The organism is Trichocoleus sp. FACHB-262 (assembly GCF_014696035.1).
Taxonomy (GTDB): Bacteria; Cyanobacteriota; Cyanobacteriia; order FACHB-46; family FACHB-46; genus Trichocoleus.
In genome coordinates, this window is the sequence record NZ_JACJPK010000094.1 from 1 (window position 1) to 48,893 (window position 48,893).

General features: G+C 50.0%; 44 protein-coding genes and 1 tRNA gene. 20 read left to right on the forward strand and 25 right to left on the reverse strand.

What is annotated here, in order from left to right; genetic code table 11:
• Positions 1-226: 226 nt before the first annotated feature.
• Positions 227-574, reverse strand: coding sequence for a histidine triad nucleotide-binding protein (locus H6F68_RS21920; RefSeq protein ID WP_190435052.1), 348 nt, complete (start codon positions 572-574; stop codon positions 227-229).
• A 199-nt stretch (positions 575-773) separates the two neighbouring features.
• Here H6F68_RS21920 and H6F68_RS21925 point away from each other — a divergent pair, with 199 nt between their 5' ends.
• The 4 genes from H6F68_RS21925 to purB all read left to right on the forward strand — a co-directional run bounded on the left by H6F68_RS21925 (position 774) and on the right by purB (position 5,339).
• Positions 774-2,303 carry a YifB family Mg chelatase-like AAA ATPase gene (locus H6F68_RS21925; protein WP_190562292.1) on the forward strand — a complete coding sequence of 510 codons (1,530 nt, stop codon included), beginning with the start codon at positions 774-776 and terminating at the stop codon, positions 2,301-2,303.
• A 66-nt stretch (positions 2,304-2,369) separates the two neighbouring features.
• A complete protein-coding gene (locus H6F68_RS21930; RefSeq protein WP_190562294.1) occupies positions 2,370-3,731 on the forward strand; it encodes a C1 family peptidase in 1,362 nt (453 codons plus the stop codon).
• Between the two features lie 135 nt (positions 3,732-3,866).
• Positions 3,867-3,939, forward strand: a tRNA-Glu gene (locus tag H6F68_RS21935).
• 83 nt (positions 3,940-4,022) lie between these two features.
• Entirely contained in the window at positions 4,023-5,339 is a 1,317-nt protein-coding gene (purB, locus tag H6F68_RS21940; RefSeq protein ID WP_399314846.1) for an adenylosuccinate lyase, read from the forward strand.
• Positions 5,340-5,419: 80 nt separating this feature from the next.
• On the opposite strand, the gene H6F68_RS21945 is transcribed toward purB, so the two are convergent.
• The 6 genes from H6F68_RS21945 to H6F68_RS21970 all read right to left on the reverse strand — a co-directional run bounded on the left by H6F68_RS21945 (position 5,420) and on the right by H6F68_RS21970 (position 10,773).
• The gene (locus tag H6F68_RS21945) at positions 5,420-5,872 is read right to left on the reverse strand and encodes a response regulator transcription factor (RefSeq protein WP_190562296.1); all 453 of its coding nucleotides are present in this window, start codon (positions 5,870-5,872) and stop codon (positions 5,420-5,422) included.
• On the reverse strand, positions 5,826-7,055 hold the full coding sequence (locus H6F68_RS21950; protein WP_190562298.1) for a helix-turn-helix domain-containing protein: 1,230 nt from the start codon (positions 7,053-7,055) through the stop codon (positions 5,826-5,828). The genes H6F68_RS21945 and H6F68_RS21950 overlap by 47 nt, the downstream gene beginning before the upstream one ends.
• Positions 7,052-7,531, reverse strand: a complete 480-nt coding sequence (locus H6F68_RS21955; protein ID WP_199300241.1) for a response regulator — start codon at positions 7,529-7,531, stop codon at positions 7,052-7,054. The genes H6F68_RS21950 and H6F68_RS21955 overlap by 4 nt, the downstream gene beginning before the upstream one ends.
• A 347-nt stretch (positions 7,532-7,878) precedes the next feature.
• The gene (locus H6F68_RS21960; RefSeq protein ID WP_190562300.1) at positions 7,879-8,844 is read right to left on the reverse strand and encodes a metallophosphoesterase; all 966 of its coding nucleotides are present in this window, start codon (positions 8,842-8,844) and stop codon (positions 7,879-7,881) included.
• A gap of 6 nt (positions 8,845-8,850) precedes the next feature.
• Positions 8,851-9,618, reverse strand: coding sequence for an SH3 domain-containing protein (locus tag H6F68_RS21965; protein WP_190562302.1), 768 nt, complete (start codon positions 9,616-9,618; stop codon positions 8,851-8,853).
• Between the two features lie 90 nt (positions 9,619-9,708).
• Entirely contained in the window at positions 9,709-10,773 is a 1,065-nt protein-coding gene (locus H6F68_RS21970) for an SH3 domain-containing protein (RefSeq protein ID WP_190562304.1), read from the reverse strand.
• A 75-nt stretch (positions 10,774-10,848) separates the two neighbouring features.
• Between H6F68_RS21970 and rsmA the strand changes: the two genes are divergently transcribed.
• The 5 genes from rsmA to H6F68_RS21995 all read left to right on the forward strand — a co-directional run bounded on the left by rsmA (position 10,849) and on the right by H6F68_RS21995 (position 14,912).
• Entirely contained in the window at positions 10,849-11,682 is an 834-nt protein-coding gene (gene rsmA, locus H6F68_RS21975; RefSeq protein ID WP_190562306.1) for a 16S rRNA (adenine(1518)-N(6)/adenine(1519)-N(6))-dimethyltransferase RsmA, read from the forward strand.
• A complete protein-coding gene (gene ispE / locus H6F68_RS21980) occupies positions 11,664-12,620 on the forward strand; it encodes a 4-(cytidine 5'-diphospho)-2-C-methyl-D-erythritol kinase (protein ID WP_190551221.1) in 957 nt (318 codons plus the stop codon). The genes rsmA and ispE overlap by 19 nt, the downstream gene beginning before the upstream one ends.
• A gap of 32 nt (positions 12,621-12,652) precedes the next feature.
• A complete protein-coding gene (locus H6F68_RS21985; protein ID WP_190435022.1) occupies positions 12,653-12,994 on the forward strand; it encodes a DUF3082 domain-containing protein in 342 nt (113 codons plus the stop codon).
• Between the two features lie 567 nt (positions 12,995-13,561).
• A complete protein-coding gene (locus H6F68_RS21990; protein ID WP_190435020.1) occupies positions 13,562-13,762 on the forward strand; it encodes a DUF2811 domain-containing protein in 201 nt (66 codons plus the stop codon).
• 418 nt (positions 13,763-14,180) lie between these two features.
• A complete protein-coding gene (locus tag H6F68_RS21995; RefSeq protein WP_190562308.1) occupies positions 14,181-14,912 on the forward strand; it encodes a PHP domain-containing protein in 732 nt (243 codons plus the stop codon).
• Positions 14,913-15,310: 398 nt separating this feature from the next.
• Here H6F68_RS21995 and H6F68_RS22000 read toward each other — a convergent pair whose 3' ends face one another.
• Complete coding sequence (locus H6F68_RS22000) at positions 15,311-16,000, reverse strand: response regulator transcription factor (RefSeq protein ID WP_190435018.1); 690 nt, start codon at positions 15,998-16,000, stop codon at positions 15,311-15,313.
• Positions 16,001-16,415: 415 nt separating this feature from the next.
• Here H6F68_RS22000 and H6F68_RS22005 point away from each other — a divergent pair, with 415 nt between their 5' ends.
• From H6F68_RS22005 to H6F68_RS22015, 3 genes are all read left to right on the forward strand, one after another.
• Positions 16,416-17,516: a peptidoglycan recognition family protein gene (locus H6F68_RS22005; RefSeq protein ID WP_190562310.1), complete on the forward strand. Its 1,101-nt coding sequence runs from the start codon at positions 16,416-16,418 to the stop codon at positions 17,514-17,516.
• Positions 17,517-17,611: 95 nt separating this feature from the next.
• A complete protein-coding gene (locus H6F68_RS22010; protein ID WP_190562312.1) occupies positions 17,612-18,130 on the forward strand; it encodes a TIGR00725 family protein in 519 nt (172 codons plus the stop codon).
• Positions 18,131-18,419: 289 nt separating this feature from the next.
• Positions 18,420-18,701, forward strand: coding sequence for a hypothetical protein (locus H6F68_RS22015; protein ID WP_313930211.1), 282 nt, complete (start codon positions 18,420-18,422; stop codon positions 18,699-18,701).
• A 66-nt stretch (positions 18,702-18,767) separates the two neighbouring features.
• Here the strand turns inward: H6F68_RS22015 and wecB are convergent, their stop codons facing one another.
• On the reverse strand, positions 18,768-19,880 hold the full coding sequence (wecB, locus tag H6F68_RS22020) for a non-hydrolyzing UDP-N-acetylglucosamine 2-epimerase (protein ID WP_190562314.1): 1,113 nt from the start codon (positions 19,878-19,880) through the stop codon (positions 18,768-18,770).
• A gap of 441 nt (positions 19,881-20,321) precedes the next feature.
• Between wecB and H6F68_RS22025 the strand changes: the two genes are divergently transcribed.
• Both H6F68_RS22025 and H6F68_RS22030 read left to right on the forward strand, forming a co-directional pair.
• Entirely contained in the window at positions 20,322-21,662 is a 1,341-nt protein-coding gene (locus tag H6F68_RS22025; RefSeq protein WP_190435007.1) for a type IV pilus twitching motility protein PilT, read from the forward strand.
• Between the two features lie 197 nt (positions 21,663-21,859).
• Entirely contained in the window at positions 21,860-22,645 is a 786-nt protein-coding gene (locus H6F68_RS22030; RefSeq protein WP_190562316.1) for a circadian clock KaiB family protein, read from the forward strand.
• A gap of 7 nt (positions 22,646-22,652) precedes the next feature.
• On the opposite strand, the gene H6F68_RS22035 is transcribed toward H6F68_RS22030, so the two are convergent.
• Positions 22,653-24,182 (reverse strand): thioredoxin-like domain-containing protein, encoded by a 1,530-nt coding sequence (locus H6F68_RS22035; RefSeq protein WP_190562318.1) that lies wholly within the window; start codon positions 24,180-24,182, stop codon positions 22,653-22,655.
• Positions 24,183-24,214: 32 nt separating this feature from the next.
• Positions 24,215-26,545 (reverse strand): hypothetical protein, encoded by a 2,331-nt coding sequence (locus tag H6F68_RS22040; protein ID WP_190562320.1) that lies wholly within the window; start codon positions 26,543-26,545, stop codon positions 24,215-24,217.
• A 671-nt stretch (positions 26,546-27,216) separates the two neighbouring features.
• Between H6F68_RS22040 and psaA the strand changes: the two genes are divergently transcribed.
• Both psaA and psaB read left to right on the forward strand, forming a co-directional pair.
• Positions 27,217-29,472 (forward strand): photosystem I core protein PsaA, encoded by a 2,256-nt coding sequence (gene psaA / locus H6F68_RS22045; RefSeq protein WP_190434996.1) that lies wholly within the window; start codon positions 27,217-27,219, stop codon positions 29,470-29,472.
• Positions 29,473-29,496: 24 nt separating this feature from the next.
• Positions 29,497-31,713 (forward strand): photosystem I core protein PsaB, encoded by a 2,217-nt coding sequence (psaB, locus tag H6F68_RS22050; RefSeq protein ID WP_190434993.1) that lies wholly within the window; start codon positions 29,497-29,499, stop codon positions 31,711-31,713.
• A gap of 91 nt (positions 31,714-31,804) precedes the next feature.
• Here the strand turns inward: psaB and nth are convergent, their stop codons facing one another.
• The 3 genes from nth to H6F68_RS22065 all read right to left on the reverse strand — a co-directional run bounded on the left by nth (position 31,805) and on the right by H6F68_RS22065 (position 33,839).
• Positions 31,805-32,473 carry an endonuclease III gene (gene nth / locus H6F68_RS22055; protein WP_190562322.1) on the reverse strand — a complete coding sequence of 223 codons (669 nt, stop codon included), beginning with the start codon at positions 32,471-32,473 and terminating at the stop codon, positions 31,805-31,807.
• A 38-nt stretch (positions 32,474-32,511) separates the two neighbouring features.
• Positions 32,512-32,763 (reverse strand): hypothetical protein, encoded by a 252-nt coding sequence (locus H6F68_RS22060; RefSeq protein ID WP_190562324.1) that lies wholly within the window; start codon positions 32,761-32,763, stop codon positions 32,512-32,514.
• Positions 32,764-32,843: 80 nt separating this feature from the next.
• Entirely contained in the window at positions 32,844-33,839 is a 996-nt protein-coding gene (locus H6F68_RS22065; RefSeq protein WP_242065613.1) for an alpha/beta fold hydrolase, read from the reverse strand.
• Between the two features lie 342 nt (positions 33,840-34,181).
• Here H6F68_RS22065 and rd point away from each other — a divergent pair, with 342 nt between their 5' ends.
• A complete protein-coding gene (rd, locus tag H6F68_RS22070) occupies positions 34,182-34,346 on the forward strand; it encodes a rubredoxin (RefSeq protein WP_190562326.1) in 165 nt (54 codons plus the stop codon).
• Positions 34,347-34,473: 127 nt separating this feature from the next.
• On the opposite strand, the gene H6F68_RS22075 is transcribed toward rd, so the two are convergent.
• Positions 34,474-35,067 (reverse strand): PEP-CTERM sorting domain-containing protein, encoded by a 594-nt coding sequence (locus tag H6F68_RS22075; RefSeq protein ID WP_190433200.1) that lies wholly within the window; start codon positions 35,065-35,067, stop codon positions 34,474-34,476.
• Positions 35,068-35,486: 419 nt separating this feature from the next.
• On the opposite strand from H6F68_RS22075, the gene H6F68_RS22080 reads away from it, so the two are divergent.
• Together H6F68_RS22080 and H6F68_RS22085 are read left to right on the forward strand one after the other, a co-directional pair.
• Complete coding sequence (locus H6F68_RS22080) at positions 35,487-36,908, forward strand: serine/threonine-protein kinase (RefSeq protein WP_190562328.1); 1,422 nt, start codon at positions 35,487-35,489, stop codon at positions 36,906-36,908.
• A gap of 74 nt (positions 36,909-36,982) precedes the next feature.
• Positions 36,983-38,212: an NAD(P)/FAD-dependent oxidoreductase gene (locus tag H6F68_RS22085; RefSeq protein WP_190562330.1), complete on the forward strand. Its 1,230-nt coding sequence runs from the start codon at positions 36,983-36,985 to the stop codon at positions 38,210-38,212.
• A gap of 96 nt (positions 38,213-38,308) precedes the next feature.
• Here the strand turns inward: H6F68_RS22085 and H6F68_RS22090 are convergent, their stop codons facing one another.
• The 10 genes from H6F68_RS22090 to dusB all read right to left on the reverse strand — a co-directional run bounded on the left by H6F68_RS22090 (position 38,309) and on the right by dusB (position 47,992).
• Positions 38,309-39,067 (reverse strand): HEAT repeat domain-containing protein, encoded by a 759-nt coding sequence (locus H6F68_RS22090; RefSeq protein ID WP_190562332.1) that lies wholly within the window; start codon positions 39,065-39,067, stop codon positions 38,309-38,311.
• A 341-nt stretch (positions 39,068-39,408) separates the two neighbouring features.
• A complete protein-coding gene (locus tag H6F68_RS22095) occupies positions 39,409-39,936 on the reverse strand; it encodes a GNAT family N-acetyltransferase (RefSeq protein WP_313930212.1) in 528 nt (175 codons plus the stop codon).
• A gap of 30 nt (positions 39,937-39,966) precedes the next feature.
• On the reverse strand, positions 39,967-40,206 hold the full coding sequence (locus tag H6F68_RS22100; protein WP_190433192.1) for a hypothetical protein: 240 nt from the start codon (positions 40,204-40,206) through the stop codon (positions 39,967-39,969).
• A 90-nt stretch (positions 40,207-40,296) separates the two neighbouring features.
• Positions 40,297-41,571: an AmpG family muropeptide MFS transporter gene (locus tag H6F68_RS22105; RefSeq protein ID WP_190562334.1), complete on the reverse strand. Its 1,275-nt coding sequence runs from the start codon at positions 41,569-41,571 to the stop codon at positions 40,297-40,299.
• A gap of 104 nt (positions 41,572-41,675) precedes the next feature.
• Positions 41,676-42,293, reverse strand: coding sequence for a transcriptional repressor LexA (gene lexA / locus H6F68_RS22110; protein ID WP_190551260.1), 618 nt, complete (start codon positions 42,291-42,293; stop codon positions 41,676-41,678).
• A gap of 109 nt (positions 42,294-42,402) precedes the next feature.
• The gene (argF, locus tag H6F68_RS22115; protein WP_190562336.1) at positions 42,403-43,326 is read right to left on the reverse strand and encodes an ornithine carbamoyltransferase; all 924 of its coding nucleotides are present in this window, start codon (positions 43,324-43,326) and stop codon (positions 42,403-42,405) included.
• A gap of 254 nt (positions 43,327-43,580) precedes the next feature.
• Positions 43,581-43,967 carry a hypothetical protein gene (locus H6F68_RS22120; RefSeq protein WP_190562338.1) on the reverse strand — a complete coding sequence of 129 codons (387 nt, stop codon included), beginning with the start codon at positions 43,965-43,967 and terminating at the stop codon, positions 43,581-43,583.
• A 149-nt stretch (positions 43,968-44,116) separates the two neighbouring features.
• A complete protein-coding gene (locus tag H6F68_RS22125; protein WP_190562340.1) occupies positions 44,117-44,512 on the reverse strand; it encodes a response regulator in 396 nt (131 codons plus the stop codon).
• An 88-nt stretch (positions 44,513-44,600) separates the two neighbouring features.
• Entirely contained in the window at positions 44,601-46,775 is a 2,175-nt protein-coding gene (locus tag H6F68_RS22130; RefSeq protein ID WP_190562342.1) for a GAF domain-containing protein, read from the reverse strand.
• A gap of 149 nt (positions 46,776-46,924) precedes the next feature.
• Complete coding sequence (gene dusB / locus H6F68_RS22135; protein WP_190562344.1) at positions 46,925-47,992, reverse strand: tRNA dihydrouridine synthase DusB; 1,068 nt, start codon at positions 47,990-47,992, stop codon at positions 46,925-46,927.
• Between the two features lie 200 nt (positions 47,993-48,192).
• Here dusB and H6F68_RS22140 point away from each other — a divergent pair, with 200 nt between their 5' ends.
• Positions 48,193-48,804: an Hsp20/alpha crystallin family protein gene (locus H6F68_RS22140; RefSeq protein WP_190562347.1), complete on the forward strand. Its 612-nt coding sequence runs from the start codon at positions 48,193-48,195 to the stop codon at positions 48,802-48,804.
• Positions 48,805-48,893: the final 89 nt, after the last annotated feature.

Sequence of the window (48,893 nt, forward strand, 5' to 3'; positions counted from 1 at the left end):
TACATAGAGGCGGTTGTCGGTGCTGGTGACCCAGTTACAGAACTGCTCCCACAGGTTGGCGCTTTCGCGTCTCTGTAGAGTGGTAGTCATGTCTGGATGAGTGCTTATTACTTAAAGTTGGATGAATCTATGTAAAGTAGGGCGAACCCCACTTGATCTATAGATTAATCACTTTGTTGAGCTTTGTAAAGTAGTTTTCTCATGTTTCTATCGCCAGTTAGAGCGATTAACCGGGAGGCCAGGCCAGCGGTCGCCCGCCGAGAATGTGCAAATGCAGATGGGGAACGGTTTGACCCCCATCTTCCCCATTGTTAATTACAACTCTGTAACCGTTTGCTAAGCCTTCTTGCTCTGCCACGCGCTTTACAGTTAGTAATAAATGCCCCATCAATGCATGATTCTGCGATTCTGCATCTGCAAGCTTGGCGATCGGCTCTTTGGGAATCACCAGGATATGGACAGGCGCTTGCGGATTCACGTCTCTAAAGGCAAGGGCCAAGTTGTCTTCATAAACAATATCCGCTGGAATTTCGCGGCGGATAATTTTGCCAAAAATCGTGTCTGTTTCGCTCATAGCCAGAATTTCTTGAGGTTAGCTGCAATTTTAAGGGGCGATCGCAACATCAGCATGAAGAATCCTCGAATTTGAGTGACTGAATCAATCTGGCTAGTAAATAGCAAGTGTTTTCAATCGTTAGTAAAGGCGAACCCGAGCATGTTGGTGTATAGGCGATCGCGGGCATTCTACGGCTAGAAGTCTCAGGTATGACCGAGTGCTGGCCAGGATTTGGAGTGCATCCCTCGTCGGGATTGATGCGGTGAAGGTTGGAGTCGAGGTGGATGTCTCCGGTGGGCTCCCAGGCATTGTCTTGGTAGGTTTACCTGGCACTGAAGTGCAGGAGTCGCGGGAACGAGTCAAAGCAGCCCTAAAAAACGCGGGCTACGCCTTCCCTATGCGAAAGATTGTGATTAACCTCACACCAGCCGATCTGCGAAAAGAAGGCCCCAGCTTCGATTTGCCCATTAGTGTGGGAATCATGGCTGCCTCTGAGCAGGTGAGTGCAGAACTGTTGGGCGATTATTTGTTTCTAGGGGAAGTCTCGCTAGACGGTAGCCTCAGACCTGTGGCTGGCGTATTACCGATCGCGGCAGCAGCACAACAAATGGGAATCACAGGCTTAGTTGTGCCTGCGGGCAATGCCCCCGAAGCAGCCGTAGTCAAAGGTTTAGCAGTCTATGGCTTTCAGAATTTAGCGGAAGTGGGCAACTTCCTCAACCAGCCTGAGCAGTATCAGCCTGTGCAAGTAGATGGTCAGGCAGCATTAGCGCGATCGCGTTACACCGGACAAGACTTAAACGAGGTCAAAGGTCAAGCTCATGCCCGTCGCGCCTTGGAAATTGCCGCAGCGGGTGGTCACAACTTAGTTTTCGTTGGCCCTCCCGGTAGCGGTAAAACCATGCTGGCTCGTCGTTTGCCTGGGATTTTACCGCCATTAACTTTCGCCGAATCACTCGAAGTCACTCAGATTCATTCGGTTGCGGGCTTGCTCAAAGAACGAGGTTCCTTGGTTAGCGATCGCCCCTTTCGTAGTCCCCACCATTCTGCCTCTGGTCCTTCGCTCGTAGGCGGTGGCAGTTTTCCTAGACCTGGGGAAATCTCACTGGCGCATCGTGGAATTTTATTTCTTGACGAATTAACAGAATTTAAGCGAGATGTTCTAGAGTTTTTGCGGCAGCCGCTAGAAGACGGACATGTGACGATTTCTCGGACGCGGCAGTCGGTGTCTTTTCCCGCCCAGTTCACCCTGGTTGCTAGTACTAATCCCTGCCCCTGCGGTTACTTTGGGGACACAATTCAGCCTTGCACTTGTTCGCCGCGCCAACGGGAGCAATATTGGGCAAAACTCTCTGGCCCGCTGATGGATCGGATTGACCTGCAAGTGGCGGTAAACCGCCTGAAGCCAGAGGAAATTACTCGGCAACCCTTGGGAGAAGCTTCCGCCAATGTGCGGGAACGAGTGCAAGTAGCTCGCGATCGCGCCCAAGCCCGATTTGAGGTAGAACCCAGCCTGCGCTGCAACGCCGATATGCAGAGCCGTCACTTAAGAAAGTGGTGCGTACTCAATGACGCTGCCCGCAACATTTTGGAAGGAGCAATCCGCAAGCTGGGCCTTTCTGCTAGAGCCACCGATCGCATCTTGAAAGTCGCTCGCACGATCGCGGATTTGGCGGGGGAAGAACAATTGCAAACGCATCATGTGGCAGAGGCGATTCAATACCGGACGATCGACCGGATGCAATAGCTGGGTGTAACACAGGGTGCTGTCACTAATTTCGCGGATCTCGCTAAAAATTTAGGAGTAATGGTCATGTTCAAGCAAATTCTTCATCCTCAGGGTAGCCGAGTGGTGGTGGGTGGCTATCACCGCGATCGCCAAGATAACCGCGATCGTCGTTATGCTCGGCCCCGCAATGTGAAGCAGAATAGCTTGCCCAAGTTTGTAGATCTGCGGCAGCACATGACCACTGTAGAAAACCAGGGCGAGATAGGAAGCTGTACAGCTAACGCGATCGCTGGAGCTTATGAGTATTTGGCTAAGCGACTTACAGGGCAAAACCACGATATTAGTCGCTTGTTTATCTACTACCTAGCTCGCAAATTTGATGGCTGTGAGCAGGAAGATAGCGGCGCAACTTTACGTCGGGGTATGAAAGTGTTGACCAAGTATGGCGCTTGCTCTGAAGCGGCTTGGCCTTACGACATTGAAACTTTCTGTGACGAACCCCACGACGATGCTTTTCAAGAAGCGGCTGAGCATTTAATTGATGAGTACGATCGCATTGATGTTGATTTGCATGCGATGAAAGTCTGTTTGTCGGAGGGCTACCCCTTCGTGTTCGGCTCCGACATCTTTCAGTCTTTTGAAGATTTAGATCATCGAGGGCATGTGAATATGCCACTTCCTAGCGAAGAAAACTTGGGCGGTCACGCGATGCTCGCTTGCGGCTACTCCGATAAAGACCAAGTGTTTCTGGTTCGCAACTCTTGGGGCACCGATTGGGGCGACAAGGGCTACTGCTACATCCCCTATGAGTACTTGACCAATACAGATTTGACGGGCGATTGCTGGACTCTGCGCCGCGCCAACAACCTCGATTTCTCCGAAGACATCAGCAGCAGCTACGAAGAAGGCTTCTCCTTCTTTAATGCTCTGATCGAACTCCTCACAGGTACAGAAGTGCCAATGGACGAAGGAGAGTATGAGGATGAAGAGTCAGAGGAATTAGAAGAATACCACGAGGATGAAGAATCCGAGGAAGAACTAGAAGAGGATGATGAGGAGTACGAAGACGAAGGAGCTGAGGAAGAGGAACTAGAGGAGGATGAGGAATCTGAAGACTCTGAAGATGAAGAACTAGAGGAGGAAGAGTTAGAAGAATACGAAGACGAAGAAGCTGAGGAAGAGGAACTAGAGGACGAAGAAGAATACGAAAAAGGCGAAGAAGACGAGGAAGAGGAAGAGTTAGAGGACGAAGACGAAGAGTTAGAGGAATCTGAGGAGGACGAAGAATACGAAGACGTAGACTCTGAAGATGAAGAACTAGAGGAGGACGAAGAATACGACGAGGATGAAGAATCTGAAGAAGACGAGGACGAATTAGAGGATGAGGAATCTGAAGAGGACGACGAATACGACGAGGAAGAGTATGAGGACGACGAAAAGGAATAAGGGCGATCGCCTACTCGCACCCTTGAGTCACTAATTTTTTCAATTTAGGGACTTGCAAAACTCAAATCGTTCGTACTAGACTAATATTCCGCCGAGATACGCGAGCGGTTGAGGGCAACGCCTTCAAGTCACCTAGCCCCCATCGTCTAGAGGCCTAGGACACCTCCCTTTCACGGAGGCGACGGGGATTCGAATTCCCCTGGGGGTATAAAAATAAAAAGGAGCTGCAACCATGCAGCTCCTTTTTTGTAATTGCAAGTTGCGGGTTGAGATAGCGCTAAAATATGACGGTTGTATTCTGCGACACGGGCTTTGATTGAGCGTTATACCCTGCCTGAGATGGGCGAACTCTGGACGGAGGCTTACAAACTCAAAACTTGGCTACAGGTAGAGATAGCAGTTTGTGAAGCCCAGGCTGAACTTGGATATATTCCGGCTGAAGCAGTTGAAGAAATTAAAGCAAAGGCGAACTTTGATCCCAAGCGGGTGCTAGAAATTGAAGCCGAAGTTCGTCACGATGTCATTGCCTTTCTGACCAATGTGAATGAATATGTCGGCGATGCAGGCCGTTACATTCACTTGGGCTTGACTAGCTCCGATGTGCTCGATACCGCCCTAGCACTACAACTCGTGGCTAGCTTGGATGTGCTGTTAGGTCAGCTCGAAGCTTTAATCCAGGCGATTCGTTACCAGGCACAGCAGCACCGCGACACCGTCATGATCGGGCGATCGCATGGGATTCATGCCGAACCGATCACCTTTGGCTTTAAGCTAGCGGGTTGGTTGGCAGAAGTGTTGCGGAATCGCGATCGCCTAGTCCGTTTGCGAGATGACATCGCAGTGGGCAAGATTTCTGGCGCTGTCGGCACCTACGCCAACATTGACCCGCAAGTAGAAGCGTTGGCTTGCCAGAAGTTGGGCCTGAAACCAGACACGGCTTCAACTCAAGTTGTTTCTCGCGATCTCCACGCCGATTTCATGCAAACCTTGGCGCTGCTGACGGCCTCAATCGAGCGGTTTTCGGTGGAGATTCGCAACTTACAGCGGACCGATGTGCTAGAGGTCGAGGAATTTTTCGCGAAAGGTCAAAAGGGTTCTTCTGCCATGCCTCACAAGCGCAACCCGATTCGCTCGGAGCGCTTGACTGGCATTGCCCGCATCATCCGGGGCTATGCGGTAGCAGCGATCGAAAACGTAGCGCTGTGGCACGAACGTGATATTTCCCACAGTTCTGTGGAGCGGGTAGTCTTCCCAGACGGCTGCACCCTCACCCACTTCATGCTGGTAGAAATCACCGAGCTAGTGAAGAACTTGCAGGTCTACCCCGAAAACATGAAACGCAACATGAACCTCTACGGTGGGGTTGTGTTTAGTCAGCGAGTCCTTCTGACGCTGGTGGAGAAAGGCATGAGCCGGGAAGAAGCCTATGCCACGGTGCAATCTTGCGCTCACACAGCTTGGAACAAAGCGGATGGTAGTTTCCACGACTTGATCGCCCAAGATCCAAGGGTTACGCAGCACTTGTCCCCAGAGGAAATCGAAGAATGCTTCAATCCTCAACATCATCTGCGCCATCTGGATCACGTCTATCAGCGCTTGGGAATTTAACTAGAAAGCTTAAACCGTAGAGTGCAGAGTTGCTGTAGTAGCTCTGCATTTTTTCTAGCTGGATATTCTAAGAGAGAAAATTAGACAGGGCAAAGTTTTTGAAGCAGATTCATCAACTGCTGCCCATCTTCTGGGTAACTGACGTACTCGCGATCGCCCACCTGCATGTCCTTGACTTCCAAATCCACGCTATACCGTTCAGCAATTACAACGATCGGTGTGTCCTTGGCAATCCCTGAAGTTGTACGAATCCGCCGTCCTGTCCCAACAGCCTCCTCAATCGATTGCCTAAACTGGTTGAGCAGAATCAGCTCTGGGCAATGAAATCCGCCCATCATCCGCTCGATCGCATCTTCTGCATCTAAAGCGATGATGACCCGGTAGCCTTGGTGGTTGAGGTTGTGCTTTAAGAGGGGCCGTGTTTCGTCATCGGGTTCCACCACCAAAATAATTGGGGAGCTATCTTGGGTTGATGACTGAGCACCGTTAGACTCCTTGAGTAACAAATAAGCTTTGCCCTTTTGTGGATGCAACTTGCTCAAGTGAGAGGGCAGATACAGGAGAGCTACTGTCGCCTTCTAACAAAATCAGGTGATGCTGGGAGTCTACTCTCAGCTTTTGTTGCTGCTGAAATTGCCTGAGTAGCCGGGTGATGGTGACTCTAGTCGTGCCGCAAGCGATCGCCAAGTCTTCATGAGTCAGACGCACGCTCAACCGAGTCCCCCCGGTCACAGACTGTCCTACTTCCTGCTTTAACAACTGCAACAAAGTGTACAAGCGATCGCTGACTCGGAGTTGCCCATAAACCGTTAGCAGCAGCTCAGTTTGCTTGAGCCGTTGGCTAATTTGGGGCAGCAGCCGTTGCTGTAGCTCCGAGGAGGCAGCAAAATCGGTCAGGGGAATGCACCATAACTGCGTATCCGCTAGGGCAGTAGCTTCATAGAGCGTAAGCGCAGTCAGACTAGGGCCGAAAGGCGCTGAAGCCCCCGCTAAGCCAATCAATATTTCTTGGCCCGTCTGCGAAAAAGTGGTTAACTGCACCAATCCCGAGTGCACTTGCCAAATTCCTTGCAGACTTAAAGGAATTGTTTCTCCCTTGTGGTAGGTCCGCAACGGATAGCTCAGGTTGGGGCTATGGTCAGACGGCTGGCGATCGCTGAGGTAGCGCAACAGCCAGCGCAGCATTGGGGGTTGGTTGGCATCTGGCTGACTCACTTCCACCAGAATGCTTGCATTAAAAGTGGTCCCTTGATATGGCTGCAACTGCACCTGCCATTCATGTTTCCAAGGTCTTTGTTGGAGCCGCTGTAGCTCAGTCTGAAACTGTAGCCGAGCCTCTGGAGGCACAAATGCCGTCAGTAAGCGACCTGTGAGAAAAGAAGGTGGGAGGTTTAGCAACTTGGTAGCAGCCTGGTTGGCTTGCTGCACCACTCCAGCGGCATCTGTAATCAAACAGGCATCGGGAATAAATTCCAACAACTCTTGATATCGTTGGCGTTCAGTTGCAGCGCTTTGGCTTGCCAATAATAATTGCTGGTTTTGCTCGCTCAGTAAATCGGCTGCCACTTGAAGCCGCTCAGAGGCAATGCCTAATTCTTTCAGAGCAGAGGGTAATAGAGCGGGCGATAAGGTAGTGGAGGCGCTGATGCCTTGATATAAATCGCTCAAGCGATTAGACATCGCTGCAACCTGTCGAGAAAATGTGGTTGCATTCATGTTGTAGGCACCATTTGGGGGGATTTGGTCAGGTCAGCAACCGTGATCATTAACTCGTCAATATCAACAGGTTTTACTAGATACCTGCGAAAGCCGACAGCTAGGGCTTGTGCTTGGTCGCTCTTGCGGTTGTAGCCAGTCAAGGCGATCGCAGGAATTTGAACTTGTTGTCTACTCTCTAGGGCTTTGACTTGCTGCATCAGGCAATAGCCATCCTCGCCGGGTAGGGCAAGTTCGCTGATCAGTAAATCTGGTTGGATATCTTGCAAAATTGCCAGTGCTTTACAGGCCGAAGCTGTAGCAATCGTCCTGATGCCATAGGCTGCAAACAACACGGTGAGCAGGTGTCTAGAATCAGGGTCATTATCAACAACTAGCACTTGCAACTGTTTCATCAACCTTGGATGACGCATTGTCTCCAGAGGCCTGGTCTTAGTGGAGAAGGCATAGCCAAACTCGGCAGATAGGGGGCACATATCGTTCTGCTCCAAAGACGAAAGCAGTTGGTTGTTTGACTTGATGAGTATAGGTTTTGAGAAGAACTTAACTTTTTTCTGAAAAACTGCGAAGCTGATGAAAAGGGTAAATTGCTGATTAATAACATTGGGTCGTTACAAACCTTAATGCTATTTTCTCTTAGCATAGGGCGATCGCTGAGAAGATTCAGTACGATTTCGTACGAACAAACTGCTGGCTCGGTTTCTACATGAATCCTTAAGGATTGCCGAGGGAGAGCTAGGAAGTTTTAGCGCTTCTCAGTGCGATCGCCGACTTCCCAAAACTCCTCAGTCAACTTTGTACCTTTTGACACAAAGTAACTCTCTTAATGACAAGGGCTGTTACCGGAGTCTGAAAAGCTCTTGCCAGCTTCGGAAATAAAGCGCCAATCGTAGCGCGTTGGATGCAAGGTCAACTTTAAGACGCCATAGGTATCAGCATTTCGCACTTGGCTATGGGGTTGAATCTCGCCCAACTCATAGTGATTTTTACCCCCAGTTCCCACCACAAACTGACGTATACCGCGATCGGGGTCTAGCTTGCCCTGCGGAGTTTGGGGAGCAAAACGCTCATAGTGGTGGTCATGCCCTGCCAGGACAACATCTGCGCCCGCAGCGGCAAGCGCTTGCCAAAAAGCCTGAGTGTCAGAATTGTTGCCATGATGCCCCGATGAGAAGCGGGGATGATGCCAATAAGCTAAGGTGCATTTCCGAGGGTGCGCTGCCAAGTCTGCTTTGAGCCATCGCTCTTGGGGCGAGCCTGTACCACAGCCTCCCACCTCCGAGCAGTTAGAATTGAGCGCAATTAGGTGCCACTGCCCAATGTCGTAACTGTAATAACCCCGCTGCGGACTGCCTGCGGCTGCCCCAAAGTAGCGATAATAGCTGGCAGCGCCCGGCTCTTCATATTCGTGATTGCCTACCACGGGCCGAGTAATCGACTTGAGCCTGCCCCAGCTAGGAGCATAGGATTTCTGAAAGGCTTCGGCACTGCCTACTTCGTACTGCAAATCCCCAAGAGGCAAAACGGCAGTTAAACCTTCGTTGCGCAAAAGTTGGGCTGTTGCCTGCATGCGGCAAGTTGTGGCGGTTCCTCGTCCTCCGTTAAAGTTGGGGCTGTCCGGATCGCAGGCAATGTCCCCCGCCGCGGCGATCGCTGGAGCAGTTCCTGGAGCTCTAGTTCCTGTCACTCTATTAGATTGCGTAGATTGCGTCTGCTTCACCTGATTGGCAACCCAATAACTCCCCGATGCCAATCCCACAGCTAGAAGCACCACCACAACTGGACGCATAATTCCCTATTTCACTTGAGCGGAGAAGGCATAATCGTAGCCTTTGAAGTTTGAGTCTAGCTCCAAGGTGTACTCTCCGGTAGCAGGAAGTTCGCCAGTCCAGTTTTGGCGATTTTCATCATAATTCCCGGAAATCAAAGGCTGGCCTGTAGGAGTCAAGATGTTGGGGAAGACATCTTTTTGATTCGTAACGGTTAAGGTTTGGCCTTGATTAGCTCGCAATACATACTTGTGGCTCCCAGTACCGACAAAGCGATCGGCGATCGCTACCGTTCCACCTGCTTGAGGAAGCGCAATCCGGGCTTTCTTTTGGTTGCAGTTGCTCTCAGTCCGATTTTTGGCGACCCAACCCGCAACTTCATTGCCATCCGTTGACCTGATCTGAAACCAACCATCTTTTTCAGCTACTACCGAAACCCAAGCGCCATTCTTGAGGGTGCCGACCACGTTATCAGATTGCACTTCTGGGCCAGAACGAATATTTAGAGGGGGGTTGGGATCAGCCGCGATCGCTTGAGTCACAACGCAGTTTTCCACCTGTACCGCTGGCTCATTATCCTGAGCACTATTATCAGGAGAAGATTTGAGGGGTTGGGCCGTCACGGGGGGAGCGGCTGCGGGGCTAGAGCCTGGAGCGGCTGGGGTTGTAGTGGCTGTCGGGCTAGGGCTCACTGCTGTTGAGTCCGTTTCGGGGGCTGAGGCGCAGGCAACACAGACCAAGGACACCAGCGTGAGCAGACCAGTTCCAAGCATTCTGTGAAATTGAGGAGACATATAAATGAAATCCGTAGAGGGGTTGGATAGAGCAGTTTGGGTTAAGGTTTTACGGAGTCTCAGGGTTAGAACTCAACCAACCGATGCAGCTCAGTTGAGTTGGACTGAGAAGGCATAATCATAAGGTTGCGATCGAGAATCGAGCTTGAGCCTGTAAGTGCCACTGAGCGGTAGTTTGCCTGTCCAGCGCGTAGTCTGACTGCGATCGCTTGTCTCACCTAGGGAGGTGCCGTCTGGAGCCATGATGCCTGGTAAAGGACCGAGCCCGCCAGTATCAATTGTGAGAATTTGTCCTTGCACTCCGTTCAGTAAGTATTGGTGAACTCCTGAGCTGGCAAAACGGCCAGCCACAGTAGCGGGGCGGTGATTGGCAGGGAGGGTAATCGACTTAGTTTTGTTGTCGTAGTTTCCACCTGCATGGCCCTGTCGCTCAATGGTGGCCTTTACCACTGGTGTTAACTTCTCTTTCCAAAAGCGAATCTCCGGAAACCCATTCACTTGGCTCAGGACATCTTGCCAGCGCTGCTCTTGGAAGGCTTGTTGCGCGGCTTGAAAGCGAGTTTCTGCCTGTTGCCAATCTTGTTGCCACTGGGCGATCGCGAGTTGAGCTTCGGCGTAGGCAATGCTGTTTTTGGAAACCGCTTTGGCCAAAGCCATTGCCACCTCTAAATTGCCTGCTTGGTATTGCTCAGTGGCTGTCGTTAATAAAGTCGGGCCAGCATCTACAGGCTGGGTCGCGCTAGCTGGAGTAGCAGGTCTGGGAGCAGGGACACCATTGGTCGTGGGGCAGCTGGTGATCGTCAGTGACTTATAAACCCACCCTGCAATCGGAGCCTTGGTTTGCAACCACTCATTTTGTTCCATTAAGACAAAGAGGCGGGTGCCATTGGTGAGTTGGCCCACAACATTATCTGAGGCGACCACTGGGCTAGCTCGTACATTTAAGGGTGGCGTCGGATCACTAACGAGTGTGATGCAACTTTGCGACTGAATCACCTTTGCAGAGGCCTTTTCGGATACCCCAATAGCTGACCCTGTGGAATTAGCGCTGGAATTTACTGTAGGAATCGAGTTTTTGTGCACCATATAACTGATGGCTGCTAAGGTTGCGATCGCCGCTATCCCGCAGCCCACCCAAACGGGAAGCTTTTTCATATCTAAAATGCTGCTGTGATACACCCGAATCAGATTTTCTCAAAGAAGTGCGATCGCCCCCGATACAATAAAGCAATGGCACCTCCGACTCGAAAACAATTTGGTCAACATTGGTTGCGCAGCGATAAAGCTCTCAACCAAATTATTAAAGCGGCAGCTCTAGCACCGAGCGATCGCGTACTCGAAATTGGTCCTGGCACAGGCATTTTAACGCGGCAATTAATACAACAAGCTCAATCAGTTGTAGCGGTAGAAATTGACCGAGATTTGTGCGCCCTCCTAGCCAAGAAATTGGGACCAAAGGAAAACTTTTTGCTACTTCAAGGGGATTTTTTAACGCTAGATTTAGAGGCTCACTTAACGCCTTTTCCACAGTTTCAAGCCCCCAAAAAAGTCGTTGCCAACATTCCCTATTACATTACTGGCCCCATTCTAGAAAAGCTGTTAGGCAATATCGCTCAGCCTGCTACCTCACCGCTAGAATCGATTGTTTTATTGGTGCAAAAAGAAATTGCTGATCGCTTGTGTGCCAAACCCGGTTCTAGAGCTTATGGCGCATTGTCTGTTCGGGTGCAGTATTTGGCTGCGTGTGAGTTCATTTGTGATGTGCCTGCTAAGGCTTTTGAACCACCACCGAAAGTAGATTCGGCTGTAGTGCGCTTACGCCCCCGACCGACAGAACCGCCCGCCCGAGATCCCAAGCAGTTGGCTAGCTTGGTCACAATGGGCTTTGCCACGAAGCGCAAGATGTTGCGAAATAATTTGAAAAGTGTGATCGATCGCGATCGCCTGACTCAATTGCTGGAACAATTAAACGTGAACCCACAAGCCCGCGCCGAAGATTTGAGCGTAGCTGAATGGGTGGCTTTAAGTAATTTGTTGACACCTGCATGCGCTCCTACTCCTTAACTGCCGCAGCCAAAATTAATCTGCACCTAGAAATCATTGGCGACCGCCCAGATGGGTTCCATGAGTTGGCGATGGTGCTTCAAAGCGTTGACCTTTGCGATCGCATTGATTTGCGCCCACTTTCTACGGACCAAATCCGAGTACATTGCAACCACCCGGAAGTGCCTGTCGATCAGAGAAATTTAGCTTACAAAGCTGCTGCGCTGATGGCCGCAGAATTTCCTGACACCTTTGCTCAGTATGGTGGTGTAGAAATCAATATTCACAAACAAATTCCGGTTGGCGCAGGCTTGGCAGGGGGGTCAACCAATGCAGCGGCAGTGCTGGTCGGGTTGGACTTGATGTGGCAACTAGGTCTCACTCAGTCAGAACTCCAAGAGTTGGGGGCTCGCTTAGGCTCAGATGTGCCTTTCTGCGTTGTTGGCGGCACCATGCTAGCGACAGGCCGTGGCGAAGAACTCGCGCCTCTACCAGACCTGAACCAGATCTATGTGGTTCTGGCTAAGTACCGCAGCCTCTCAGTTTCTACTGCTTGGGCCTACCAAACCTTTCGGCAACAATTCGGGCATGCTTATGTGTCCAATGTCCAGGAACTAGAAACTCGCAGGCAGCGCGTCCATTCAGGGCCGATGGTAGCGGCGATCGCCCATCGCAACAGCACCGAGATTGGGCAGCGCCTCTACAACGACTTAGAGCGGATCGTGTTGCCAGAGTATCCCCAAGTGCAGCGTTTACGAGAGCAGTTTCAGCAGCAAGGCGTACTAGGCACGATGATGTCTGGTTCTGGCCCTACCGTTTTTGCCCTCACCGAATCGCAAACACAAGCAGAGCAAGTCCGGGAGCGAGTACAAGCGGCGATCGCAGACCCAGATCTAGAGCTTTGGGTAGCTCCGCTTACCAATACCAGTATTCGGATTGCCTCTTCCCGCCCGGTTTAATCTGCCTGCTCCTTAGTTTTACAGGAAGAATTATGGCTAACCTCACGCCTCCCCCCAAGTCCAACTCAGCTTCCGAAGCTCAGGCTCTCCCTGGTCCCTTCCGTTGTCTGAGCGGTGCTTTGATCTCGGGTAGTCTTGCCTTTGCTGGCTATAAACTCACGATGTCAATCGCCACTACCTTTGCCGCCAAACCAATTCACTCGGACAATGCAACCGTGCTCAATATCGCTTCTGCCGTCCGAACTCTAGTAGTTGGGGTGGTAGCCCTAGGTGCAGGTGTGTTTGGCTTCGCGGCGCTCGGCCTCCTAGCCTTAGGCGTGCAAGTCGCGATCCAACGATTCAGCCAGCCTCATCCCCCTGCTGATCCTTCCTAAGGCAAGTCAAGAGACGAAGAGCTTTTGAGTTTTTTGCAATTCTTATCATTCCCCAGACTTTTCCCCACGGTTTCCACAGCCTTTCCACAGAAACAGCCTAGTTTTTCCACAGGTTAGGAGGAGTTTTCCACAGGCTAAGTATGTAGAACCGTAGCTTTGAGCCAATTTGGGGATTTTTCAGTTAACCCCCTCTGGAAATGAGAACGCCTAGATTCTTGTAAAGTAAAGTAACGACAAATACCCTCAAAAGCCTATTCTCTCGTAAATCTTTTTTTTATCTGAAGGCGATCGCAACATTTCGAAGCATTGACAACCCTCCCCCCTGATAGCGCAAAATGATGCGACCCACTTAAATGCAACGCGGAGTTCTGATGGTCGCAGTTGGAGCTTGTAGCAGTTGCTGAGCGCGCTAGCTTCACCCGAAACCTGATGCTTCCACATCAGAGCGTGGGTGAAAGGTGTTCCCGTAAGCTAGATCGGCGCTGCTTTCTGCTGTAACCCTTTTGCCGTCAGACAGGTACTAATCCGCATCCTATCCATTTCACCTTGGTCCAAGTAGAGGTCCTAATGAACGCAACCGTCAGCATCCTGGCAGAAATTCCTGAAGCCCTTCACGAATCTCTGTCTCACTATCTCGAATCCCATCCTGATTGGGATCAAGACCGTGTTTTTTCGGCAGCTTTGTCGCTGTTTCTACTCCAAAACGGAGATGGCGATCGCCGAGCCGCTCGTGTTTATCTCGATACTTTGTTTAAACATCCGGTTTAAGTTCCGATTGGGAGCTCCCACTTCAGCCCAGCTCGGCTGAATTTGGGCCAAGCTTGATACTGACTACTGCAAAAATTTAATAGTTGATTTCAAGACCGCTATTTTGTCCAGCCTGTGTCTGCTTTCCTGCTCAACCAAACCCTATAAGCTTTTAGCTGCGTTAAGATAGGGCTTGGTATTAAGCAACGAATCATTCTCTACATCCACGACTATGCAGCTCAGGCTGGAGCGGCTTTATACCATCAGGGACTTTGGCTATTTCAGGTGCCACTACCCGTTTAATAGTTTTCACTTTGGTTTGATGGGCTTGATGTAATCGTTCCCTAACTTTAGAGACGATTCGGTGCCCAATGGCGGCAAGATGACCAAGTTTAAACTTGGTTATAGTAGACGAACTTACCTTAATTCACAAGTTCATATGGCGGTTAATCCTGCTCCGGTTGCTGTTTCTAGGCCAGCAGCGCAGAACATGCCAGCTCTCAGGCGGGTCTTGGAAACCATTCGTGCTGATAGCTGTCCCTACTCTTTCAACTTCCACATGCACACGGCCCATTCCGATGGCCAATTGCAGCCTGAAGACTTAATCGAACAGGCGATCGCGGTCGGTCTAAAAGGTTTGGCTATTACCGACCACCACAGTGTCAGCGGTTACCGCATCGCACAGCAATACTTAGATGATTGGAAGTGGCGGTCAAGCTCCATGAGGAGTACTAGCAGCAATACTTGTCAGTCTGTGCCTTATTTATGGACAGGCGTAGAAATTAACGCCGATCTCCTAGGGATTGAGGTCCACATTTTGGGCTACGCTTTCGACCCCGCTCATCCCTGCCTGCAACTTTATCTGCAACACCGAGCCGTTCAAGGCAACGCCTACCAAGCAGCAAATGTTATCACTGCCATTCAAAAAGCTGGAGGTTTAGCAGTGTTGGCGCATCCAGCTCGCTATCGGCGATCGCCTGTAGACCTCATTCAAGCGGCGGCTCATTTAGGGATCGATGGCATTGAAACTTACTATGCCTACAACAACCCTAATCCTTGGAAGCCCAGTCCTAGCCAAACCGAGCAAGTTCAGAAGTTAGCGATTCACCACCAGCTTTTAAGTACCTGTGGAACCGATACCCACGGCCTAAACTTACTACAGCGCCTGTAATTCTAAATTTAATCACTTTTGCTGAAGCACTGGAGATAGCGACTTAATAGACTACCTCTCAGTAACTTCTGCAATTTTATAATTTGAAAAGTCTGCTTGTAAAAATCAAGAAGTGTAAAGTTTTCTTATCTCAAGGCTCCGCTTTGGAGCGCTACTAGTCCCACAATCCCAATACTGCTAACGACCAAAAGTAGACCCATCGAGAGCGATTGACCTAGATGATTAGAAGTTTTCATGGTTGTCTCCACGTCTAAGGAATTTTACTGAGAATATCAGCCCTTCTCAGATTGAGACATAAAATGACGAAAACTTAATCTAAATCAATCTAAGTTAAAAATAACGGAAGCTTTAGCTCATTAATTTTTAACTTTTGCAACTAACCTGAAATTCCACAGTTTTCATTTCGTTAAGCCATGCTCAAGTGCGTACCGGACTAGTTCAGTACGGCTGTTGGTTCCAGTTTTACTGAATAGACGGCTGACGTACTTTTCTACATTCCGCACACTCGTGTCGAGGCGGCGAGCGATTTCTTTGTTCATCAATCCCTCAGCAACTAGGTCAAGCACACTCTGTTCACGCGGTGTAAAATCGACTGGGATCGGAGCAGGAGTCGCCGAGATCGCGTTTCGCTGCGTCAGGAGGGCTTTAATTTCAGCAATCTGGCGAGCCATATCGGCAATATCTGGAGTTTCTCCATCTTCTGTGCCAGCCCTAGCGGTTCGACGTCCTAGCAAATTTTCCACGATCGCGACTAGTTCATCGGGGTCAAAAGGTTTGGGCAAATAAGCATCACAGCCTGCTTGATATCCCTGAATGCGATCGCTGGTCATGCCTCTAGCAGTTAGGAAAACTACTGGCAGTGCCTTAAAGCGGGCATCTTCTCGCATTTGCTTCAGGAACTGGTAGCCATCTACTTGCGGCATCATCACATCGGAGATCACCAGATCAGGTAGCTTTTGTTGTAGTAGTTGCCAACCCTCCTGAGCATTGCCAGCAACGTCTACAGCAAAACCACTGTCTTCTAAATAAGCTTGCACTGCTTCCCGCAAACCAGGTTCATCATCTACCAACAGCACCTGTCCCGCCATCAATCGTCACCTACTATGTAGCATCAATCATTTTCTTAGCATTTGCCCTTAAAAGTCTCTACCGAGGGCAAGAAATTCACCGTATTTATGGCTTTGAACAACAATCCAGAAGGTTAATTGATGAGTTTGAGCTAGTTCAATTAATCTTAGAAATCGCTATAACAAATGATCAAATTACACTTTGGAAAGCACTAGATCTGGATTACTTGAGTTGCACTTGAATTCTTGAGTCGCACTCAAATTATAGGCCGTTGAGTAGGACAGATCAGTTCTCAGTATGCTCTAATCATCATTTCCGCCTAGATTCAGCTTTGAATCTCAATACGATCCTTTATAAAAAAAACTAGTACTTCACTCAGTAACTAGCACTTCTGCTTCCATAATTTCTTTACCGCTGCCCCAAGGTGTCATCCAAATGATTAAAGTTCTACAAGCCCCTACTGATCCGGTTCTAGTTAGACAAAAATTCTCGATTGTAGGGACGACCTCTCCAGAAAATGCTGGCAAAGCTATCGGCTTAACTATCGACGACCAGATTAAAACTTCCGGGCCAGTTGTGGGTGCAGATGGAGCTTGGCGAGTTGAGTTCGTCTTTTTACAACCTGGTAATCGTCAGCTAGAAGTGGCGATCGCGAATGAAAGCGTAGATGTGCCGATCGAAGTAGTAGCCGAAGCGGTTAAACCGATCATCTCGCCCCGCCTGCGTTTTGCTCCACTACCTCAAAATGTCCGTGCAGAAGAAGCTTTTATTCTGCGCGGCTTTGCGGATTCTTACCAAGAAGGGGATCAGCTAATTCTTAGAGCTGACAAAACGATTGAACTGGCTCGACCACGGGTGCAGGCAGGCCAGTGGCAAGCGAGTTTGCTATTTCACGGTTCTGGTAAACGCCTAATTGAAATCATTGGCTCTGACCAAGACCGCGCTCAAACCACTTTGGAAGTGCAGCCTGCGGCATTACAAGTGCTGCCCCGTAGTATTTGGACGAGTAAACCAACTCCTTCAGATGTGGCTAATCTGCAACCTCGGCGGATTACCATGCATCACACCTTTGTTAGCCCCACCTTGTCGCCTAATGCCAATCAGAGTCAAGAAATCCAACGGATGCGGCAGCTTTGGCAAAGCCATGTCGGCGGGAATGGCTGGAGCGATATTGGGTATCACTACGTAATCATGCCCAGTGGCAGAATTTACGAAGCTCGCTTTGAACGGAAACGTGGAGCCCATGACGTGATTAATGACGGTCTGGGAATCGCCTTTGATGGAGTTTACACCAGCGCCACCATCAGTCCTGCCCAGTTTCAGTCTGCTGTTGCTCTGTGCACGACCCTATGCAAACGCTATGGCATTGATGACCCGGTGAAACTTGTGCCAACGCCTACCAATGCCTTTGGGATTCGTCAGCTCCCCCGGATTTGTGCCCATCGCGATCGCGTGCAAACAGAATGTCCCGGTTCTGGAGGAGGCCGAACAATACGCCTAGAAGAAATTCGTCAAGCAGTCAGACAGCGCCTGTAACTGGAATGCCTTTAGATTGAATTCTAAGATTTGAATCTGAGAAAGGTACACCTAAACTCTCTCAAATTGCCCTTCACCCCACTAGCAGCAAAATTATGCCTAAAGTTGTGATCGGAGTGATGGGACCTGGGTCTGAGGCAACTGCCCTAGACCTACAAAATGCTTATACAGTCGGTCAGTTGATTGCTACAGAAGGGTGGGTGCTACTCACGGGTGGACGCAATGCTGGCGTAATGCATGCTGCGAGTCAAGGCGCCAAACAAGCAGGCGGACTAACGATAGGAATTTTGCCCAGCGCTGACAGGGCAGCAATGTCAGAGGCAGTCGATATTCCTGTCTTGACGGGCATGGGGAGTGCCCGCAACAACATTAATGTGCTCTCTAGCCAGGTGGTCATTGCCTGTGGCATGGGCGCAGGAACTGCTTCAGAAATTGCCTTAGCCCTTAAAGCTCAGAAAAAAGTGATTTTGTTAAATAAAAATGTTTCTAGCCAAACCTTCTTTAAAGGTCTGGCTCCTGGATTAGTATCTGTCGTAGAGCAGCCAATTGCAGCGCTTGAAACAATTAAGGCTTTTTTGAGTGATAAAGATCACGTAAATAGAGCACTGGAATAAATCTAATCAGCGGGCAAATTAGGCTGAGCAATAGTCCTATAAACCACTCTTTAAGAGTAGCGCTAGCGATCTGTGTAAATAAAAATTAGCTAAATTTCAGTAATACCTACATTTGCGATCGCCTGGGCTTCAACTTCTACTCATCCTGCTAGTTCACTGAATTTCCGGCTGACAACCTCTAGATTGATGTCAAGGGATGCTTACTTAAGACAGTGTCAAAGAAAAGCTTCCTCTGGGCAAACTAAGGTTAGCGCGTGAAGTACTGAACTATATTGCTGGGGTGATTGTTGTGGCGGACAATACAGGCATCAATACCAATAAGGACAAGTTCCTCTATCCAACCGGGCGGTATTACGGTGAGTTCACACCCGAATATTTAGCCTTTAATGCTAACTTGCAAGAGTTTACTCAACGGGTTTCCATTATTTGTGGCTTAGAAGCAGGCGGCAAAATTTCTCCGACAGAAGCTTATGAGGAAATTCAGAAGTTATGGCAGCAGCTCAAAGTTTCTAAGCAAAATTTGTTAGATCAGCAGCGTCCACGCCAAGTTGATCTACCTGACGAAGATTGAGTTGCTGCTGTGCTTTTTTAGGCCACCGAGCTAAATTCCTCAGACCTGAGTAATCAAAATTCTGAATTATTCAAAATACTCAGTCACGATTTTTAGAATCCGCTCAGCCGCTCGTCCATCTCCAAAGGGATTAACGGCAGTTGCCATCTTTTCATAAGCAGTGGGATGACTCAAGAGGTCGGTCGCTGCATTGATGATGTCTGCTGGTTGGGTGCCTACTAGCTTAGCCGTGCCAGCCGCGATCGCTTCGGGCCGTTCTGTGGTTTCCCGCAAGACCAATACGGGCTTACCCAAGCTAGGCGCTTCTTCTTGCAGTCCGCCGGAGTCTGTCAGTAGCAAATAGCAACGTTGGATCGCCCCAACTAAATCAGCATAATCTAGAGGTTCAGTCAAAAACGCCCTAGGATGCTGACCCAGCAACGCTTGCAAGGGTTCTCGCACGGTCGGATTGCGGTGTAGCGGTAGCAATAACGCGGTGTCAGGGAACTTATCGAGAATTTCTAAAAACCCCTGACCAATATCTTGCAACGGCTCACCCCAGTTTTCTCGGCGGTGTACTGTTGCCAGCAGCACTCGATGTTGCTGCCAGTCTAAGCCTGGAATATTACAAACAGGGTGCTGCGCTGCCACAGATAGCAAAGCATCAATCACCGTATTACCTGTTTGGTGAATTTCGCCTACCACACCAGAGCGTTGTAAATGCTCTACAGCCAGAGTCGTCGGGGCAAAATGCAGCTGAGTCAACTGCGAAATCAACCGACGATTCGCTTCTTCGGGATAAGGGTTGTAGAGGTCATCCGTGCGCAAACCCGCTTCCACATGACCCACGGGAATTTTTTGGTAAAACGCTGCCAGGGTAGCAGCAAATGCTGTAGTAGTATCGCCTTGGACTAAAACAATTTGCGGCTCAATTTCCTTAAATAGACGCTCTAGCCCCTGCAAACTGCGGCAAGTAATATCAGTGAGAGTTTGCTGAGGCTGCATAATTGCTAAGTCTTGATCGGCTTGCAAGTCAAACAGTTGCATCACCTGTGCAACCATTTCTCGATGTTGACCTGTCAAAACTACTTGCGTGTCGAAACGCTCAGAACGCCGAAACTGTTGAATTACGGGGGCCATTTTGATGGCTTCGGGGCGGGTGCCTAACGTCACGCAAACTCGAATGGGAAATTGCTGCATTGAACTGAATCGCTTGTAAATAACAACTCACGCAAAGGCTTTTCCTAGGCTAATCGCCTCTACCAACCTGCCTCACTTCATAACACTTATACCCGATACCTGACTCTCCTATACCTGCCTGTTGCTGCTTCCCTAAGACATGGGACACAGTAATTTCAATCTCTTTGATACTTTGACAAAGTTACGGGGGAACCCTGAGCAAGATGGAAGTCAATAAAATGCTTTCGACCAAAATCTTTGGCTTAGGTATATACGTTAGAAAAGTTTTGCAGTTACTCTATGGAATGATAGGTAGTTGCGTATCCTGACAAAAAAGTCAAGCCTTTCATCCAGGAAGTTAAGGCAGTCGGGAGCTTGAAGCTTTTCCCAGTCAAATCTGCATCGGCTTGACAGACTTCTACGGGTTGTTTGCATCTCAACGTTCTTGTAGAGAAGTAGTATATGACAGAATCACAGCGCCCACCCATCTCGCCGCCCCCTGCTCCTGGTCCCCGCGTACCTCCACCGCCTCCACCCCCCATGCGGTCTGCTGCCACTACTGTACCTACAGGGGCTACTCAGCAAATGTCTCCCCAGACGATGCCTATGCCAACGGCTACCGCAGCTCAAAACCCTGCGCCGCCCCCGATGGCTCCTCCTCCAGCACCTCCTGGGTCTCCTGCTGGGCACCGTCCTGGTGCGCCACCGAGTTCCCCGAATGCGGCTCGCAAAACCAATACTGGCGCACCCACCCTAGAGCAGTTGGTCCGGGAAGCTTACGATAAAGGCTTTTCCGACGTCCACTTGGGAGTTGGTGAAACTCCGCGCTTCCGGAACCGGGGAGAAATTGACACGACGAACTACCCCGTCACAGATGAAGCCACCTTTATGAGTTGGTTACGAGAGATTTTGTCTGATGAGGAAATTCGGCGTTTTCAAGACACGCTAGATTTTGACGGTGCCTCTCAGTACGACTTTGCCCGCATCCGGATCAATATTTTTGATTCCCTACACGGCCCTGCAATGGTGCTGCGATTGATTCCGGTGAAGATCTTGACGATGGAGGAACTCAGCCTACCTCCGGTCTTCCGCGATTTGTGCCATTACCACAAAGGCTTGATCTTGGTGACAGGGCCAACAGGTTCCGGTAAGTCCACCACGATGGCGGCGATGATCGACTACATCAATAAGGAGATGCCGAAAAACATCATCTCCATTGAGGACCCGATTGAATTCGTCCACAAAAGTCGGCGATCGCTGATTAAGCAACGGGAAGTCGGGATTAACACCCTCAAGTTTGATAACGCCCTAAAAGCCTCTTTGCGGGAAGATCCAGACATCATCCTGATCGGGGAGATGCGCGATCGTGAAACCGTGAACACGGCCCTCAAGGCAGCGCAAACAGGTCACTTAGTGTTTGGTACCTTGCACACTAACAGCGCTGTGAAAACGATTGAACGGATTCTGAACCTCTATAACCCAGAGGAGCAAGGCCCCATGCGGATTCAGGTGGCAGAATCTCTCATTGGTGTCATTGCGCAGGGTCTCGTGCGGACGACCGACGGTAAGCGAGCCGCGATTCACGAAATCATGATCAACACTGACGCCATCCGTGACTACATTAAGCGGGGCGAAGTGGATGAAGTCGAGGCGATCATTCCGAAATGTACCTTTGACGGTATGTGCACGATGAACCAGTCGCTATACAAGCTGTATGAAGCGGGTCGAATTACCGAGGAAACCGCACTAGAAGCGTCGCCTAAGGCGAATGAAATGGCTATGACCCTGAGAGGCCGTATCTAGCGAGAGTTATCTCACTCAGCTTTAGGGTAAAAGTATTTTCTCTAACCCTACCCGTGAGTTTCTGTTACATTAGTCATCCACTTCAAGCAACTGCTTTCACCTAGAAAGTAGTTGCTTTTTTCCATAGGTTAGTTCAGCGCAGTGCTAGATTAAATCCTTACAATTTCCATACATGATCTCCTAGCTGTAAATATCTCTTGAATCAAGCTCGCTCTTCACCGCCACAACTATTCAAAGGCATTGCCCTATTTACGCCCAAAGGGGATCTAATTTATTGCATCGATCCAAACAAGCAAAAGCGTTGGCATTTGCATTTATGTGTGGCTTTGCAAGAAATTTTGGGCTTACCGGAACCGCCTCACTTTCTCGTTCCTTGCTACACTGCCACGATCGATCGCTGGCTTGATCCGCAAACTAAGCAGGTGCGCGTGTTTGCAGAGGCCTATCCCCCGGTTTTACGTCATCAAGCCTTGCTCAATGCTTTATTTGAAACCAAACATTTAGCCTGGCAACCTGTGGCGATCGCTGATGGCTTATGTGACCCCATGGTTTTGGCCGCTTATCGCCGCCAATTTCCCCAACTGTGGGAATCGCATGAATTAATTGTCCGTTTCGACCAAAACTTTTCTCGTTGGGAAAGTGCTCCTACGGCACCGTCGCGATCGCTCCATGAGCTAGATGAGACGCTTGTGGCATCTAAGCGCACCACCCAGGGATATGTGCTCCGATTGTTTGTATCTGGGCATAGTGCGGCAACTGAGCGAACTCTACAAACCTTGCATGAACTTTTAGAGAATTCGCTGCATCACCCCTATACACTCAAGGTCATTGATATTCTGAAGCACCCCGAGCAAGCAGAGACAGACCAAGTTTCTGCTACACCGACGCTGGTGCGGGTGTGGCCTCATCCAGTGCGGCGCATTGTGGGAGAGCTAGATAATGTGAACCGAATTCTACAGGTCCTTGGCACACCAGATAGCTAGCTAAGAACTAGAGGGTGAAGTCTGGCCAACAAAGAGTTGGGCTGCACAAGCCAGGAAAGGTCAAAGTGGAGACAGTTAAGGTATCTAGAGCAACGCAGCGAATGGCATGGTTGTTAGTATCCGCTACATACAGGCGATCGCCCCAAATACTGAGACCAGAAGGTTCGGCAAAAGAGCTATCAGTACTTTGCCGATCTTGATGCCCAGCTTGTCCATTGCCCACCAAAGTTTGACAATGTTGAGTGCTCAGGTCAATTCGCTTAATTTTGTGATTGTAGGTGTCTGCAACCCACAAGCTTCCTTGAGCATAGGTAATGCCTAAACAATGCTGAAGGCGCACCGCTTCCCCTATGCCATCTACGTCACCGAAGTTAAACAACTCTCCACTGCCACAGATGGTCCTAACTTGATAGTTTGAGCCTAAGCCTATGCCTCGAATGGCGCTAATTTCACTATCAGCTACATAGAGTTCCTGCCCATCTGTAGTGATACCGCTGGGCTGAGCAAAAGCTGCCTGCATGGGCTCTCCATCCACCCCTGCTTCTGCACCACTACCTGCATAAGTTTCGATAAATCCGGTTAATAAGTGCAGAACCCAAATTTGATGTGGTCCTGCCATCGCAACGAAGAGGCGATCGCCTACTTTTTCGACATCCCAGGGAGAATTTAACGGCGTTTCTAAAGCCAATCCTTGCTGAGGTCGAATTAAACGGTTTTGGATTCCGGTGCCAGCGATCGTATCTACCCGTTGTTGCCTCAAGTCAACACGACGCAGCGCATGATTTTCGGCATCAGCTACATAGAGAATCAACTGATCTGAGTCAAGACTCATCCCTTGAGGCGCAAAAAATTTTGCTTCCGCAAAAGTGCCATCTACTAAACCAGGCTCCCCAGTGCCGATCACGTGTCGCACTTCACCTGTGAGCGTCGCTATAACTAGCCGATGGTGGCCTGAGTCAGCCACAAATAACCAAACTTCTGCCCCCAACTGCCCAACTAAAACTTTGCCTGGAAAAGCAAGAGAGCTAGTCAGGGGTTGCTGTTCCTTTTCAAGGGTGAAGCTCAGTTCTTTTAAGCGCAAAGTTTCTTGAGTTTGAGAGTTTTGTAATAGCTCGTTTAGTAAAGCTTCTAGGCGATCGCGGCTGACTTCTCCGGTCAAAGAATGCCGTACATATCCAGCAGGGTCAATGATGACTAAAGTGGGCCAAGCCCGAACCGCGTACTGCTGCCAAACTTCAAACTCACTGTCTACCAACACCGGGTGTTCAACGTCGTAGCGCAGGATTGCCTGACGAATGCTGTTTAGCTCTTGCTCGTTGGTAAATTTAGCGGAGTGAACTCCAATCACTGTGAGGCTGTCTTTGTACTTCTGCTCCAGGTATTTCATAGTTGGCAGAACATGAAGACAGTTGATGCAGCCGTAGGTCCAAAAGTCTAATAAAACAAACCGACCCCGAAGCGATCGCAGCGTCAAAGGATGAGCTGTGTTCAACCAAGGTCGGTCTTGTGGAAGTTCTGGGGCTCTAACGCGAGGCATGAGTATCTCCTAGCAATCAAGCCCCAAAATTTTTAAGGAGTTTCGAGAGATTCTACGTTGTCAACCGAACTGCCAGCCTCAGCTTCTGGATTGCTATCAGGTGAGTCGGTGGTTGCGGGTAAGCTGGGAGCCGCAAACTTCTCGCGCAGTTGCTGTACGCGATCAGATGGCTCTGGTGCTTGAATAATAGGCACTTCCTTAGGCACGGCAGGGGCAATCGGTGCGGGTTGCGAACGTTTACGGATCGTTGGAGCTGTCTGCTGCGGTAGCGTAGGTTTGGGCTTTGGTACCACCACCTCTGGCAAGGCAGGAGTCACAATTGGCGCAGGCATCACAGGAGCAGGAGTTGCTTGGTGCAGCCGCTCAAAAATGTCTCCATACTTAGACTCCAGCGTTGCCTCTGGGACTTCAGGCTCTGCTACAGACGGCTCTAGGCTAGGAGCGATCGCGGGTTCCGCAGCTTCTACGCCGGGAGTTACTTCTGGAGCCTCGATTGCCTGTGGGCTTGGAGCTGTGGCAGGAGCAGGCACTAGATTTCGAAAACGACTAAAGAAGCCACCGGGTTTAGATTCAGTCGGTTGAGCTTGCGACTCTGCCTCTATTGCTGGAATTTCCGTCTCAACTGGAGCAGATTCAGCCGTGTCAGTTGGGACTGCTGGCTCTACGACTGGAGTTTCTGTGACCTCTGGTGCGATGATCTCTGGCGCGAGGCTGGGAGCAGGCGGACGGAGATTAAAGAACCCAGTTGGCTTGGAAGTTGCAGGTGTTTCAACCTTAGCGGGCTCCTCAGCAGCTTCAGGCGATGCAGTACGAGTCGCAGCAGGGGTTGGCTCTATGTCACTAGAAGTTTCTGGAGTTGGAGCTTCCAGTAAGTCTGGCAAAGTGGGCGCATCAGTAGGAGCTGGAATCACAGGGCTAGGCGCTGACCGACGGAAGCGGTTGAAGAAACCACCCGATTTGGGCTTTGCAGTCTCTAGCGGCTCTGGGGTTACTGCCGGTGATTCTGTTTCTTCTTCAGGTATAGAAGGAGGAATAGATTCCAGTGGCTCTGAAGAAGGCGCGATCGCCGGTTCTGGCTGAGTTTTTGGGAGAGTCTCAGGCTCAGGAGTCTCAATGACCTCTGGCTTACTTCTAGGGACGAAGTTTGGCTTCGGGGTGGTGTAAATCGGAGCAGCCGGACTCCGGAAGCGATTGAAGTAGCCACCTGGCTTGGGAGCCTCTGGTTGCTGAATTTGAGGTGGAGCAGGAGATTGGTTGGCCTTTGGCTCAGGCAGAGTTTCTGTAAAAGGTGGGGGAGAGAATTGCCCGTCTGGTTGTTCTTCTGGCAACTCTTCTACAGGTTGCTCTTCTACAGGCTGCTCTTCTACGGCAGGGCTGCTGGGTACTGGCGCGATCGCCTCAGGTTCAGGCATGGGAATTTGCAACTTATAGTTTGGATTGACAATGCCCCGCGCTTGTTCTGCGGAAATTTCGCCTCGGACCAGCTTAGACAGAGTATCTTGGCCGTTGAGTTCGTAAGTAATTAGTCGCACCGTATTGTTAAAGGCATTCCCAATCGGCTTACTCTTCTCATCCAGCAACTCTAGCTGTACCCAGTTTTTACCGGGCTGAAAACCTTTGAGGTAAAGCGGTTGCCAGCGCTCGAAGATAAAGCTCTCGCCATTGATCGTGCAGCGAATACGCCAATCGGAGATGTCGTCATCGTCTTCTTCCTGCGCTACTAAATGCAAAGGAGCATTGGTGAGGTAGAAGTCGAGCATGATTGGCTCAGCGCCATACTCTCCCTTGGGGCGGCTATAAGTTAGCAGCGGTTGTTCTAAATCTGGCGTATTTTCTTGGGTCTTAGTAAAGACATGAAAAGTGGTTTGAGCGTAAGCACCCTCATTCTTAAAGCTTTCATGCCAGGGCCGTGAGGCAAAGACACGCAGGGTATGTGTTCCAGGTGCTACCTCCTTAAGGACCAGCGGCTGGCTGACATCATATACAGCCTCATAGGGCTCATTATCCAAAATCACATGCAGATGAGGCCCTAAGCCTAGCTGGACATCTTTGAAGATGGGTAAATCTGTAACTTGGAAACGCACCGCGACTGTATTGTCTTGCAGGACTTCATTGGGGCGCGGGCTCTGAATTGAAACTTGAGGCTGATATTTTTCTAAGCTTTGCCGCAGTGTTTGAACGACTTCCGGCGGAGAAACTTCTGAGATTTTGCCTGCTTTTCCTACAAGTTGAAGAGATCCGGCGGGACTAGGAAGTCGCGCTTCGGAGCGATCGCCACAGCTTACTAGGCCCATCACCAAACTGACTGCTACTAGGAATGAAACGAAACCTTTAGCAGCACACCGCCAATTCATCGCAAACACGCAGCATTACTCCTAAGCGACCGACATCAAAAATCTTTACGCAAGTCGTTCCTAAGGAACTATAACGAAAAAGGCTTTCACTCCCCGATTGCACCTCAGTTGAGTATGAGTCATTGCGGAGTTACAGCACGATATTACTCTAAAGCTAAAACCTATATTCCCAGGTCTTGTCACTTGGAAAAAGCTAGTTCGCCTGCTTTTCAGCCAATTTCGCTAGAGCGTGTCGCAGCGTGTAGTAGGAGTAACCTGACTTAAAAGTGGGCTTTACTAGCGATCGTTTTTTTACACTTCTTAGCGCTATGTGAACTTATGCAAATCTCCTTGACATTTTGCTCAGCATCACAAAACGTCAAGCTCAGACCCACTAATGGTTTAGACAACTTGAATTATTGTTAACTGCTACGTAAACCCAACCTAAGGCAAGCCTATAATTCACCTTGAAGCTCCCCTCAGGCACTCCGCATCATACTTCAACCTCTCGCGGGACGATAATGATAGCGATTGCATTCTTTTCTGAATCCCAAATTCAGATGGGGTTACAAAGCTTAGTTCAGGTCTCATAAACTTGGATGCAGCTTCTGTAACGGTTCAGAAAAGGGCTCTAGGTGAATTCACAGCACCTCTGAGGGTGGGAGATTCCTCGTTCCTTGTCTAAAGAGAGGAGAGTCTCAATGGCAGTTAGTCCACAGGAGCGAGAGGCTAAAGCAAGGGTGGTCGTTGACAAAGACCCAGTTCCTACTTCTTTCCAGAAGTGGGCGCAACCAGGGCACTTTGACCGGACCCTCGCTCGAGGACCCAAAACCACTACTTGGATTTGGAATCTTCATGCCCTCGCTCACGATTTTGATAGTCATACTAGTGACTTAGAAGACGTATCCCGTAAAATCTTCAGTGCTCACTTTGGCCACCTGGCTGTAGTGTTCATCTGGCTCAGCGGGATGTATTTTCATGGCGCTCGCTTTTCAAACTATGAAGCTTGGCTGGCTAACCCTCTAGGCGTTAAACCTAGCGCTCAAGTGGTTTGGCCGATTTTTGGCCAAGAAATTTTGAATGCAGACGTAGGCGGCGGTTTCCAAGGTATTCAGATTACCTCTGGTTTCTTCTATATCTGGCGCGCTGCTGGCTTTACTAATACCTACCAGCTATATGTCACCGCTATCGGTGGTCTGGTAGCAGCTGCTCTGATGCTGTTTGCTGGCTGGTTCCACTACCACAAACGGGCTCCGAAGCTGGAGTGGTTCCAAAACGTTGAGTCTATGCTCAACCACCACTTGGCTGGTCTATTCGGTTTGGGCTCGCTATCTTGGGCTGGTCACCAAATCCACGTAGCACTGCCTATCAACGCCTTGCTAGATGCAGGTGTTCCAGCTGATCAGATTCCTCTGCCCCACGAGTTCATCCTGAACTCCAACTTAATGGCAGAGATTTTCCCCAGCTTTGCTAAAGGTCTAACTCCTTTCTTCACCTTGAACTGGGGTGAGTATGCAGACTTCCTGACCTTTAAAGGTGGTCTGAATCCAGTGACAGGTGGTTTATGGCTAACTGACACTGCACATCACCATTTGGCGATCGCAGTTCTATTCCTGATTGCTGGTCACCAGTACCGCACCAACTGGGGTATTGGCCACAGCATCAAAACCATTCTGGAAAATCATAAAGGTCCCTTTACAGGCGAAGGCCATAAAGGTCTTTATGAAAACCTGACCACTTCTTGGCACGCTCAACTGTCAATCAACCTGGCAATGGTTGGTTCCTTGAGCATCATCGTGGCTCAGCACATGTACGCAATGCCTCCGTACCCATACTTGGCGACGGACTACGCGACACAGCTTTCCATCTTCACTCATCACATGTGGATTGGTGGCTTCTTCATCGTTGGTGGAGCTGCTCACGCTGCGATCTTCATGGTGCGTGACTACGACCCAGTCGTAAACCAAAACAACCTCTTAGATCGCGTCCTGCGTCATCGGGATGCCATCATTTCTCACCTCAACTGGGTGTGCATTTTCTTGGGCCTCCACAGCTTCGGTCTGTACGTGCACAACGACACGATGCGGGCTTTGGGTCGTCCCCAAGATTTGTTCTCGGATTCTGCAATTCAATTGCAGCCTATCTTTGCCCAGTGGATTCAAAATGTTCACACCTTAGCTCCAGGTGGTACTGCTCCTAACGCGCTGGCTCCTGCTAGCTATGCGTTTGGTGGTGGTGCGGTTGCTGTCGGCGGCAAGGTCGCAATGATGCCAATCGCATTGGGTACGGCGGACTTCATGGTTCACCACATCCATGCGTTCACGATTCACGTCACGGTCTTGATCCTGCTGAAGGGCGTACTATTCGCTCGCGGCTCTCGCCTAGTTCCTGACAAAGCCAACCTGGGTTTCCGTTTCCCTTGCGACGGTCCTGGTCGTGGCGGTACCTGCCAAATTTCTGGTTGGGACCACGTCTTCCTAGGTTTGTTCTGGATGTACAACTCCATCTCGATCGCAATTTTCCACTTCAGCTGGAAGATGCAATCGGATGTGTGGGGTACTGTAAATCCTGATGGCACCGTGTCTCACGTCACGGGTGGCAACTTTGCTCAAAGTGCAATCACGATCAACGGTTGGTTGCGTGACTTCCTGTGGGCACAGGCTTCTCAGGTCATTCAGTCCTACGGTACAGCGTTGTCTGCTTATGGCTTGCTGTTCCTCGGTGCTCACTTCGTTTGGGCATTCAGTCTCATGTTCCTGTTCAGCGGTCGCGGCTACTGGCAAGAACTGATTGAGTCTATTGTCTGGGCTCACAACAAACTGAAAGTGGCTCCTTCTATCCAGCCTCGTGCTTTGAGCATCATTCAAGGTCGTGCTGTAGGGGTGGCTCACTTCCTCCTGGGAGGAATTGTCACAACCTGGGCATTCTTCCTAGCTCGATCAATTTCGATAGGATAAGGGCGAGGAGGACTCCCTAAAACTATGGCAACTAAATTCCCTAAATTTAGCCAGGACCTCGCTCAAGACCCGACTACACGTCGGATTTGGTACGGGATCGCAACGGCTCACGACTTTGAAAGCCATGACGGCATGACGGAAGAAAATCTTTACCAAAAGATTTTCGCTTCCCACTTCGGTCACTTGGCAATCATCTTCCTGTGGACTTCTAGCCTCCTGTTCCACGTCGCCTGGCAAGGTAACTTCGAAACCTGGATCAAAGATCCACTGAATGTCCGTCCCATTGCTCACGCGATTTGGGACCCCCACTTTGGTCAACCTGCGATTGATGCGTTCACTCAAGGTGGCGCTTCTGGCCCGGTTAACGTGGCTTACTCTGGTGTTTATCACTGGTGGTACACCATCGGGATGCGCACCAACGGTGACCTCTACCAAGGTTCCGTATTCTTGCTCATCCTCTCTGCGGTCTTCTTGTTCGCAGGTTGGTTGCACCTCCAGCCCAAGTTCCGTCCTAGCCTCTCTTGGTTCAAGAATGCTGAATCTCGCCTGAACCACCACCTCGCTGGTTTGTTCGGTGTTAGCTCTTTGGCTTGGACTGGTCACTTGGTTCACGTTGCTATCCCCGAATCTCGCGGACAGCACGTGGGTTGGGATAACTTCCTGACGACTCTACCTCACCCAGAAGGTCTACGTCCCTTCTTCACAGGTAACTGGGGTGTTTATGCAGAGAACCCAGACAGTGCTCAACATCTGTTTGGTACTGCTGAGGGTTCGGGTAATGCAATCCTGACCTTCTTGGGTGGCTTCCATCCTCAGACTCAGTCCTTGTGGCTGACTGACATGGCTCACCACCACCTGGCGATCGCAGTGATCTTCATCATTGCGGGACACCAGTACCGCACTAACTTCGGGATTGGTCACAACATCAAAGACATGTTGAACGCCAAGAACTTCTTTGGCGCTAAGACCGAAGGTCAAGGTAACTTGCCTCACCAAGGCTTGTACGACACCTACAACAACTCTCTGCACTTCCAATTAGGCATTCACTTAGCAGCGCTAGGAACTGTGCTTTCTTTGGTCGCGCAGCACATGTATGCGATGCCTCCTTACGCCTTTATGGCGAAGGACTTTACCACTCAGGCAGCTCTGTACACCCATCACCAGTACATTGCAGGCTTCTTAATGATTGGTGCGTTCGCTCACGGCGCTATCTTCTGGGTTCGTGACTACGATCCAGATCAGAACAAAGGCAACGTGCTCGATCGCGTCCTCCGTCACAAAGAAGCGATCATCTCTCACCTGAGCTGGGTATCTCTCTTCCTGGGTTTCCACACCCTAGGTCTATACGTCCACAACGACGTTGTAGTTGCTTTCGGTACTCCTGAAAAGCAAATCCTGATTGAGCCTGTATTCGCTCAGTTCATTCAGGCTTCCCACGGTAAGGCTCTCTATGGCTTCAACACCCTGCTATCAAATGCGGATAGTGTTGCTTCCAATGCTGGCGCTACTTACCTACCTGGTTGGCTCGATGCCATCAACAGCGGCACCAACTCCCTCTTCTTGACCATCGGTCCTGGCGACTTCCTAGTTCACCATGCGATCGCTCTGGGTCTGCACGTTACGACCTTGATTTGCGTCAAGGGTGCGTTGGATGCTCGCGGTACCAAACTGATGCCCGATAAAAAGGACTTCGGTTTCACCTTCCCTTGCGACGGTCCGGGACGAGGCGGCACTTGCCAAACCTCTGCTTGGGAACAGTCGTTCTACCTTGCTGTCTTCTGGATGCTGAACACCCTGGGTTGGGTCACCTTCTACTGGCACTGGAAGCATCTGGCTGTATGGCAAGGCAACGTAGCTCAGTTTAATGAGTCTTCTACTTATCTCATGGGCTGGCTACGCGATTACCTCTGGCTGAACTCTGCTCAGCTGATCAACGGGTACAACCCCTATGGCATGAACAACCTGGCGGTCTGGGGCTGGATGTTCCTCTTTGGACACCTGGTTTGGGCAACTGGTTTCATGTTCTTGATCTCCTGGAGAGGTTACTGGCAAGAATTGATCGAAACCTTGGTTTGGGCGCACGAGCGTACTCCTCTAGCTAACCTGGTTCGCTGGAAGGACAAGCCTGTTGCTCTGTCTATTGTTCAAGGCTGGTTGACTGGTCTAGTCCACTTCACGGTTGGCTACGTCCTCACCTACGCCGCTTTCCTCATCGCCTCTACTGCCAGCAAGTTTGGTTAATCTTCACTGATTGACTCGCGTTAGCTGTATAGGTTAATAGGAACTCCCCTGCTGCAAGGTGGGGGAGTTTTGTTATGAGCCAGTTTTGAAGTTAACGATGAGCTTCTACCCCAACCTGCTGACACATTTCCAGAACTGGGCAAGTAGAACAACGGGGGCGATCGCCTGCACAAATATGTTTGCCAAAGGGCACCAGCAATCGATTAATTTCGATCCAGTATTCGGGTGGTAGCTGCTTCTCTAGTGCTGCCAATGTTTTTTCTGGAGTTCGGGTGTGGACATAGCCCCAGCGGTTGGTGACGCGATGGACGTGAATATCCACGCTGATGTAAGGCTGATTGCAAGCAATCCCTAAGACAAGATGAGCGCATTTAGGGCCAATGCCGTTGAAGGAAAGTAGGGTGTTGAGGTCGCAGGGTAGAACTCCGTTATGTTCTGCTACCGCTTGTTGGGCGATCGCGTGAATCTGAGGGGCTTTGCCTTCGTGAAAAGTGGAGTCGCTAATCAGTTGGTCAATTTCGGCGATCGTGAGTTGGCTAACTTCTGCGGGAGTTCGAGCTTGCTGAAAGAGGCGACGTGATACGGGTAAGGTGGTTTCGTCGCGAGTGCGAATCGAGATCATGCAAGCCAACAAAAGCTCGAAGACAGAGTTATAGCCTTCCTCAGCGAGTTCAAACAATGCAGCTTTAGGTAAAGGTTCTACAGCTTGCCGAATCTGGGCGATCGCCACCTCAATCTCAAACGGTTGCTTCTCAGCCACTAAGCGTTACCTCTGGCACTCCCATAAACCGCGATCGCTTAACTCTCTGCTTGCCGCTGTTTTGAAATCTCTTGCAGCAGTTGATCATCAGAGTAAGAGCTTTCCCAATCGCCTTGTAACTCTAGCCGTACCGATTGTGCTCCACCACTCGGAGTACAGACTACTCGATAGGTGTCTTTGTCTTCGTTGACTTTCGCGGCTTCCTGATTCTCGGCGGTTTGGGAAAGACCCGCATAAGCTTGAATACAGCTCCAGGTAATTCCCTCAGCATCAGTAACTTCTCTTGGCATAAACGCTCTCGCCCTCAGTTTCACGGTTTGTAGAGAGAATTATGGCTGAGCGATCGCGTTAAGGGCTTCTATCACAAGCATTAAGCTGGTGAGGAACTTGTAGGTTGTGGTAGGTGAGAATCGCTCAAAAAGTGAAGAATTGCGTCACTAATAGCATCTGGGCAGCATACAGCTGCATCGTGTCCACAATTGATAATGACTTGAAACTGAGCATGAGGCAGGCGAGCATGCAGTTCCTCCCCGTTGCTCAGGGGAAACCAGCGATCATCTTTGCCCCAAAGAATCAAAGTTGGACAAGCGATCGCGCCTAGATTATCTTGAATCGGTGTAATTTGGTTCGGCTGTCCTGCCAGCAGTGCCTGAATTTCGCGGGCAGATTGGCGCATATCTACGGCAAATTGCGTCATGGCCCCTGGAATCTCAGTGTAAGGGTAGGTCAACCAATAAATTTCCTCTGGAGATGTAGAGGTGGGGTCTACCATTACTTCGAGGCGAGCAATTTTTACTAGTAAATGCACTAGTGGCGTGACTGGGCGCGCTAGCTGTAATTCATCTACCCATTGCACCAACGGCAGCGGAATGTCGGCCATCCACTGCATACCCCAAGTCGGCAAGCGCTTTGGAAAGATGGGGACATTGATCACCACTAACTGAGCAACTAGTTCTGGATAGGTTTCCGCTAAAGCGATTGCAGTTAGGGCTCCTAATGACTGGCCCACGACAATCGCAGGTTCGGGACACAACGCTTGAATAATTCGCGCCAACTCCACAAGTTGATGTCCTGGAACTTCAGAGTGGCGAATCTGCTCAGAAAAACCATAACCTTTGGCATCAAAACAAATGACCCGAAAGTGCTGCGATAGTGGATCAATTAAATCTCGCCAAGCATAGCTCCAGCTAGCAGCGCCATGCACCAAAATTAGGGGTGGGCCGCTGCCTTTTTCTCCATAGGCGATCGCTACTGAATAACCACTCGCATCTAAAATCTGGATTTGCTGTCGGCCCTGTGGAAAGGTTGCCTGCCACCAATCCTGTACCATTTCTGCCTCTTTGCCTGGATAACTTTGCCAAAACATGAGTCTGGATTAACTAGGCCATCCATTACTAGCCCAGTCATCCTCAGCTCTTGTCCTTAAATCCTAGCAATCTCAAAACTGCCTAGGATTCATAGCTGTTTTGGCAAAGTCTTGTCGCAAAGTTTTAGCGATCGCAAAACTTAGAAAATCCCTTTCAACGCAAATTCTTGAAAATCCCTCAAAAAGCCAGTGGCGGCAATTCTGCTGCGTCTCATAGCCATGAGTTTTCCGGATTGCTAGCTGGATGCAGGGATTGTATCACTCTAGAATTTTGCCGCTTCTTTATAAAAGAAAATGCGATGAGCTTGTACGATGGCAGCACAGTGATTGGCAGGAGTGAAGATGCAGCGCTACGTCTGTACAGTTTGTAACTACGTTTATGATCCAGCCGTAGGTGATCCAGACTCAGGAATTGCTCCCGGTACCGCCTTTACAGATTTACCAGAGGATTGGATTTGCCCGCTATGTGGGGCTACTAAAGCCGATTTTGAGCCACAGGAATCTTAAACCTCAACGAATTAGGGCATTCAGGGCACTGTGGCAAATTAATGAGGAAAAGCCAGCGATCGCTAGAACTCGATCACATCAAATATTAGTGGACTTGATGTCTTGGGAACTGGCTCAACCCGGCGTTCTAACTCTGCTTGTGCTTAAGCCATGCGAAGGTACCAATCGCAACCAATCCAAGCGCTGCAGTTGCGGAAGGCTCAGGGACACTGGTGGGTTCTTCTGGGGTCTTGACCACAGCTCGATAAATTGTGGCGTGCGATAGGTCTTGAGCGATACCTTTGCGATTTGTAGACACTCCAGCTGTGGACCACTTGCCACTCAGCACGGAAAAAGGATCGCTGGAGCCATCGAAGAAATAAGCGCTCCAGGAATTGGAAGCTTTCAAGCTGAGCACAAACGGACCTGTTAAAGCGGTATCAACGCTCCAAGTGCCAGAGTTGCCAGAGGTAACATCAAAGGCCCCCGCATCTGATTTGCCGACAAAGGCCCAATCCGTAATTCCTGCAAAAACTCCGGTTGATAACTTACCAAAGAGTGCTCCTGAGCCATCTCCTTGAGCATCATTACCATCGAATGAGCCGATACAAGAGGTGGAAGTACCAAGGCCAAAGGCAGTGACTGTCCCAGCGGAGCAATTTGCGGCTTGGGCAGGAATCGCCGAAAGTGCCAGTAGGCTAACTGCCAGTAGAGGAAGCTTCGTGAAAGAAGTGAATCGCATGGTTATTCTCTGGTATTCCAAGGATGATAGACGCTAGTGATTGGGCCGTCTCAGTTGTATAAGTATTTACAGAAAGATGACGGCTTTACTAAGCTAGCAAGCACAAGGATGAAGAGCTTTCGGACAAAAAAATCTTTAACAGCCCTTGAAAATAGGAAGTCCGAGCTGTATTTCTACGTAGCAGAAGTGGAGTTCAACAATTAGGAGTGCTAGTGTGCTGACGTAGTAAAGACAACCTCAAATGGTCAGATGAGTGGGATTACGGCAGCTTGATTTCAGCTAGTCGGCTTCGCTGGAGTTTACCGCTGCAATTTCACTAGGTTAGTCGAAGAACATTCAGTAATTATGGGCTAGTGTTTAGGGTCAGCGATCGCAGGTTAGGCTGATTGAGGTCGCAGGTTTGTGGTTCTAAACGCGGTATGAGCACTCTAGTCGGTAGTCACCTCCAAAACGGCAAGTATACAGTTGAGCAAGAGCTGGGGCGCGGTGGATTTGGCGTCACCTATAAAGCCATCCTGCACTCGCTGGCGCAACCTGTGGTGATCAAAACGCTTGATGCGTCTCTCCGCCGAGATCCCAACTTTGCTCAATCCCAACAGCAGTTTCAGGATGAGGCGAAAAGGCTAGCGTTGTGTATCCATCCCAATATTGTTCGGGTCATGGACTTCTTCACAGAAAACGGTCTGCCCTTCATTGTGATGGAGTATATTCCCGGAGCTACCTTGGATGCTGTCGTTCTGCCGAATATGCCGCTGGCAGAGGCAACAGCGATTCACTATATTCGTCAGATTGGGCTAGCACTAAAAGTTGTGCATCAGAATGGCCTACTCCATCGAGATGTGAAGCCTCAGAACTTGATTTTGCGCCAAGGAACCGATCAAGTGATTTTGATCGACTTTGGCATTGCGCGGGAGTTTTCGCCGGGAGCTGTGCAGACTCATACCAGCTTCGTGTCACCTGGTTACGCTCCCATTGAGCAATATCTGCCCCAGGAGAAGCGTACTCCTGCCACTGATGTTTATGGCTTAGCAGCTACTCTCTACATGCTGCTGACAGCCCAAGTCCCTGCCCCCTCGATTCTTCGCGATCGCCAACCCCTACGAGAACCCAGAGAGTGGCGATCGGACCTTAGCGCTAGGGTCAACCAAGCGGTCGTCAGGGGCATGGCGGTCGAACCTCAATTACGCCCAGCCAGTGTTGATGAGTGGCTCCAGTTACTACCTGACTCTCAATTTGCCAGTCAGCCAACTCCCTCCACTACCACCCAAGCGGCAACGGTGGCCGTAATTCCGCAACATCGGCCAGTTTCTCGGCCAGCTCCTCGGTCAGTTCCTACAGTCGTTGCTGCATCTCCTCGCTCCCAACTCTGGCGGTACGTGCTGATTGGTGGACTGGCAGCGATCGTAGCTGCAACGGTAGGAGCCTTAGTTGCCAGACAACCCTCCACTTCAAACCCTTCCGTAGCCCAACCGAGTCCTGTCGCTCCGCCTTCCAGCCCAACTTCAACTCAAGAAGCTGCAACTCCCGCTCCAGAAGCAATCTCTGCCCCTACACCCCCGGTGCTACCAGAGGCTCCTGAGCCATCACCCCCCGACGAGCCTGAACCGCCCGCTCCAACTTCTCCTGAACCAGAAGGCGACTTAGAACCTGCCCCTCCATCAACGAGTCCATCTCTACCTCCAGAATCTGAAAGTGTTCCTCCTGAACCACCAGACGAAAAAGCCGCAGAGCAACAGCAGGAGGCAGAAGAACGAGCCGCAGAAGCAGCACGAGAAGCAGAAAAACAAGAAAAGGAGCGAGCTAAAGAGCAGGAGAAGGGAGACGGCAAAAAGAGAGATTAGCGCTGGCTTCAGCTTTTTGTGAAACCGAAGCGTTAGCCTAGAATCAAGGATTTGCAATCAGGGTTAGAATTCCTTTGTCTTCACGACCGTTAAAAGTTTTAGTAATTGGGGGCGGGGCAGCAGGTTTTTTTGGCGCGATCGCCTGTGCTGAGGCGCACCCCCACGCGCAAGTCATGCTGATAGAAGCAGGCCGTCAACTTTTGCCCAAAGTTAGAATTTCAGGGGGCGGGCGCTGCAACGTGACCCATGCCTGTTTTGACCCAGCCGTTTTAACGCAGTACTACCCCAGGGGTGGCAAAGCTTTACGGGGAGCTTTCACCCGTTTCCAGCCACGAGACATGATTGCTTGGCTAGATCAGCATGGTGTGGAACTGAAAACCGAACCCGATGGGCGAATGTTTCCCACCACTGATGATTCGGAAACCATTGTGGATTGCTTCATTCATGCGGCTAAGGCGGCGGGAGTGGAGATTCGCACTGGAGTTCCGGTGGCGGGAATTACTCGCTTAGATCCTGGCTTTGAGGTGGCGTTAAAGTCTGGGCAGACCCTCAGTTGCGATCGCCTCTTGCTCACCACAGGCAGCAGTCCCCAAGGGTATCAACTCGCTAAACAGTTGGGCCACCAAGTAGCGCCCCCGGTACCCTCTTTATTTACCTTTAATGTTTCCGATCCGCGTCTGCACGACTTAGCAGGTGTTTCTGCCTCCTCAGTCCGAGTGCGTTTGCGAACCGCCAATGGTGAGCAGTTCGAGCAAAGCGGGCCGCTCCTGATTACACACTGGGGTTTAAGCGGGCCAGCGGTGCTGAAATTGTCTGCTTGGGGAGCTAGGGCATTGCATGACAGCCGTTATCAAGGCACTTTGCAAATCAACTGGTTGCCACAATATAAGCTAGAAGCTTTACGTGAGCAATTGCTTGCGGTGAAGTCTCAGTTACCCAGAAAAGCAATCGCCCCCAATTGCCCAGTTCTCTTACCTCGCCGTCTGTGGGAACGGTTGATTGCTAGTGCTGGCATTACAGAAACAACTCGTTGGGCAGAGCTCTCTAACAAAGCCCTAAACCAACTGCTGCAAGAACTGACTCAAGGTTCCTATATCGTGAAAGGTAAAGGTGCTTTTAAGGAGGAGTTTGTCACTTGTGGCGGAGCCAGCTTAAAAGAAGTGGATTTCAAAACGATGGAAAGCCGCTGCTGTCCAGGGCTTTACCTAGCCGGGGAGATTCTGGATATTGATGGGGTTACAGGCGGCTTCAACTTTCAAAGTGCTTGGACAACTGCTTGGTTGGCAGGTCAGGCGATCGGTTGATGAGCATTCTAGTTCTACCGGAGGGCGATCGCTACCAGCAGCGTTGTGAAATTGTCTTGTGAGATCGCCAAAGTCGCCAACCGTTGCAGCTAACCCTTATATCAAGCGATCGCGCTCGATTTCTTCAATCACCTGCAAGCCACGCGGATCACCCACTTTTAGCAAAGCGGTTTTAGCATCTTCTTGGACACCCAGTTCTTCGTCCTCGGCAAAAGCTTCGATCAAAGCATCGATCGCCGTCGCATACACAACGTTGGAAGGTAGTTCACGGCACAGTTGCCCCACCGACCAAGCACAGTTGCTTCGGACTGCCGCTACCGGATCACGTCTTAAGCCTTCGATCAGGGGTGGAATTGCAGCAATCACAGATTCGTAGTTCACATCCGACATTTGAGATAAGGCGCTCGCAGCCCAAAGTCGTACGGCGGAAATATCAGTCTTGAGTGCATCAATCAGCGGCAAGAGAGAGCGGCGATCGCGGCAGTTGCCCAAGGCCCAAACCACACCTTTACGCACGTAGCCATTCCAATCGCGATTCAGTTGGTCAATCAACGGCTCCACCGCATCATGACTTGGATTTCGCCCCAAACCGTAGGCTGCACTGACTCGCACCAACGGGCAAGCATCCTGTAACAGGCTAATCAACTGCGGAATCGCACGATCATCCTGCAACTCACAAAAAGCTCTAGCTGCCAGCATCCGCTGGTTGGTCTCCGGTGCATCTAAGAGCGCCAGCATTGCCTCTGGATTTGGCTTCGGTGTCTCAGACTCAGCATCAATTGGCCCCATGCGGTCGAGGGGGCTCTCCAGTTCAGCCTCAAGATCGAGTACTGTTAGGTCGTCATCATCATACATACTGTCACTTTACAGCACTTAGCGGGGTGCAGGAGCAGGTCAACAGGTAGAGTTTTTGCGGTAGTGGAACTGCAAAATTGGGGGATGATTTCGCAGTTTTGACTCTATCCCAACTTAACTTGCGAGGTAGTAGTGCCGGAAGGAGTAAGCTACAGCTTCTTCGCAAAAATATAACAATATTGGTCAGGATGCAGTATCTAAGCCAACCGTAGTGGTAACAAGCCACAACATTCCCGAGGATATTGGCGATCGCCTTGGCAAACTCGCAGAAACAAAGCCTAGGGCGATCGCGCCAGTATCGCTTATACCCAATTTTCTGCCAAAGTCACGGTTACCGATACTTATCCTTCGGTTGACGGTGATTCCAACGGCTTAACCATCCATAAAGCCTGCGTTTGAAACCCTAGCTTCTGGTATAGGTTCAGCGCAGGTTGGTTGGCTTGAAATACTTGCAGCCCCAGTTGGCGATCGCCCCTTGCCTGGGACCAAGCGATCGCATGTTGAATTAGAGCCGTAGCAATTCCTCGCCGCCGATGTTCTGGCAAGACATACAGCAAAAAGATACAAGCATGGCGATCGCCTGTCACTTGGTCAACCGAGTTACCCAGCCATAGACAGGCCACAGGTGACAGAGCCGCACGAGCCAACAGAGTCGTAGAAGTAGCAGGGCTTGGCTCCTCTAGCTCCACCCACCAGACAGGACTGTCATGAGTCAGGTAGCGCTCCACAGTCTGCGCTAAGTGAGAAAAATCTTGATCTGGGTATAGTTCCTGGTAAGTTCGCTGCATAAACTTGACCAGCAACGCTCGCTCCAAGCCAGAGCCAGAACGCAGCCAATAACCTGGCAACAATAGCTTCGGTGAGGACACCGCTACTTAATCACCCTACAAAACCAGGGCTTACAGTTGCTCGGACAAAGCTGGATCATCTGGTAATCCTTTAATCAGGGCTGACAGCGCTGGTGGCAAATCAGCTACTTGGTCTGGGCGAGCCGGAATAGTTTGCAAACCTACTTCTTCAATTGGAGCAGGTGCTGCCATATCCGTTGGCAAAAAGATACGAGCGCTGACTGCAACCAGAGCGACCAGAAAGACCAAGACCACAATCAGAGGGGCAATGTACTGACGAAAGAAAGCCATAGTGACAGGGAATCGTAGGTAAGAAAATTTATCTGAGAAAAAATCTAAGATTTGTGAAGCGACTCTCTCTTCATCCTACAACCGATACAGCTAATCGTCTCCGTCCTCTCCATTAGCATTTACCGCCTCAACTTTGGCATTCCAAGGCGCAAAAACAGGTAAAAGTAATAAACCTGGTAACGCTGCCACCAGCGATAGCGTAAAGAATAAAGGCCAACCTGTTGCTTCCACAATCCCACCTGCGGGTGCCACCAAAATGTCACGACTAACCGCCATGAGGCTGGAAAGTAGGGCAAACTGCGTCGCCGAAAACCGTTGGTTACAGAGGCTCATCAAGAAAGCGACAAAAGCGGCTGTGCCTAATCCTGCACAGAAGTTCTCGATATTAATTGCGACCACCATAAACGAGTAGTCTTTACCAACCTGGGATAGCCCTAAGTAGGCCAAGTTACTAACCGCTTGTAGCCCACCAAATATCCAGAGAGAGCGGTTAATGCCCAATTTACTAAGGACCGCACCTCCTGCTAACACCCCAACAATGGTTGCCAGCAGTCCCATTCCTCCCTGAATCGCGCCAATATCGGTCTGGGTAAAACCCGTCTTCAGCAAAAATGGGGTAGACATATTGTTGACGAGGGCGTCTCCGAGCTTGTAGAGCACGATGAACACCAGAATCAAAGCACCCCGCACTGCACCGAGTCGTTGAAAAAACTCGATGAAGGGCAACCTCACAGCATCTGCCAAAGAATCAGGAGGGCGATCGCGCAACACGGGTTCTGGAGCCCAAAGCGCTGTCACCATTCCGATTGCCATTAGCACTGCCAGCAACAAGTAAACGGTGGGCCAAGGAATCCGATCTGCCAAAATCAGGGCTAAGGAACCAGTGATTAAAAGAGCGATGCGATATCCTAACACCGCTACCGCTGCCCCTGCTCCCATTTCATGGGTTTCCAGCACATCTGTGCGGTAGGCATCAAACGCAATATCTTGGGTGGCACTGAAGAAAGCAATGATCAGAGCATTCAGCGCCAACAGTTGCAGGGCTTGAGCAGGGTTTTGCAACGCCATCGCGCCAATGGCCAGCAGCAATGCACCTTGGGTCAAAATTAACCAACCTCGTCGTCGCCCTAGAAATGGTGGGATAAACCGATCGAGAATAGGGGACCACAGAAACTTTAGAGAGTACGGTAAGCCTACCAAGCTAAACAGGCCAATCGACTTCAGGTCGACTCCTTCCACCGTCATCCAAGCTTGCAGGGTTTTACTAGTCAAAAATAATGGCAAGCCAGAAGCAAAGCCCAGCAACAATAATGCAGCCATTTTGCGGCTTTGAAATACTTGCAGCACAGATTGAGTCGCTTTCACAGTTAATTAGAATTCCTCCCACAACAGAGCCTTCCTGTCGCAGTCTGACAATCATGCCACAGGAAGATTCAAGCACTCATTGATTGTAGGGAGCTGTTACAAAATTAAGCGAGAGCCGTCTCAAGACCGCGCCATACACCAACCAGTGAGCCTTGCACCTGTACGTGACTAGCAGACACCTCAATTGGTGGATACTTCACATTCGCAGGCTTCAAAGTGACTTTGTTGCCCTTGCGATGGAAGTGCTTCAGAGTCGTACCATGTCCCTCCACCATCGCGGCGACAATGGTGCCGTTCTTGAGAGACTTAGGATCGGCGACAGGTTTCATGATCACAACATCGCCAGGAGCGATCAGCGCTTCAATCATGCTGTCGCCAGTGACTCGCAATGCGAAATATTGAGGTTGCAGCAGAAGATTAGATAGATCTAGGCGATCCACCGTATCCGTAAACGGCTCGACCAAGCCACCAGCGGCGATCGCACCTAGAATAGGTACACCCTGGGTATCCGCTTGCAAAATCCGGATTGTCCGAGCTTTGCCCTCGGTCCAGCTAATATATCCCTTAGCGCGCAGGTGCTCTAAGCGGCTTTGGATGGGAGCGGGCGACTTCAACTCCATCGCCTGCATCATCTGCCGAATGGACGGCGAATGGTGGTGGTGACGGATATACTCTAATAACCAGTCGAAAAGTTGCTGTTGGGCTTCAGTGAGGCGTTCCATAAAAATTCTAGGTGGTTGATTATTCTCACCCCATAGAACATTTGTATCATCACAATTCTCGTCTGTCTAGTCCTGAGCCAAATCTTGAACCAAATAAACCTGCGATCGCCTACGCACCTGCTCCTAGCAAGCTAGCCAGCAATGCCTTCTGAGCATGAAGACGATTTTCCGCTTGGTCCCAAATCTTGGATTGCTCGCCTTCCATCACGCCATCGGTAATTTCTTCTCCCCGGTGCGCTGGGAGGCAATGTAAGACGATCGCCTTGGGGTCCGCTAAGCTCAGCAGGAATTCATTCACTTGATACGGCTGAAAGATAGGAATGCGAGAGGCAGCATCTGCTTCTTGGCCCATGCTAGCCCAGACATCCGTGTAGAGTACTTGAGAAGCTTTGACGGCTGTTTCTGGATCGTGAGTGACAGTCACTTCTGAGCGACCTCCGGCGATCGCTTTGGCCTGTTCCACAATTGCGGGTAAAGGCTTGTATTCAGGCGGTGTGGCTACTCGTACATTCATTCCAACTAAAGCACAACCCAATAGGAGAGAATGGGCCACGTTGTTGCCGTCTCCTAAGTAGGTTAACGTCAGACCTGCTAACGTACCAAACGTCTCCTGAACGGTCAGTAAGTCCGCCAAAATTTGGCAAGGATGCTCCAAATCACTCAGGGCATTGATCACGGGAATCTGAGCATGATGGGCAAATGTTTCGAGGTCTTGCTGCTCAAACGTCCGGATCGCCATGATGTCGAGATAGCGATCTAGAACGCGCGCTGTATCCTCCAGCGGTTCTCCTCGCCCGACTTGAGTCACGTTTGGGTTCAGATCTAGGACTTGCCCCCCTAGTTGGTACATGGCAACCGAAAAGCTCACCCGTGTCCGCGTTGAGGCTTTATAGAACAGCAACCCCAAAACTTTGGGACAGTGCGGCGCGACTTTGCCCGCCTTCATCTGTCCTGCCAAATCCAGTAGCCCTTGCACCTCGTCTGGGGTGAGATCCGCCAAACTTAGGAGATCCCGTCCTTTCATTGCCTCCATGCTGCCCCTCTTTAACTGAAGCAAAATGCTTTGATGCTTACAAACAAGCGTAGGCAACCGACAAGGCTACCCTGAGCGGCCTACCAGAGAGGCCGTCTTAAAACCCTACCAGATCCTCAAGAGATAACCTAGCCAGCAAACCTTGATATAGCAATCCAAGTACAGAGACCAATTTCCAGGTTGAGGGGCGATCGCGATATCGACATCTTCTCGGCTTCAGATAACTCGTCTACTCGACTAAATGAGTAATGATTTCACGAACGATTAGCCGCTAAAAATTGCTTGATTTGCGCCAGGATTGCTTCTAAACCCATATCTTTGACTAGAAATCCATCGGCTTGGGGGCAAAGGGCTTTACCAGCCTCCAAATCATGTTGGCTCAAAAATCCAGTGGCTAGGATTAGCACAGGCGGGTTGAGTAAATCGTTTTTCAGCTGGCAAATCAACTCACAGCCATTGATGTTTTTTTCAAATCTGGCGGGTGGAATGGAGAAATCGACGATCGCCAGATCATACTCATGGGCTTTGGGCAAGAAGCTATAAACATCTACATAGTTAGATACATCAAACTCATTTCTGAAAAATCGTTTAATTGCGAATCCCCATTGTTGATCATCATCCAACACCGCAATCTTAGACATCGGAAACTTCTATTTTATAGTGGCTAGTTTTAATCACTATTTTAAGACAACTATTTCAGCGATTCTAATGAGAATTTTCAAGCAAAACTTTTTCTTCCTAAATATGAATCAGCATTAATTCACCTAGGTTAGATGAATTAACAACTCAATTAGTTAGTGCCGCAGAGCTGGGTGATCGCATTCAGAAGGGCATCGTAATCTGTAATAGGTTTTGTATAAAAACCATCCGCTTGAGATGTCACTAAAAGTGCTTTTTGTTCAGTCAGCATGGCATAAGCAGTGACTAAGATAATTGGGATATGAGCCGTAGAGGAATGATTTTTCAGCAAACGAGCTAAATCCGCGCCACTCACCGCTTGCCCTTTCCATTGGGCTCCAGGTAAGTTCACATCCATCAAAATTAAATCCACTGCCCCGATTTGGCATCGATAGAAAATCTCAACCGGATCATCGGCAATGTAGACTTGATGACCACCTAAACGCTGAATTAATTTAGCAGTTCCTTTAGCTAGTACTTGGTCATCATCAACTAGCAAAATATTCAAGGTTTGTGTTCCTTTGCCTGAATCGTTAAATCTATTAGCAATCAGAGCGGTTAGTTATTAAAGCGATCGCAATCAGCTAAGCCAATTTCTAAGGATTGAGCGTATCCATATGGGGCAAAGTAAAACTTACTTGAGTCCCTTGATCTTTACCAGCACTATCAATCCAAATTCTGCCGCCCATCAGCTCTACGAGACGCTTACTAATGGTCAAACCCAAGCCCGTCCCCCCATAGCGCCGCTTAATCGAGCCATCGGCTTGCACAAAAGGCTCAAACAATAAATCTCGTTTCTCTAAGTCGATACCAATACCTGTGTCAGTCACAGAAACTTCCACAATTTGACCAATCTTGCTCTGAGAGAAATTATCTGTTTTCTTCACCGCGTGAATGCGAATTTCTCCTTGACTAGTAAATTTCAGGGCATTGGAAACCAGATTAGTTAATATTTGTCGAAGCTTGATCTTATCGGCATAAACGTTGTCCACTTCACATTCAACGATTAATGCAATTCCTTTACGACGGCTATCTAAATTGAATAAATTCCGCTCTTCTTGTAACAGTGTTGGTAGATGAACCACTTCCAAATTGATGTTCATTCGACCTGCTTCAATTTTGGCAATATCTAAAACATCGTTGATGATATCAACCAAATTTTCGGCAGACTGGTAGGCCACTTGAATATATTCTTTTAATTCCTCTTCATTGTCATAAAATCCTTCCTTAAGCAATTTCAAATAGTTCAGTGTTGAAGCTAAAGGTGTGCGTAGTTCATGGCTGGTAGAGGAGAGGAAATCAGACTTCAAACGGCTGGCTTCCTCTGCAACGGTCCGTGCCGTATGTAACTCCTGATTACGCATTTCTACCAGGATTCGTTGTTCTCGTTCGTACTGGTACAAGCGGTTCTGCATCACAGCCATTGACAGATGCGTGCCTAGGGCGCGAATTAGCTCAGTTTCTCCTTGTAACCAAGGCTGAGCTTGGGCTTGCTTCAATTCTCGCCAAACTTCAAAGGACTGTCGGGGTCGTTGCTGCCGCTCATCGGAGTCCCAGTGTCCCGCCCACGCTTTCTCTGTATCAACCTCATCGCGAAAAATACTCAAGCAGCCTAAAGATTGCTGCCCATAACGCAGGGGCATGATCAAAATGCTACGAATCCGACTGGGCGCAAAAGCGGCTTGCAATGCAGCTAGCTTTGGTTCCTGATACAAGTCGGCGATCGCACAAATATGGGGGATGGCTGGGTAAACGACGGGTTGCGCTTCTTCCGTGATTTCCATCAGGTCTGGAGCCAAAGAAGCTGCGATCGCAGATTTGGTTAGAGGCGGTCGTTGGAGCAGAGATAACAGTAATGCTGGCTGTACAGGTTTAGTTTGGCCATCCATTAACTCTTGCCAAAAACTGCTTGCCTCTAAATCTAAAGGTTGAGCAGCGTCAGGCAATTGGGGTTGCGTACCATAAGCGTAGAGATGGCCGCCAGCAGTAGCTTCAGTGCCCGCCAAAAACAATCTGCCGCCCGAACCCTGAACCGCCTCAATTACCCGCTGGAGGACAATTTGCAGAATTGCTTGAATACTGAGCGGCGCATGTAGCAAGGTGGAAATTTGGTTCACAATTGCCTCGCGCGCTGCTTGCTCTCTGGCCTGGGTTAGCAGATTAGATTGAGCGATCGCGATCGAAACTTGGTCCGCCACCATCTGCAAAATTTGCAGATCTGTCGCCGAGAAAACTCTGGGTTCAGAGTGGTGGGAAACTAACAAACCCCACAGTTGCTGGTGATGCAAGATGGGTACAACCAGCGAAGACTGAACGCCCATCGCAGTCAAATATTCAACGTGGCAGGGATCAACAGGACGCTGGAGAAGCCCAATAGCAGCCAAATCCTCTGCGGTATCGGGGCTATTTAACCAACTCACATTAACTTGCTGACTCAGCACGTCAACAATGACTCGCTGCCGAGCTTTGACAAACATTTCGCGGGCTTGAGGGGGAATGTCGTCCGCTGGAAAGTTTAGCCCCAGCAAAGAAGGTAATCGCTGTTGGTAAATAGACTCTGCAATGACTTCACCGCTTTCATCTGGGTGGAACCGATAAACCTTGACCCGATCAGTACCCAGAAACGAGCGCGTTTCTGCCACAGTTGCAGCCAGGATCTCAGGCAGTTCTAAGGACTGACGGATGCGGTTGGTCATCCGGTTTAGTAGAGTTCCTTGAGCCAGCAGGGATGGCTCTATTTCCTCTCTAAAACTGCTCTCTGGCTGGTTCATCTTAAGTTAGGGCGAAGTTAGTCAGTGGCAAAAAAGCTGTGTAGCAAAAAAGCTTTATAAATTTAGGGTTCCACCAATTCTGACTTTTGCAACAGCACACTCAACTGTCTCAACCGCTTGATATTTACTTGATATTTAACGGTTTTCGGCTAAGCAACCACAGAAATTAGTGGAAAGGCATCTGCCACTGCTGCCTTGTCAGGCTCCAATTCAGCAAAAGCCACGATCGCCCTATCCAACAAGTCCACACCCTGCTGCACCGTTTCAATTAAACACAACTGACCGCGTAGCTCAGCCGCTCCAGCAAAACCTTTGACATACCAAGTCATATGTTTGCGAGCTTGCCGAATGCCGCGATCGCCCTTGTACTCCCACAGTGCTTGTAAATGCTCCCGTGCACACAGCAATCGTTCTACTTGGGTCGGCACAGCTTTTTCGGTGCCAGTTTTGAGAAAGTAATCAATCTCCCCCACCAAGAAGGGATAGCCCATCGTGGCACGCGAGCACATCACCCCATCTGCCCCAGTCTGCTCTAAACATTCCACCGCAGTTGCCACCGAGAAAATATCGCCATTGGCAATCACTGGAATCGACAGCTTTTCTTTGACTCGACCAATCCACTCCCACTTAGCAGAGCCGTTGTAGCCCTGCGATCGCGTTCGTGCATGCACCGTTAACATCTGCGCTCCAGCATCCTGCAACCGCTGGGCAAACTCCAGAATGTTAATCTCCTCGTCAGTCCAGCCAATGCGAGTTTTTACCGTCACAGGTACATTCACTGCTTGCACCACCGTCCGCACGATCGCCTCTGCCGTTTGAGGATCGCGCAACAGCGAAGAACCACCCCCATTCTTCGTGATTTTGTTCACCGGGCAACCCATGTTGATGTCGATCGTGTCCGCTCCCTCTGCAACTGCCATCCGGGCTGCTTCCGCTAGAAAGTCCGGGCGACAATCAAACAACTGAATACTAATGGGGCGCTCATTAGGGTCAATCTCCATAATTTTAGGCAGGTGCTTCACATGGCAAAGTCCGCTCGCCTGCACCATCTCGGTATACATCATCGAGTCAGGAGAATAGCGACGTACCAACCGCCGAAACACCAGATCCGTCACACCTGACAGTGGAGCCTGAAGCACCCGGCTATTAACTGCAAAAGAACCAATTTTCAGCGGGCTGGACAGACGGGACTTCAGACTGGGAGACAGAGAAACCATTACAAGCAGGTAAATTCTAGGTTTCTATATTGTATAAAACTGAGCTAACCCATTGGGTTTGGACAAGCGATCGCTCCTTTCTAGATAATTCCTGAAGCAGGCGGCAAACACGACTCTGAGCTTACGGTTCCCCTGAATGCGACCTGAGATATTGCTGCCTACAGTAGAAACATCGGAACCCAAGCAATGCTCCTAAGCCCATGAGAACCTTAATTCGCTGGCAACCTCGACGTGAGTTCGACATTGTCCGTCGTCAACTTGACCAACTCTTTGACGAGATTTCCAATATCAATTTTGACTCAGCCCTGGTCAAACCTAGAGAGCTTGGCCCTAGAGAAAGGGGTGCTGCTTGGATGCCCGCGATCGAACTCAACGATATCGGAGCCGCACTAGTTCTACGCGCCGAAGTTCCTGGCGTAGACGCAGAGCATCTAGACGTGCAAGTCGGCCGAGATGCAGTGGCCATCCAAGGCGAATATCGCTCCGAGCAGAAAACTGACGAGCAAGGCCACTTCCGCTCTGAGTTTCGCTACGGCAACTTCCGTCGCGTAATTCCCCTAGGAGTGCCTGTGCAGAATGACCAAGTTCAAGCAGAACTCAAAGACGGCATTCTCACTCTCACCTTGCCAAAAGTAGCCCCTGAAAAAGCGGTTGTAAAACTCAACCTAAGCACCACCGAATCCGCTACTTCCTTAACAGCAGCCCCTGGGACTACCGAAACCGTTCCAACTTCAGCTCCCACTCAAGCCCCGGTAGCTGAAAGCATCCTTGAACTCACCTCAGATGTCTGGTCTGAAAACCCTACTGCCTAAACAGTAACCTTCAGACTACCTTAAAACCCCTTCTGGAGGGGGTCGGGGGGACGCAGCCGTCCCTCAGCGGGGGTTTGGGGGCGAGTGCC

Coding starts and splice junctions, on each gene's coding strand:
- H6F68_RS22005 (WP_190562310.1), top strand. CDS start 16,416: ATGATTAAAGTTCTACAAGCCCCTACTGATCCGGTTCTAGTTAGACAA.
- rsmA (WP_190562306.1), top strand. CDS start 10,849: ATGGCACCTCCGACTCGAAAACAATTTGGTCAACATTGGTTGCGCAGC.
- H6F68_RS22090 (WP_190562332.1), bottom strand. CDS start 39,067: ATGTATGATGATGACGACCTAACAGTACTCGATCTTGAGGCTGAACTG.
- H6F68_RS21955 (WP_199300241.1), bottom strand. CDS start 7,531: ATGTGCCCCCTATCTGCCGAGTTTGGCTATGCCTTCTCCACTAAGACC.
- argF (WP_190562336.1), bottom strand. CDS start 43,326: ATGGAGGCAATGAAAGGACGGGATCTCCTAAGTTTGGCGGATCTCACC.
- H6F68_RS21970 (WP_190562304.1), bottom strand. CDS start 10,773: ATGAAAAAGCTTCCCGTTTGGGTGGGCTGCGGGATAGCGGCGATCGCA.
- H6F68_RS22035 (WP_190562318.1), bottom strand. CDS start 24,182: ATGCCTCGCGTTAGAGCCCCAGAACTTCCACAAGACCGACCTTGGTTG.
- H6F68_RS21965 (WP_190562302.1), bottom strand. CDS start 9,618: ATGTCTCCTCAATTTCACAGAATGCTTGGAACTGGTCTGCTCACGCTG.
- psaB (WP_190434993.1), top strand. CDS start 29,497: ATGGCAACTAAATTCCCTAAATTTAGCCAGGACCTCGCTCAAGACCCG.
- H6F68_RS22075 (WP_190433200.1), bottom strand. CDS start 35,067: ATGCGATTCACTTCTTTCACGAAGCTTCCTCTACTGGCAGTTAGCCTA.
- H6F68_RS21950 (WP_190562298.1), bottom strand. CDS start 7,055: ATGAATGCAACCACATTTTCTCGACAGGTTGCAGCGATGTCTAATCGC.
- H6F68_RS21990 (WP_190435020.1), top strand. CDS start 13,562: ATGAACGCAACCGTCAGCATCCTGGCAGAAATTCCTGAAGCCCTTCAC.
- H6F68_RS21985 (WP_190435022.1), top strand. CDS start 12,653: ATGGCTAACCTCACGCCTCCCCCCAAGTCCAACTCAGCTTCCGAAGCT.
- H6F68_RS22065 (WP_242065613.1), bottom strand. CDS start 33,839: ATGTTTTGGCAAAGTTATCCAGGCAAAGAGGCAGAAATGGTACAGGAT.
- wecB (WP_190562314.1), bottom strand. CDS start 19,880: ATGCAGCAATTTCCCATTCGAGTTTGCGTGACGTTAGGCACCCGCCCC.
- H6F68_RS22010 (WP_190562312.1), top strand. CDS start 17,612: ATGCCTAAAGTTGTGATCGGAGTGATGGGACCTGGGTCTGAGGCAACT.
- H6F68_RS21995 (WP_190562308.1), top strand. CDS start 14,181: ATGGCGGTTAATCCTGCTCCGGTTGCTGTTTCTAGGCCAGCAGCGCAG.
- H6F68_RS21960 (WP_190562300.1), bottom strand. CDS start 8,844: ATGCGTCCAGTTGTGGTGGTGCTTCTAGCTGTGGGATTGGCATCGGGG.
- H6F68_RS22080 (WP_190562328.1), top strand. CDS start 35,487: ATGAGCACTCTAGTCGGTAGTCACCTCCAAAACGGCAAGTATACAGTT.
- lexA (WP_190551260.1), bottom strand. CDS start 42,293: ATGGAACGCCTCACTGAAGCCCAACAGCAACTTTTCGACTGGTTATTA.
- rd (WP_190562326.1), top strand. CDS start 34,182: ATGCAGCGCTACGTCTGTACAGTTTGTAACTACGTTTATGATCCAGCC.
- dusB (WP_190562344.1), bottom strand. CDS start 47,992: ATGGTTTCTCTGTCTCCCAGTCTGAAGTCCCGTCTGTCCAGCCCGCTG.
- H6F68_RS22000 (WP_190435018.1), bottom strand. CDS start 16,000: ATGGCGGGACAGGTGCTGTTGGTAGATGATGAACCTGGTTTGCGGGAA.
- H6F68_RS22120 (WP_190562338.1), bottom strand. CDS start 43,967: ATGTCTAAGATTGCGGTGTTGGATGATGATCAACAATGGGGATTCGCA.
- H6F68_RS21930 (WP_190562294.1), top strand. CDS start 2,370: ATGTTCAAGCAAATTCTTCATCCTCAGGGTAGCCGAGTGGTGGTGGGT.
- psaA (WP_190434996.1), top strand. CDS start 27,217: ATGGCAGTTAGTCCACAGGAGCGAGAGGCTAAAGCAAGGGTGGTCGTT.
- H6F68_RS22100 (WP_190433192.1), bottom strand. CDS start 40,206: ATGGCTTTCTTTCGTCAGTACATTGCCCCTCTGATTGTGGTCTTGGTC.
- H6F68_RS21920 (WP_190435052.1), bottom strand. CDS start 574: ATGAGCGAAACAGACACGATTTTTGGCAAAATTATCCGCCGCGAAATT.
- H6F68_RS22060 (WP_190562324.1), bottom strand. CDS start 32,763: ATGCCAAGAGAAGTTACTGATGCTGAGGGAATTACCTGGAGCTGTATT.
- H6F68_RS22130 (WP_190562342.1), bottom strand. CDS start 46,775: ATGAACCAGCCAGAGAGCAGTTTTAGAGAGGAAATAGAGCCATCCCTG.
- ispE (WP_190551221.1), top strand. CDS start 11,664: ATGCGCTCCTACTCCTTAACTGCCGCAGCCAAAATTAATCTGCACCTA.
- H6F68_RS22140 (WP_190562347.1), top strand. CDS start 48,193: ATGAGAACCTTAATTCGCTGGCAACCTCGACGTGAGTTCGACATTGTC.
- H6F68_RS22025 (WP_190435007.1), top strand. CDS start 20,322: ATGACAGAATCACAGCGCCCACCCATCTCGCCGCCCCCTGCTCCTGGT.